Annotated in this window: 42 protein-coding genes, 11 tRNA genes, 3 rRNA genes and 1 pseudogene (1 of these 57 running past the window's edge); 44 read left to right on the forward strand and 13 right to left on the reverse strand. The window is 43.1% G+C overall.

The genetic code is table 11. From position 1 onward, the window contains the following. Positions 1 to 94 precede the first annotated feature (94 nt). The 5 genes from HMPREF1518_RS07960 to HMPREF1518_RS07985 form a co-directional block, all read right to left on the reverse strand. Entirely contained in the window at positions 95 to 1,081 is a 987-nt protein-coding gene (locus tag HMPREF1518_RS07960; protein WP_001145428.1) for a LacI family DNA-binding transcriptional regulator, read from the reverse strand. A 9-nt stretch (positions 1,082 to 1,090) separates the two neighbouring features. Beyond that, complete coding sequence (locus tag HMPREF1518_RS07965) at positions 1,091 to 1,891, reverse strand: DUF1189 domain-containing protein (protein WP_000938245.1); 801 nt, start codon at positions 1,889 to 1,891, stop codon at positions 1,091 to 1,093. 262 nt (positions 1,892 to 2,153) lie between these two features. Then, the gene (locus tag HMPREF1518_RS07975; protein WP_001065640.1) at positions 2,154 to 2,996 is read right to left on the reverse strand and encodes a sugar ABC transporter permease; all 843 of its coding nucleotides are present in this window, start codon (positions 2,994 to 2,996) and stop codon (positions 2,154 to 2,156) included. Between the two features lies 1 nt (position 2,997). Continuing rightward, positions 2,998 to 4,290 carry a sugar ABC transporter permease gene (locus HMPREF1518_RS07980; RefSeq protein WP_000414941.1) on the reverse strand — a complete coding sequence of 431 codons (1,293 nt, stop codon included), beginning with the start codon at positions 4,288 to 4,290 and terminating at the stop codon, positions 2,998 to 3,000. A gap of 124 nt (positions 4,291 to 4,414) precedes the next feature. After that, positions 4,415 to 5,683, reverse strand: coding sequence for an extracellular solute-binding protein (locus HMPREF1518_RS07985; RefSeq protein ID WP_033585428.1), 1,269 nt, complete (start codon positions 5,681 to 5,683; stop codon positions 4,415 to 4,417). A 475-nt stretch (positions 5,684 to 6,158) separates the two neighbouring features. Between HMPREF1518_RS07985 and malQ the strand changes: the two genes are divergently transcribed. The 3 genes from malQ to HMPREF1518_RS11010 all read left to right on the forward strand — a co-directional run bounded on the left by malQ (position 6,159) and on the right by HMPREF1518_RS11010 (position 10,416). Beyond that, complete coding sequence (gene malQ, locus HMPREF1518_RS07990) at positions 6,159 to 7,676, forward strand: 4-alpha-glucanotransferase (RefSeq protein WP_033585430.1); 1,518 nt, start codon at positions 6,159 to 6,161, stop codon at positions 7,674 to 7,676. A gap of 24 nt (positions 7,677 to 7,700) precedes the next feature. Then, positions 7,701 to 9,959, forward strand: coding sequence for a glycogen/starch/alpha-glucan family phosphorylase (gene glgP / locus HMPREF1518_RS07995; protein WP_033585432.1), 2,259 nt, complete (start codon positions 7,701 to 7,703; stop codon positions 9,957 to 9,959). A 250-nt stretch (positions 9,960 to 10,209) separates the two neighbouring features. Further along, entirely contained in the window at positions 10,210 to 10,416 is a 207-nt protein-coding gene (locus tag HMPREF1518_RS11010; RefSeq protein WP_033585434.1) for a hypothetical protein, read from the forward strand. A gap of 108 nt (positions 10,417 to 10,524) precedes the next feature. On the opposite strand, the gene HMPREF1518_RS08005 is transcribed toward HMPREF1518_RS11010, so the two are convergent. Beyond that, complete coding sequence (locus HMPREF1518_RS08005; protein WP_001095500.1) at positions 10,525 to 11,373, reverse strand: putative RNA methyltransferase; 849 nt, start codon at positions 11,371 to 11,373, stop codon at positions 10,525 to 10,527. Positions 11,374 to 11,427: 54 nt separating this feature from the next. Then, positions 11,428 to 12,684, reverse strand: coding sequence for a tyrosine--tRNA ligase (gene tyrS, locus HMPREF1518_RS08010; protein ID WP_000546907.1), 1,257 nt, complete (start codon positions 12,682 to 12,684; stop codon positions 11,428 to 11,430). Positions 12,685 to 12,824: 140 nt separating this feature from the next. Here tyrS and pbp1b point away from each other — a divergent pair, with 140 nt between their 5' ends. The 6 genes from pbp1b to HMPREF1518_RS08040 all read left to right on the forward strand — a co-directional run bounded on the left by pbp1b (position 12,825) and on the right by HMPREF1518_RS08040 (position 19,519). Beyond that, complete coding sequence (gene pbp1b / locus HMPREF1518_RS08015; RefSeq protein ID WP_033585436.1) at positions 12,825 to 15,332, forward strand: penicillin-binding protein PBP1B; 2,508 nt, start codon at positions 12,825 to 12,827, stop codon at positions 15,330 to 15,332. Positions 15,333 to 15,409: 77 nt separating this feature from the next. Further along, positions 15,410 to 16,321 (forward strand): DMT family transporter, encoded by a 912-nt coding sequence (locus tag HMPREF1518_RS08020; protein WP_033585536.1) that lies wholly within the window; start codon positions 15,410 to 15,412, stop codon positions 16,319 to 16,321. An 84-nt stretch (positions 16,322 to 16,405) separates the two neighbouring features. After that, positions 16,406 to 17,104 (forward strand): 2,3,4,5-tetrahydropyridine-2,6-dicarboxylate N-acetyltransferase, encoded by a 699-nt coding sequence (dapD, locus tag HMPREF1518_RS08025; protein WP_033585438.1) that lies wholly within the window; start codon positions 16,406 to 16,408, stop codon positions 17,102 to 17,104. A gap of 69 nt (positions 17,105 to 17,173) precedes the next feature. Further along, a complete protein-coding gene (locus tag HMPREF1518_RS08030; RefSeq protein ID WP_033585440.1) occupies positions 17,174 to 18,304 on the forward strand; it encodes an N-acetyldiaminopimelate deacetylase in 1,131 nt (376 codons plus the stop codon). An 11-nt stretch (positions 18,305 to 18,315) separates the two neighbouring features. Then, a complete protein-coding gene (locus tag HMPREF1518_RS08035; RefSeq protein WP_033585442.1) occupies positions 18,316 to 18,855 on the forward strand; it encodes a 5-formyltetrahydrofolate cyclo-ligase in 540 nt (179 codons plus the stop codon). Beyond that, on the forward strand, positions 18,839 to 19,519 hold the full coding sequence (locus HMPREF1518_RS08040; RefSeq protein WP_033585443.1) for a rhomboid family intramembrane serine protease: 681 nt from the start codon (positions 18,839 to 18,841) through the stop codon (positions 19,517 to 19,519). The genes HMPREF1518_RS08035 and HMPREF1518_RS08040 overlap by 17 nt, the downstream gene beginning before the upstream one ends. A 121-nt stretch (positions 19,520 to 19,640) precedes the next feature. Here HMPREF1518_RS08040 and galU read toward each other — a convergent pair whose 3' ends face one another. Together galU and HMPREF1518_RS08050 are read right to left on the reverse strand one after the other, a co-directional pair. Then, complete coding sequence (gene galU, locus HMPREF1518_RS08045; RefSeq protein WP_000811028.1) at positions 19,641 to 20,540, reverse strand: UTP--glucose-1-phosphate uridylyltransferase GalU; 900 nt, start codon at positions 20,538 to 20,540, stop codon at positions 19,641 to 19,643. A 21-nt stretch (positions 20,541 to 20,561) separates the two neighbouring features. After that, on the reverse strand, positions 20,562 to 21,578 hold the full coding sequence (locus HMPREF1518_RS08050; RefSeq protein WP_033585444.1) for an NAD(P)H-dependent glycerol-3-phosphate dehydrogenase: 1,017 nt from the start codon (positions 21,576 to 21,578) through the stop codon (positions 20,562 to 20,564). 206 nt (positions 21,579 to 21,784) lie between these two features. On the opposite strand from HMPREF1518_RS08050, the gene HMPREF1518_RS08055 reads away from it, so the two are divergent. The 34 genes and pseudogenes from HMPREF1518_RS08055 to HMPREF1518_RS08230 all read left to right on the forward strand — a co-directional run bounded on the left by HMPREF1518_RS08055 (position 21,785) and on the right by HMPREF1518_RS08230 (position 52,665). Further along, on the forward strand, positions 21,785 to 23,491 hold the full coding sequence (locus HMPREF1518_RS08055; RefSeq protein WP_007522653.1) for an ABC transporter ATP-binding protein: 1,707 nt from the start codon (positions 21,785 to 21,787) through the stop codon (positions 23,489 to 23,491). Between the two features lies 1 nt (position 23,492). Next, the gene (locus HMPREF1518_RS08060; protein WP_033585445.1) at positions 23,493 to 25,259 is read left to right on the forward strand and encodes an ABC transporter ATP-binding protein; all 1,767 of its coding nucleotides are present in this window, start codon (positions 23,493 to 23,495) and stop codon (positions 25,257 to 25,259) included. 139 nt (positions 25,260 to 25,398) lie between these two features. Continuing rightward, complete coding sequence (locus HMPREF1518_RS08065; protein ID WP_033585446.1) at positions 25,399 to 26,088, forward strand: gamma-glutamyl-gamma-aminobutyrate hydrolase family protein; 690 nt, start codon at positions 25,399 to 25,401, stop codon at positions 26,086 to 26,088. A 168-nt stretch (positions 26,089 to 26,256) separates the two neighbouring features. Beyond that, the gene (locus HMPREF1518_RS08075) at positions 26,257 to 27,606 is read left to right on the forward strand and encodes a glucose-6-phosphate isomerase (protein ID WP_000018239.1); all 1,350 of its coding nucleotides are present in this window, start codon (positions 26,257 to 26,259) and stop codon (positions 27,604 to 27,606) included. 183 nt (positions 27,607 to 27,789) lie between these two features. Continuing rightward, positions 27,790 to 28,590: an SDR family oxidoreductase gene (locus tag HMPREF1518_RS08080; RefSeq protein WP_001000837.1), complete on the forward strand. Its 801-nt coding sequence runs from the start codon at positions 27,790 to 27,792 to the stop codon at positions 28,588 to 28,590. Positions 28,591 to 28,652: 62 nt separating this feature from the next. Beyond that, on the forward strand, positions 28,653 to 30,479 hold the full coding sequence (locus tag HMPREF1518_RS08085) for a BglG family transcription antiterminator (RefSeq protein ID WP_080639548.1): 1,827 nt from the start codon (positions 28,653 to 28,655) through the stop codon (positions 30,477 to 30,479). After that, on the forward strand, positions 30,479 to 30,976 hold the full coding sequence (locus tag HMPREF1518_RS08090) for a transcriptional regulator GutM (protein WP_033585448.1): 498 nt from the start codon (positions 30,479 to 30,481) through the stop codon (positions 30,974 to 30,976). The genes HMPREF1518_RS08085 and HMPREF1518_RS08090 overlap by 1 nt, the downstream gene beginning before the upstream one ends. Continuing rightward, positions 30,973 to 31,518 carry a PTS glucitol/sorbitol transporter subunit IIC gene (gene srlA, locus HMPREF1518_RS08095; RefSeq protein WP_001015684.1) on the forward strand — a complete coding sequence of 182 codons (546 nt, stop codon included), beginning with the start codon at positions 30,973 to 30,975 and terminating at the stop codon, positions 31,516 to 31,518. The genes HMPREF1518_RS08090 and srlA overlap by 4 nt, the downstream gene beginning before the upstream one ends. A 13-nt stretch (positions 31,519 to 31,531) precedes the next feature. After that, positions 31,532 to 32,512 (forward strand): PTS glucitol/sorbitol transporter subunit IIB, encoded by a 981-nt coding sequence (gene srlE / locus HMPREF1518_RS08100; protein ID WP_000120696.1) that lies wholly within the window; start codon positions 31,532 to 31,534, stop codon positions 32,510 to 32,512. 97 nt (positions 32,513 to 32,609) lie between these two features. Then, positions 32,610 to 32,981: a PTS glucitol/sorbitol transporter subunit IIA gene (locus HMPREF1518_RS08105; protein WP_033585537.1), complete on the forward strand. Its 372-nt coding sequence runs from the start codon at positions 32,610 to 32,612 to the stop codon at positions 32,979 to 32,981. A gap of 196 nt (positions 32,982 to 33,177) precedes the next feature. Then, positions 33,178 to 33,654 (forward strand): annotated as a pseudogene (pgi, locus tag HMPREF1518_RS08110) (glucose-6-phosphate isomerase); the annotation flags it as partial. Between the two features lie 131 nt (positions 33,655 to 33,785). Further along, positions 33,786 to 35,246 (forward strand): glutamate--tRNA ligase, encoded by a 1,461-nt coding sequence (gene gltX, locus HMPREF1518_RS08115; protein WP_033585449.1) that lies wholly within the window; start codon positions 33,786 to 33,788, stop codon positions 35,244 to 35,246. Positions 35,247 to 35,258: 12 nt separating this feature from the next. Beyond that, positions 35,259 to 35,693 carry a cytidine deaminase family protein gene (locus HMPREF1518_RS08120; RefSeq protein ID WP_033585450.1) on the forward strand — a complete coding sequence of 145 codons (435 nt, stop codon included), beginning with the start codon at positions 35,259 to 35,261 and terminating at the stop codon, positions 35,691 to 35,693. 116 nt (positions 35,694 to 35,809) lie between these two features. After that, positions 35,810 to 35,881 (forward strand) — tRNA-Glu (locus HMPREF1518_RS08125). Between the two features lie 230 nt (positions 35,882 to 36,111). Beyond that, positions 36,112 to 37,660 (forward strand): 16S ribosomal RNA (locus HMPREF1518_RS08130). Positions 37,661 to 37,711: 51 nt separating this feature from the next. Continuing rightward, positions 37,712 to 37,784: transfer RNA gene (locus HMPREF1518_RS08135), tRNA-Ala, on the forward strand. A 122-nt stretch (positions 37,785 to 37,906) separates the two neighbouring features. Then, positions 37,907 to 40,808, forward strand: a 23S ribosomal RNA gene (locus tag HMPREF1518_RS08140). A 76-nt stretch (positions 40,809 to 40,884) separates the two neighbouring features. Beyond that, positions 40,885 to 41,000 (forward strand): 5S ribosomal RNA (rrf, locus tag HMPREF1518_RS08145). Together the 16S, 23S and 5S rRNA genes with 11 tRNA genes alongside form the textbook arrangement of a ribosomal RNA operon. Positions 41,001 to 41,004: 4 nt before the next feature. Further along, a tRNA-Val gene (locus HMPREF1518_RS08150) sits at positions 41,005 to 41,077 on the forward strand. Between the two features lie 4 nt (positions 41,078 to 41,081). Beyond that, positions 41,082 to 41,154: transfer RNA gene (locus HMPREF1518_RS08155), tRNA-Asp, on the forward strand. 24 nt (positions 41,155 to 41,178) lie between these two features. After that, positions 41,179 to 41,251, forward strand: a tRNA-Lys gene (locus HMPREF1518_RS08160). A 5-nt stretch (positions 41,252 to 41,256) separates the two neighbouring features. Further along, positions 41,257 to 41,338 (forward strand) — tRNA-Leu (locus HMPREF1518_RS08165). A 12-nt stretch (positions 41,339 to 41,350) separates the two neighbouring features. Then, positions 41,351 to 41,423, forward strand: a tRNA-Thr gene (locus HMPREF1518_RS08170). Between the two features lie 27 nt (positions 41,424 to 41,450). Beyond that, positions 41,451 to 41,522: transfer RNA gene (locus HMPREF1518_RS08175), tRNA-Gly, on the forward strand. Positions 41,523 to 41,529: 7 nt separating this feature from the next. Then, positions 41,530 to 41,615: transfer RNA gene (locus tag HMPREF1518_RS08180), tRNA-Leu, on the forward strand. Positions 41,616 to 41,626: 11 nt separating this feature from the next. Beyond that, positions 41,627 to 41,700: transfer RNA gene (locus HMPREF1518_RS08185), tRNA-Arg, on the forward strand. A 15-nt stretch (positions 41,701 to 41,715) separates the two neighbouring features. Next, a tRNA-Pro gene (locus HMPREF1518_RS08190) sits at positions 41,716 to 41,789 on the forward strand. 178 nt (positions 41,790 to 41,967) lie between these two features. After that, the gene (locus HMPREF1518_RS08195) at positions 41,968 to 46,359 is read left to right on the forward strand and encodes a PolC-type DNA polymerase III (protein WP_033585451.1); all 4,392 of its coding nucleotides are present in this window, start codon (positions 41,968 to 41,970) and stop codon (positions 46,357 to 46,359) included. Between the two features lie 23 nt (positions 46,360 to 46,382). Beyond that, a complete protein-coding gene (locus HMPREF1518_RS08200) occupies positions 46,383 to 46,535 on the forward strand; it encodes a hypothetical protein (RefSeq protein WP_000776630.1) in 153 nt (50 codons plus the stop codon). A 15-nt stretch (positions 46,536 to 46,550) separates the two neighbouring features. Further along, positions 46,551 to 47,792, forward strand: coding sequence for an aminopeptidase (locus tag HMPREF1518_RS08205; RefSeq protein ID WP_033585452.1), 1,242 nt, complete (start codon positions 46,551 to 46,553; stop codon positions 47,790 to 47,792). Between the two features lie 9 nt (positions 47,793 to 47,801). Continuing rightward, positions 47,802 to 48,032, forward strand: coding sequence for a GlsB/YeaQ/YmgE family stress response membrane protein (locus HMPREF1518_RS08210; protein ID WP_000580441.1), 231 nt, complete (start codon positions 47,802 to 47,804; stop codon positions 48,030 to 48,032). Between the two features lie 72 nt (positions 48,033 to 48,104). Next, a complete protein-coding gene (locus tag HMPREF1518_RS08215; RefSeq protein ID WP_033585454.1) occupies positions 48,105 to 48,827 on the forward strand; it encodes a pseudouridine synthase in 723 nt (240 codons plus the stop codon). 111 nt (positions 48,828 to 48,938) lie between these two features. Continuing rightward, a complete protein-coding gene (pepC, locus tag HMPREF1518_RS08225) occupies positions 48,939 to 50,273 on the forward strand; it encodes an aminopeptidase C (RefSeq protein WP_033585458.1) in 1,335 nt (444 codons plus the stop codon). A gap of 163 nt (positions 50,274 to 50,436) precedes the next feature. Next, positions 50,437 to 52,665: an HAD-IC family P-type ATPase gene (locus HMPREF1518_RS08230; protein WP_000876385.1), complete on the forward strand. Its 2,229-nt coding sequence runs from the start codon at positions 50,437 to 50,439 to the stop codon at positions 52,663 to 52,665. A gap of 59 nt (positions 52,666 to 52,724) precedes the next feature. Here HMPREF1518_RS08230 and HMPREF1518_RS08235 read toward each other — a convergent pair whose 3' ends face one another. The 4 genes from HMPREF1518_RS08235 to HMPREF1518_RS08250 form a co-directional block, all read right to left on the reverse strand. Beyond that, the gene (locus tag HMPREF1518_RS08235) at positions 52,725 to 53,636 is read right to left on the reverse strand and encodes a PTS system mannose/fructose/sorbose family transporter subunit IID (protein ID WP_000818322.1); all 912 of its coding nucleotides are present in this window, start codon (positions 53,634 to 53,636) and stop codon (positions 52,725 to 52,727) included. Between the two features lie 14 nt (positions 53,637 to 53,650). After that, complete coding sequence (locus HMPREF1518_RS08240; protein WP_001280325.1) at positions 53,651 to 54,463, reverse strand: PTS mannose/fructose/sorbose transporter subunit IIC; 813 nt, start codon at positions 54,461 to 54,463, stop codon at positions 53,651 to 53,653. A gap of 74 nt (positions 54,464 to 54,537) precedes the next feature. Further along, on the reverse strand, positions 54,538 to 55,527 hold the full coding sequence (locus HMPREF1518_RS08245; RefSeq protein WP_000021989.1) for a PTS sugar transporter subunit IIB: 990 nt from the start codon (positions 55,525 to 55,527) through the stop codon (positions 54,538 to 54,540). A gap of 281 nt (positions 55,528 to 55,808) precedes the next feature. Continuing rightward, on the reverse strand, positions 55,809 to 56,621 hold the full coding sequence (locus tag HMPREF1518_RS08250; RefSeq protein WP_033585460.1) for a Cof-type HAD-IIB family hydrolase: 813 nt from the start codon (positions 56,619 to 56,621) through the stop codon (positions 55,809 to 55,811). A 186-nt stretch (positions 56,622 to 56,807) separates the two neighbouring features. On the opposite strand from HMPREF1518_RS08250, the gene HMPREF1518_RS08255 reads away from it, so the two are divergent. Beyond that, positions 56,808 to 57,671 carry the 5' portion of an NCS2 family permease gene (locus HMPREF1518_RS08255; protein ID WP_007522449.1) on the forward strand. The gene runs 555 nt beyond the window's last position, so only the first 864 of its 1,419 coding nucleotides appear in the window; its start codon is at positions 56,808 to 56,810; the stop codon falls past the right edge of the window.

Genomic DNA, 57,671 nt, shown 5'->3' on the forward strand with positions numbered 1-57,671 from the left:
CTTTATCATCATAAGTTAATTTCATAATAAAAACACCCCAAAAGTTAGATTTTTTCTGTCTAACTTTTGGGGTGCAGTTCACTGGGGCTGGTCTTTATTTTTCGATAATTTTGTGTCCAATCAACTGGCGGTAACAAATCTGTTTATTGTTTTTAGCATCGTTGATGATCTGGAGAATGGTTTCAAAGGAAACGCGCCCGAGTTCCAGACTATTGATATCGACATAAGCTACGAGGTCAAGTCGAGGATTGACAGAGTCGAAACTCAAGACAGGAACAGTTAACTGATGCTTACTGATGTAGTCACAAACTCCTTCTGCTAGGAGACTATCGGTTGTGATGATAGCGTCAATCTGCGGATCGTGATTGAACAGAAGTTCACTGAATTGATAACCTTTTTCTTCTAGAAATTCGGTCGCAAAGTAGGTTAAGTTGGTATCAATCGGAAGTTGGTGTTGTTTGAGTGCGGACTCATAGCCAGTTAGACGATCTTGCGTTACGAAGAGTCGCTTTGTACCCCCGATGAAGGCAATTCGTTTGCATCCTTTTTTGATGAAATACTCTGTTGCATCAAAGCCAGCTTGTACATTGTCATTATCAACAAGAGGGATAAAGGGTGAAGTAGATTTTCCGAGAATTAGGAAAGGGAACTGCTCATCGGCTACTAGTTTGACCAGAGGGTCTTCTTCTTCAGCGTAGAGGAAAATCAAACCGTCAACACGCTTGCCATAAACCATCTGAGAAATCGCATTGAGACGTTCTTTCTCATCTTTTCCTGTTGCAATCTGAATAGCGTAGTGGTTTTCAGACGCGACTTGGGCAATCCCTCGTAGGACAGATGGGAAGAAAGGATTTTGGTAAAAGGCATCCGAGTCATCAGGAAGCACCAGGCCGATAACCTGAGTATAGCTACTTACCAAGCTACGAGCATTGAGGTTGGGATGGTAGTTGAGTTCCTTCATAGCCTTGCGAACTCGTTTTTTGGTTTCATCACTAATCGTTGATTTATTTTGAATGACGCGGGTAACAGTGGAAGGTGAGACACCTGCTGCCTTAGCCACATCTTTAATCGTCACGGGCATAAAAATCTCCTATTTATGATAATCTGGATCACGGAAATGTGTCTTGTAAAAAATAGTGACCAGATAAAGAACAAAAAGAATGTTTTGTACAGTGATAAGGGTTGACATATTTTGGCCAAAAAGTCCCAAAATAAGCGTAATCAGAGTGGGTAATCCTAAACAGTTCAAGATAAAATGGTAGCACTCTTTAAAGGTCCTAAATGAAAAGAGGCGTGATTTTTTGGTGATATAAAGGAGAAGACTAGCTCCAAGAGAGACAATGAAGAAATTCAATCCAAAGAGGAAGCTAGCACCAAGAACGAGAAAGAGACTGATATAGACCCGATTTTGTTGGTACCAATCTTTAGAAATGGCCTGGGTTAGATCTTCCTTACTCTGGAAACTCCCCGTTTGAATCGCGTGGTAGCGAATGCGAGTCAATTCCTTACTTTCCTTACTGATGACGAGTTCTTCCGTATCAAAATGAAGTTGTAGGTCCTTTGGCAATTCTTTGCTTTGGCTTGGGCCAATCAAAAGAGAAGGCTGCCGATTCTTCGTACCTGAGTAGTTCAGCTTTCCATCAACGATTTGTGCATTCTCTGACAAGTCCATGATGGCTTCATCTGTCAGTGGAGTGTAGACATTATCGATAAAGGTATCCAGTGGATACGTTTCCTGTGAGCTGTTTTGAATGGCAATCGGAACCATAGACAAGCTGATGAGGAAAATGCTCGTAAAGAGAAGCTGAAACCAGTTGAGGCCGAAACGTTTTGATAGGGGCTTACGAAATCCCCAGATACTAGAGAAATACGAGAATGGATATGGAAGCATAGGCATCTTTCTAAAAGTGTTTTCTATATGAGTATTATTATATAGAGAAATGTGCTTTATTTCAAGTCTAGGAGATAAATTGCTTGTTGTTGCAAGAATATTATTTACAGTAACAATTTCTAATACTCAATGAAAATCAAAGAGCAAACTAGGAAGCTAGTAGCAGGTTGCTCAAAGCACAGCTTTGAGGTTGGAGATAAAGCTGACGTGGTTTGAAGAGATTTTCGAAGAGTATAAAATGAAAAAGGGTGGCGGGGATAAATTATCCCTTGTCGCCACCACTTGTAAGTCCTGAAACAAAGTTCTTTTGTAGGAAGAAGAAGAGAATACAGATTGGAAGGGCGATGAGGATAGCACCTGCTGAGAAGTAGGCGATCTTCATGTTTTTCACATTGCTAACGAAGGTCTGGAGACCAACGGCAACAGTAAAGTATTCTTTCTCACGAAGCAAGAAACTAGAGAGGATGTAATCCCCGAAAGGTCCCATGAAGGCCCAGAGGGCTTGTACAGCCACCATTGGGCGAACGAGCGGAAGGACAATTTGCCAGAAGCGACGGAAGTGTCCTGCACCATCTAGTTTTGCAGATTCGTCAAGAGACATTGGTACGGTATCGAAGTAACCTTTCATGAGCCAAGCATTCATCGGAATACCTCCACCGACGTAGAGGAAGATGAGGAACCAGCTATGGTTAAGGGCGTTCAACATAAGCGCCATAACGAAGAAGGCGGTCAATGCGGCCATGGTTGGCACCATTTGGATAATCAAGAAGAAGACCAAACTTTGTTTACGAGCCAAGAAGTTGTAACGGCTGTAGGCATAACCAGCAAGTACGATGATACTTGTTTGAACAGCCATTGTGATAAAGGCAATAATCAAAGTATTAAGGTACCAAGTGCCATACAAGGTTTCGGTGAAGAGCCCTTTAAAGTTATCAAAATTGAAGTCGATGTTAGTATCTAGTTTAAAGGCTGCGACGTTACCTGCTTTGAAGGCGGACATGATGGTGATCAAAAGTGGGTAGATGATCACGATTGATAGGCCAATCAAGTAGAGGTAAGTGAGGGTTTGAGTCAGTCTACGTTTGAGTTTGATTGAGTTATTCATCTTAGACGTCCTCCATATCAAATGCGTGTAGTTTCTTGAATGCGATCATAGAGATAGAGATGACAATGATTGAGATAATCAAGGTAACAGCTGCCGCCATAGAGTATTGAGGAGATGTACCTGTTGTCAAACGGTAAATCCATGAAATCAAGATATCAGTTGAACCGGCTCCGCCTCCGACAGTACCAGGACCTCCACCATTAAAGAGATACATGATAGAGAAGTTGTTAAAGTTGAAGGTGTATTGGCTAATCAATGTTGGAGCTGCAACAGCCAAGATCATTGGGAAAGTGATGTTACGGAATTTTTGCCAAGCATTAGCACCATCGATGTAAGCCGCTTCGTAGAGGTCGTTAGGAATAGACTGCAAGATACCCAAGGTCAAAACGTAGATGTATGGGAATCCTAGCCAGCCTTGCATCATAATCAAGGCAACCTTAGTCCATGTTGGATTTGTTTTCCAAGGGATAAGAGCTCCATCTAGGAAAGGAAGGACCTTAGACAAAAGAGGCAAGACTTGGGTGTTGATGGCACCGACACTATCATTAAACATGTTTGAGAATGTCAAGATAGTGATGAAGGCTGGAACAGCCCAAGGAAGAAGGAAAATAACACCGAAGATACGTTTTCCTTTGATAAATGGTTGGTTGGCAATGATTGCTGTAAAGATACCAATGACAATCTGCAAGGTAGAAGCAGCCAAGGCCCAAATAATGGTCCAAGAAAGAACAGAACCAAAGGCTGAACGGAAGGTGCTCAAGCTCCAGATGTTCGTAAAATTGGTCAAACCAACCCAGTCCAACAATTTGTTTGGTGGCAAGTGTTGGAAGTCATAGTTGGTAAAGGCAATCATCAAGGTTACGATAACAGGGAAGATAATCGCAAATGTCATCGCTACATATGATGGGATGATTAAAAGGTATGGGAATCCATTCTCATAAATTCCTTTAATCATGTCCTTGAAGGTACGAGCTACAGGAATACCGTTATTGATACGTTTAGCAGTCGTATGTGCATCTTTGATATTAAAGATATAAAAGAGTAAGTAAACGACAACAAAGATAGAATGGAAAGCACCACGAATCAGCATAAAAAGTGAATTATCACGACCAGGTTTGTCACCAAGTGTGATCAAATTGCTCAATTCAGGGCTTGCAAGTGTTAGAAAATACAGAACAAATAAAACAGTAACACCAAGGAAAATAAAACCTTTCGCTTTTTGTTTGTTATAAATTTGTCCTAAACCAGGAATGATTGACAGCAAGGCTGCTTTGCGAGGCTGTTGTTTTTCCATGATTACTCCTTTCATAGGATGCGAGATAAAACTCGGATTCAATCGTAAGATACGTGCGTATGATAATAAGCGTATCTATAAATTCAAAGGGGGATTTTGCTTCCACCCCCCTTGAACAAATCAATTATTCACCAAATTTTTGTTTGATTGTGTCCTTAATCAATGTTACAGCATCGTTAGCAGCTGTTTTCGCATCTTTCTTACCACTTACAGCTTCAAAGAGCATTGTTTTAGCTGGGTCCCAAACAGCTGACATTTGAGAGATGTTTGGCATTGGTTGAGCATTCTTGAACTGTTCAATCACGGCTGTGGTCAACTCATCTTTTTTGCCTTCAGCATAAGTACGAGCTTCAGTATTAGCTGGGATTTCGTTTGTTACATCGTAGAACGCTTTTTGTTGTTCAGTTGAAACTAGGAAGTCTACAAATTTTTGAGCGCCTTCAAGGTTCTTAGTGCTTGCTGGGATAACCCAAGCTTTACCACCACCAAATGTTTCATAGTTTTTACCGTTTGGAAGAGTTGGGATAGTCGCAACACCGTAGTTTACTTTAGCATCTTTGAATGCTTGAGCTTTCCAAGGACCATCGATGATAGCAGCAGTTTTACCTTCTTGGAATTGAGTTTGGATTAAGTTTGGAGCTCCTTCAGTATCTTGCATACCTTTAGGCCATTTTTCGTACCAAGATTTAGCATATTCGATACCTTTGATTGCTCCGTCGTTTGCAAGTCCGATATCTTTAGGATCTTTACCGTTTTGGCCAAATACATAACCGCCATTACCAGCAAGAAGTCCGTATGCGTAGTAGAAGTTTGTCCAGTCAGCTAGGAAGGCAGTAGTTTTGCCATCTTCACCAGCGAAAGCGTATTTGCTGTCTTTAGCAAGGTTTTCCAAATCAGCAAATGTTTTAGGAGCTTCTTTAAGCAAATCTTTGTTATAGTACAAAACGAGTGATTCGATGACAGCTGGAGCACCATAGACTTTACCACCAACAGTTACAAGTGATTTTGTTTTATCGTCTGTCTTTGCACCATCACTAAGAGTAACCTCTGAAAGTTGTCCGTCAGTACCAAGGCTACCTACACGGTCGTATGGAGCCATCATAACATCAGGAGCTTTACCAGATTGGTTGTCTAGAGAAAGGTTGTCAAGACCACCCATTTGGTCTCCTGTTTTGATAGTAACTTTTACGCCAGATTCTTTTTCATAAGCTTTTGCAGCTGATTCAGCAAAGGCTTTATATTGGTCTTCAACGTAGAAAGTGATTTCTTTCGCTTCTGAAGAGCTAGTATCAGCTGCTTTGTCAGCAGATTTGCTTCCGCAAGCTACCAAGAGCAAGCTAGCTAGAGTAGCAGTTCCGAGCACAGCAGCGCTCTTCATGAATTTAGATGACATAGTGTATTCCTCCTAAAGAATAACAGTTATAATTTATTCGGGAAACGCAAACGTTTTCCTTTATGAGCTTAGTATAACACAAATAGAAAACGGTTGCAAGGTTTTTTTGAAAAAATTTTAAAAAATTTTTAAGGTTTGGAAGTGGATATGATTACTTTTAATAGGAAGAAAATATCCTAAACACTGATTTTCTTATTTTGTGAAAACCAAGGGAAACGATTGCGTTAATTTAGCCCGATTTTCAGAAAATATAGCAGACGTTCGGAATGAATTATCTTAAATCAGAAAATCTTTAAAAATTTTTTCGCTTATTTCGTAAAATATCAGTGGGAATAAGTTTTAGTTAGATAAAAATAATTCAAAAAAATTTTTAAAAACGCTTGCATTTGTCTTTGAAATACGCTATACTTAATTCAACGCAAACGTTTGCGCCTTGATTGCGCAACGTTTTATAACAAACACATGAGGTGCTATTATGAAAAAACGTCAAAGTGGTGTGTTGATGCACATCTCTTCTCTACCAGGAGCATACGGGATTGGATCATTTGGTCAGACTGCCTATGATTTCGTCGATTTCTTGGTTCGTACGAAGCAACGTTACTGGCAAATCCTCCCTCTTGGGACAACAAGCTATGGAGATTCTCCATACCAATCATTCTCAGCCTTTGCTGGAAATACGCATTTTATCGACCTTGATATCTTGGTAGAGCAAGGCTTGTTGGAAGCTAGTGACCTTGAAGGTGTTGACTTTGGTAGCGATGCATCTGAAGTTGACTATGCGAAGATTTATTACGCACGTCGTCCACTTTTAGAAAAAGCAGTTAAACGCTTCTTGAAAGTGGGTGATGTCAAAGATTTTGAGAAGTTTGCTCAAGACAACCAATCATGGCTCGAACTCTTCGCAGAATATATGGCTATCAAAGAGCATTTTGACAATCTTGCTTGGACAGAATGGCCAGATGCAGACGCTCGTGCGCGTAAAGCTTCAGCACTTGAAAGCTACCGTGAGAAATTGGCAGACAAGTTGGTTTACCACCGTGTGACTCAATACTTCTTCTTCCAACAATGGTTGAAGTTGAAAGCCTACGCTAACGACAACCACATCGAGATTGTTGGAGATATGCCAATCTACGTAGCGGAAGATTCAAGCGACATGTGGGCAAATCCACATCTATTCAAGACAGATGCCACTGGTAAAGCGACTTGCATCGCAGGATGCCCACCAGATGAGTTTTCTGCCACTGGTCAGCTTTGGGGGAACCCAATCTATGACTGGGAAGCAATGGATAAAGATGGTTACAAATGGTGGATTGAACGCTTGCGCGAAAGCTTCAAGATCTACGATATCGTTCGTATCGACCACTTCCGCGGTTTCGAATCTTACTGGGAAATTCCTGCTGGTTCCGATACAGCAGCACCTGGTAAATGGGTGAAAGGTCCAGGCTACAAGCTTTTTGCAGCCGTTAAGGAAGAGCTTGGTGAGCTAAACATCATCGCAGAAGATCTTGGTTTCATGACAGATGAAGTCATCGAGTTGCGTGAACGCACTGGCTTCCCAGGAATGAAGATTCTTCAATTCGCCTTCAATCCAGAAGACGAAAGTATTGATAGCCCACACTTGGCACCTGCCAACTCTGTTATGTATACAGGAACACACGATAACAATACGGTTCTTGGTTGGTACCGTAATGAAATCGACGATCCAACTCGTGAATACATGGCGCGCTACACGAACCGTAAAGAGTATGAAACAGTGCCACACGCAATGCTTCGCACAGTCTTTTCATCTGTTAGCTTCATGGCTATTGCCACTATGCAAGACTTGCTAGAACTAGATGAGTCAGCTCGTATGAACTTCCCATCTACTCTTGGTGGAAACTGGTCATGGCGTATGACAGCAGATCAACTCACACCAGCTGTTGAAGAAACTTTGCTTGACTTGACTACAATTTATCGCCGAATCAATGAAAATTTGGTAGAATTAAAGAAATAAGATATTATCAGGAGACACATAAACATGTTACCATTAAAAGAATTTGTACAAAAGCGTTACAATAAAACCATTGCAGAATGTAGCAATGAAGAGCTTTACCTTGCTCTTCTCAACTACAGCAAACTTGCTAGCAGTCAAAAACCAGTCAACACTGGTAAGAAAAAAGTTTACTACATCTCAGCTGAGTTCTTGATTGGTAAACTCTTGTCAAATAACTTGATCAACCTTGGCCTTTACGACGATGTGAAAAAAGAACTTGCAGCTGCAGGTAAAGACTTGATCGAAGTCGAAGAAGTAGAATTGGAACCATCACTTGGTAACGGTGGTTTGGGACGTTTGGCAGCCTGCTTTATCGACTCAATCGCTACACTTGGTTTGAATGGTGACGGTGTTGGTTTGAACTACCACTTTGGTCTTTTCCAACAAGTTCTTAAAAACAACCAACAAGAAACGATTCCTAACGCTTGGTTGACAGAGCAAAACTGGTTGGTACGCTCAAGCCGTAGCTACCAAGTGCCATTTGCACACTTCACATTGACATCTACTCTTTACGATATCGATGTACCTGGTTACAAGACAGCTACTAAAAACCGCTTGCGTTTGTTTGACTTGGATTCAGTTGATTCTTCTATCATCGAAGATGGTATCAACTTTGACAAGACAGATATCGCTCGCAACTTGACTCTCTTCCTTTACCCAGACGATAGCGACAAGCAAGGTGAATTGCTCCGTATCTTCCAACAATACTTCATGGTTTCAAACGGTGCGCAATTGATCATCGACGAAGCAATCGAAAAAGGAAGCAACTTGCATGACCTTGCGGACTACGCAGTTGTACAAATCAACGATACTCACCCATCAATGGTGATCCCTGAATTGATCCGTCTCTTGACTGCGCGTGGTATCGAACTTGATGAAGCAATCTCTATCGTTCGTAGCATGACTGCCTACACTAACCACACAATCCTTGCTGAAGCCCTTGAAAAATGGCCTCTTGAATTCTTGGAAGAAGTGGTTCCTCACTTGGTACCAATCATCAAAGAATTGGACCGCCGTGTGAAAGCAGAATACAAAGATCCAGCTGTTCAAATCATCGATGAGAGCGGACGTGTTCACATGGCTCACATGGATATCCACTATGGATACAGCGTTAACGGAGTTGCAGCTCTTCACACTGAGATCTTGAAGAACTCAGAGTTGAAAGCTTTCTACGACATCTACCCAGAAAAATTCAACAACAAAACAAACGGTATCACATTCCGTCGTTGGCTTATGCATGCCAACCCAAGACTGTCTCACTACTTGGATGAGATTATTGGCCGTGGTTGGCACCATGAAGCAGATGAGCTTGAAAAACTCTTGTCATACGAAGACAAGGCTGCTGTCAAAGAAAAATTGGAAAGCATCAAGGCTCACAACAAACGTAAATTGGCTCGTCACTTGAAAGATCACCAAGGTGTGGAAATCAATACAAACTCTATCTTTGATATCCAAATCAAACGTCTTCACGAGTACAAACGCCAACAAATGAACGCTTTGTATGTCATCCACAAATACCTTGATATCAAGGCTGGCAACATCCCTGCTCGTCCAATCACAGTCTTCTTTGGTGGTAAAGCAGCACCTGCCTACACAATTGCCCAAGACATCATTCACTTGATCCTTTGCTTGTCAGAAGTGATTGCAAACGACCCAGAAGTAGCTCCACACTTGCAAGTCGTCATGGTTGAAAACTATAACGTTACTGCAGCAAGCTTCCTCATCCCAGCATGTGACATCTCAGAACAAATCTCACTTGCTTCTAAAGAAGCTTCAGGTACTGGTAACATGAAATTCATGTTGAACGGAGCCTTGACTCTTGGTACTATGGACGGTGCTAACGTGGAAATCGCTGAGTTGGTTGGAGACGAAAACATCTATATCTTTGGTGAAGATTCAGAAACTGTTATCGACCTTTACGCAAAAGCAGCTTACAAATCAAGCGAATTCTACGCTCGTAAAGCTATCAAACCATTGGTTGACTTCATCGTGAGCGATGCTGTTCTTGCAGTAGGTAAGAAAGAACGCTTGGAACGTCTTTACAATGAATTGATCAACAAAGACTGGTTCATGACTCTCCTTGACTTGGAAGACTACATTAAAGTCAAAGAGCAAATGCTTGCTGATTACGAAGACCGCGACGCATGGTTGGATAAAGTCATCGTTAACATTGCCAAAGCAGGATTCTTCTCATCTGACCGTACAATCGCTCAGTACAACGAAGATATCTGGCACTTGAACTAAGATACAAAATTTATACTAATCACTTTGTAAAAAAAGCGAATTTCAATTGAAATTCGCTTTTTTGAATGATGTGGATTTTAGCCAATCAGGTCTAAAAAGAGATAAATCATAGATACGTTGAAGTTTTAGAAATACTGCTTTTTACTGTATTTCAGTCTCATGATTCTTCGTAGTTGATGACCTCGTATTTCTTGTATCCGCTTATAATTTGTATTATAATAGCATTGTGGTGAAGAAAGAAGGTGTTTTTATGTGGAAAAAATATTTTTCAAAATATAAATGGACTGATTTATTTTGGATACTATTTGTGGTTTTGTTATCACTCTCGATGGGGAATCGTACTCTTTTTCCACTTACCCATCAAGAAATCTCTTATCATGGGTGCTATTTGGGGATTACACTTGCCTCATTTCACTTATTATTCATTGATAAATTTGTTATTTCGAATCGAAAATAAATGGAGAGGTTAAAATTTTTTCCACTTTTCGGATAGACAGTTGAAAAATCGCGATTTAAACCCGCACCTCTTTTTGAGGTGCGGGTTTTGTCTTATTGAAAGATTTATTTACACTGCTTTCCCAACTAAAATCTCTGCTTCGATGGTAATCTCAGTCAACTGACTCCAGTCAATCTTGGTTTGGTCAACGTGAAAGAGGAGAGGCGTCATGGCAAGCAGGGCTTGGCGTTGCTCAGCCGAGATAGGTTTTGTTAAGGAAGCAATCTGACTAGATTGGATGCTGAAATGTTCCTGGAAATGTTCCTTGATATCTTGGTTGGAATAATCCTTCTTTGTCAGCTGGTCCTGCACCATTTGACGGATTTCCTTGAGGTGATTTTCAGTCGGGATGACCTTAATCAAGATACCATCTTTGGATAAAACGCGACGGAATTCCCCATAGTTGGCAGGTGAGAAGATATCAAGCAGGATATCCATGCTGGCGTCTTTTATAGGAAGGCGAGCCAGATCACCGACAAACCAGTTGACCGCCCAGTTGGGTTCGCTCTTGGCAGCGATTTGAACGGAATCTTTTGAAATATCAAAGGCGTAGAAAGTCTTGTCAGAGTGTGTTTCTTGGAGTTTACGAGAATAAAAACCTTCGCCACAGCCGATATCCAAGACTGTTTTTGCGGATGGTTTAGTGGCTAGTAAGTCGGAGACACCTTCTAAAATAGCCTGATAAAAACCAGCTTCAAGGATTTGCTGGCGGTTTTGGAAGTTTTCCTTGTCGTAGTTGGTAGATTGCTTGATTTGAGGTGCCAGATTGACATAGCCGAATTTTGCCAGGTCAAAAGAATGGTGATTGCTACACTTGAGACTGCTCTCTACTAAGGTCAGATTTTCTTGACAGATAGGACAGGCAAAGGCACTAGCAGAAGCAAAGCGCTGGAGTTTTGGTTTGAGGTTTGTATTCATAGTTTTAGTCTAGCAAAAAAAGGACTGGATGGCAAATGCCTCCAGTCTGCTCTCTTAGTATGTAAGGACGAAGTATTTTTTCTTACCGCGGCGGATAACAGTTAGTTCATTTTCTAACTTATCTGCATCACTCAAGACATAGTCAAGGTCTTGGATACGGTCGCCGTTGACGTAGATGGCTCCATTTTGAACATCTTCACGGGCCTGGCGTTTTGAGTTCACCACACCAGATGACACGAGGAGTTCCACGATATTATGGTTTTCGTCTGCTTGTACTTGGTAGTTTGGCACGCCACGAAGTCCTTGTTTGAGTTCTTTAACAGAAAGATTTTTGATGTTTCCAGCAAAGAGTTGCTCGGTGATGTTGAGGGCTTCCTTATAGGCTTCTTCGCCGTGAACAAGTGTAACGACTTCACGAGCCAAGACTTTCTGAGCCAAGCGTTCGTGTGGAGCCGCTTCAAACTGTTTGCGGATGTCTTCAATCTCGTCCAGTGACAAGAAGGTAAAGATCTTCAAGAAGCGAACAGCGTCAGCGTCCATGACGTTCATCCAGAATTGGTACATTTCGTATGGAGAAGTCTTTTCAGGGTTGAGCCAGACTGCGTTCCCTTCTGATTTACCAAATTTCTTACCAGTTGCGTCTGTGATGAGTGGAACAGTAATCACGTGACCAGTCTTGTCAGCCTTACGACGAAGCAATTCGGTACCTGCGGTCATATTTCCCCACTGGTCAGAACCACCGATTTGTAGCGTTACGTTGTGCTCTTGGTTAAGGACGTAGAAGTCATACCCTTGCATGATTTGGTAGGCAAACTCAGTGTAAGAAATCCCTGTTTCAATCCGTTTCTTCACAGACTCCTTGCTCATCATGTAGTTGACAGTGAAGTATTTTCCGACATCACGGAGGAAGTCAATGAAGCTGATGCTGCCAAACCAGTCGTAGTTGTTGACCATGACAGCTTTATTTTCCCCATTTTCAAAGTCAAGAAAACGAGAAAGTTGTCCTTGGATAGACTTGACCCAGCCCTCTACTGTGTCTTTTGTTTGGAGACTACGCTCAGCATCTTTGAAGGACGGATCTCCGATGAGACCTGTAGCACCGCCAACGAGCGCATAAGGTTTGTGACCTGCTAACTGCAAGCGACGACTGGTTAAGATTGCGACAAGGTGGCCTAGGTGAAGGCTGTCAGCAGTTGGATCATAGCCGGTATAATAAGAAACTTGACCTTCTTCTAGGGCTTTGCGCAAAGCTTCTTCATCAGTCGTTTGAAAAATCAAACCACGCTCTTTTAGCTCATCAAAAATGTGCATATGTCTTTTCTCCTTTTTAAAATATTGTTTCTACCTATTGTATCACAAACTTGGGCAATAGCCTAGTGGAATAGGGAAGAAAGTGGCTATTTTATTGAAAGTTTACCTTTTATGGTATAATAGAGAAAGTGAGGACATTCATGAAAGAAAGAATTAATGAATTAAAAACAAAAATACTGCATGTTTTCCAGCAGCTAACGCAACGAATTGCAAAATGGAAGAAAAGACTAGCAGAAAAACTAGCTGATAAGAAAACCGGTAAAAAGGGGACCTCTTCTGACAAAGTTGGAAGGGCAGGATCTAATTTTGCTAAGGTTTTGAGTGGGTTTAAAATAGTCTTTAATACTCTCTTTATCCTAGGTTTTATCGGTGGACTGTTTGGTGCTGGGGTGGCTATGGGTTATGGAGTCGCTCTATTTGACAAGGCCCAAGTACCTCAAGCAGAAGAGTTGGTCAAGCAAGTGAAGGATATTGCCTCTATCTCAGAAATCACTTATTCTGACGGCAGTACCATTGCCTCGATCGAGGGCGATTTGTTGCGCACTTCAGTCGCTTCAGATGCTATCTCAGACAACCTTAAGAAAGCTATCATTGCGACAGAAGACGAGCATTTCAATGAGCACAAGGGAGTCGTGCCTAAGGCCGTTATTCGTGCGACTTTGGGAACTTTTGTTGGTCTGGGGTCATCCAGTGGGGGTTCGACCTTGACTCAGCAGGTTATCAAGCAGCAAGTGGTGGGGGATGCTCCAACTCTAGCTCGTAAGGCCAAAGAAATCATTGATGCTCTAGCTTTAGAGCGGGCTATGGGTAAGGATGAGATTTTAACAACCTACCTTAATATTGCTCCTTTTGGACGCAATCACAAGGGTCAAAATATTGCAGGTGCCCAGCAGGCTGCAGAAGGGATTTTTGGGGTTAAGGCTTCGGATTTAACAGTCCCTCAAGCAGCTTTTATCGCAGGATTGCCACAGAGCCCAATCAGTTACTCCCCTTATGAATCTGACGGTAGTATGAAGAGCGAGGAGGATTTGGCTCTGGGGGTCAAACGGGCTAGAGATGTTCTCTATAATATGTACCGGACAGGGGCTCTAAGTCAGGAAGATTACGACAAGTACAAGGATTATGACTTTAAGAAAGACTTCCTACCATCTGGTAGTGTCAGTGGTACTTCGCGTGACTATCTCTACTTCGCAACCTTGGCAGAAGCTACTGATCGGATGTATGACTACCTGATTCAGAGAGATAATGTTTCTGTACAAGAGCAAAAGAATGAATCCATCCAGAAAGCTTATCGTGATTTAGCGACTAAGGAAATTGAAAATGGTGGATATAAGATTACGACAACTATCAATAAAAATGTTCATGCTGCGATGCAAAATGCGGTGGCAACCTACGGCTATCTGCTAGATGATTCGACAGGACAGCCTGAGGTGGGGAATGTCCTCATGGACAACCAAACAGGAGCTATTCTTGGATTTGTCGGTGGTCGCAATTATCAAAAAAATCAGAATAACCACGCTATCGACACAAAACGTTCTCCTGCTTCGACTACTAAGCCGATATTGGCTTACAGTATTGCCATCGACCAAGGTCTGATGGGAAGTGCAAGTATCTTATCAAACTATCCGACCAACTTTTCAAACGGCAATCCTATCATGTATGTCAATAGTCCTGGTACAGGGATGATGACGTTAGGGGAGGCCCTTAACTACTCATGGAATATCCCAGCCTACTGGACTTATCGTACACTTCGAGAGAAGGGTGTTGATGTTAAAGGCTATATGGAAAAAATGGGTTACGAAATCCCAGAATATGGTATTGAGAGTTTACCGATGGGCGGAGGAATTGACGTTACAGTTGCTCAGCATACTAACGGATATCAGACTTTGGCCAACAACGGAGTTTACCATAAGAAACATATGATTGCGAAGATCGAATCAACAGATGGTCGAGTGGTTTATGAACATAAAGATAAACCTGTCCAAGTTTACTCAAAAGCGACAGCGACCATCATGCAAAGCTTGCTTCGCGATGTTATCTCATCTCGGATTACTTCAAGTTTCCAGACGGACTTGACGACTATCAATCCATCCCTAGCTCGTGCTGACTGGATTGGAAAAACTGGTACGACCAATGAAGATGAAAATATGTGGCTCATGCTTTCTACACCTCGCTTGACTTTGGGTGGCTGGTTAGGTCACGACGACAACCGACCACTAGCCAAAGGAGCAGGTCACTACCGCAATGCCAACTATATGGCCCACTTGGTCAATGCCATTCAGCAAGCTGAACCTGGAATATGGGGGAATGAACGCTTTAATCTGGATCCAAGTGTGACCAAGTCACAAGTTCTCAAGTCGACAGGGGAGAAACCGGGCAAGGTTTCAATTAATGGCAAAGAAGTCAACGTTTCCGGTTCTACCGTAACAAGTTACTGGGCTACTAAAGAAGGGGCACCAGTAACCACCTATCGCTTTGCTATTGGAGGAAGCGATGCAGATTATCTGAACGCATGGAAGAATATTCTAGGAAGCATTCCAGCAGTGACTCCTCCAAGCTCAAGTTCAAGCAGTAGCTCTGGAAGTTCAAGTTCGAGTGGCAATACTCAAAGTGGTTCTTCAGGACGTTCACGTCTATTTAATCGTTAAGAAAGAGTAGTAGCAAGGTTAGTAATTTCTCCTTGTTGCTACTTTTTTCTTTGTTGGTTTCGTGTTACAATAATAATATGAATCATTATCAGAAAAAGATTGTTAAGGGAACAGTATACTCGCTACTCTCAGGCCTAATCTGGGGGATTTGTGGGATTTTAGGAGAGTATTTTTTCACTCATTATCCAGTGTCTTCTGGATGGATTACTTCTATGCGTTTACTAGTGGCAGGGAGTTTGGTTTTAGGTTTACCTGCTTTTCAGTTGCGTAGCCGCTTGTTGGACATCTGGCGTGATAAGAAAAATTATCTACCTTTTTTAGCCTATGCTATTCTAGGTATTTTTTCTGTGCAGTTTTTCTTTTATCTCTGCGTTGAGTATTCGAATGCGACGACGGCGACCATTTTGCAATTTATCAGCCCAGTTTTTATCCTGTTTTACAATCGAATCATCTATCAGAAGAAGGCTTCGACTACAGCAGTTTTCTATGTTTTGACTGCCATGCTAGGTGTTTTTTTGATGGCTACGAAAGGGGACTTGTCCCAGTTATCCATGACACCTTTGGCTCTAGTGACAGGGTTGCTCAGTGCAGTAGGGGTCATGTTTAATGTTATCCTACCCCAGCGTTTTGCACGGCGCTACGGATTTGTTCCGACTGTTGGTTGGGGGATGATTCTGGCAGGGCTCTTTAGTAATTTCCTCTACCCTATTTATCAGATAAGTTTTCAAGTGGATTTGGTAAGTGTGCTGATTTGTCTGACGATTGCCGTGTTTGGTACTGCTTTTGCCTTCTTCCTATCTATGAAGGCTGTGTCACTCGTTTCCCCGCTGGTTGTATCAGTGGTGAGTGCTAGCGAACCGCTCTCTTCAGCTTTATTAAGTGTTCTTTTTCTGGGATTGGTCATGGATGGTTTTTTGGCTTTAGCTATGGTGTTGATTATCGTTCCGATGATTTTCTTATCTGTAGAAGAAGCAAAACAAGCCAGGTAAAGATGATTATTTGATAGTTGAGGCTTCAAATTTGAGGCCTTTTTTGGTAGAATAGGTATCATTATAACGAACTAGGAGGCACCTATGACTGCTACAAAAATGAACGCTCAAGAAATTATCCAATTTATCGCCAATGCTGAAAAGAAAACCAGTGTCAAAGTAACCTTTGAAGGAGAACTTGCAACTGCTGTACCTAGCTCTGTTGTCAAACTAGGAAATGTTTTATTCGGAGACTGGAAGGACGTCGCTCCGCTTCTTGAAGGTTTGGTAGAAAATCAAGATTATGTTGTCGAGCAAGATGCTCGTAATTCTGCAGTTCCTTTGCTAGACAAACGTGCGATCAATGCTCGTATCGAGCCAGGTGCTATTATCCGTGACCAGGTTGAAATTGGTGACAATGCTGTTATCATGATGGGAGCTGTTATCAATATCGGTGCTGAAATCGGTGCTGGAACCATGATTGACATGGGTGCCATCCTTGGAGGTCGTGCTATCGTTGGGAAAAACAGCCACGTTGGTGCAGGAGCAGTTTTGGCGGGTGTGATTGAGCCAGCTAGCGCTGAACCAGTCCGTGTCGGAGACAATGTTCTTATCGGTGCCAATGCAGTGGTTATCGAAGGAGTTCAAATCGGCAGTGGTTCAGTTGTTGCAGCAGGAGCTATCGTTACCCAAGATGTTCCAGAAAATGTGGTAGTAGCAGGTGTTCCGGCTCGTATCATCAAAGAAATTGATACCCAAACCCAACAAAAAACAGCGCTAGAGGATGCGCTTCGTACCTTGTAATTGTAAAAGTAAAAAAGAGGCGGAACCCTTTTTCCAGCCTCTTTCTTCTATCAAAAGGAGGATCTATAGATGTTAGATTTGATTCAGACTAGACGAGATTTACACCAGATTCCAGAGATTGGCTTGGAGGAATTCAAGACTCAGGCTTATTTGCTGGATGTGATTGAAAAATTGACTACGGGCAAGGATTTTGTTCAAATTCGTACTTGGCGGACAGGTATTCTGGTTTATTTGCAGGGAAGTCAGCCGGAACGCACCATTGGTTGGCGAACAGACATTGATGGCCTGCCTATCGTCGAACAAACAGGTCTATCTTTTGCCTCTCAGCACCAAGGTCGCATGCATGCTTGTGGCCATGATTTTCATATGACCATTGCCTTAGGATGCCTCGAACGCGCCCTTGAGGAGCAACCCAAGAATAATTTGCTCTTCCTATTTCAGCCTGCTGAAGAAAATGAAGCCGGTGGGATGCTTATGTATGAGGATGGTGCTTTTGGAAATTGGTTGCCAGACCAATTTTATGGTCTCCATGTTCGTCCGGATCTGAAGGTTGGACAGATTGCGACCAATACACACACTCTCTTTGCAGGGACCTGTGAGGTGAAGATTCGTTTCAAAGGAAAAGGAGGGCATGCAGCTTTTCCGCATGAAGCCAATGACGCCTTGGTGGCTGCTAGTTACTTTGTAACCCAAGTACAGTCAGTTGTCAGCCGCAATGTCAACCCAATCGAGGGAGCGGTGGTGACCTTTGGCCTTTTCCAAGCTGGAACAACCAACAATGTCATTACAGACACAGCATTTTTACACGGAACCATTCGCGCTTTGACTCAAGACATGAGCCTCTTGGTGCAAAAAAGAGTCAAGACTGTCGCAGAAGGGGTTGCAGCAGCCTTTGATATGGAAGTCGAAGTAGAACTCAAGCAAGGAGGCTACCTACCTGTTGAGAACAATCCAGCCTTGGCGCGTGAACTGATGGACTTTTTTGAAGAGAAAGACGGAATCGAGTTGATTGATATCGAGCCTGCTATGACTGGTGAGGACTTTGGCTATCTCCTTTCGAAGGTAGATGGCGTTATGTTCTGGCTAGGTATCGATAGTCCCTACGCCCTTCATCACCCTCAGATGAGTCCTGAGGAAGAAGCCATAGCCATTGGGGTAGATGTAGTCTCTAGTTTCTTAAAAAAGAAGGCAGCAGAGTAGAGGAATTATCTATGAAAGCAGAACTACGTAAACAAGTCTTACACGAAATGAAGGCTTTATCTCAGGAGCAAAAACAGGCTATGGATCGAGCTTTAACTGAGCGTTTCTTACAACATCCCTTTTACCAAGAAGCTAAGGTCATCGCAACCTATCTCTCCTTCCCTCATGAATTTCAAACGCAAGAACTAATCAAGCGGATGCTGAAGGACGGCAAAAAGGTTCTGATACCCAAAACCTATCCCAAGGGGCGCATGGAATTTGTGGTATATGATCCGAAGCAGTTGGCAAAAACTTCCTTTGGTTTACTGGAACCGCAAGGAGACTTGGAAGTGGTGGAACCGTCTCAGATTGATTTAATTCATGTTCCTGGTTTGGCTTTTACAACTGAGGGCTATCGGATTGGATATGGTGGAGGATACTACGACCGCTATCTGGAGCATTTTGCTGGGCATACAATGAGTACAATCTATCCTTGTCAAGTTCAGGAGTTTAACTTGGAAAACCATGATATTCCCGTACAGGAGGTGCTAACCTATGAAGGAAATCTTTGATAAACGTTATCCTGTGACTAGCTTCTTCCTCCTAGTAACAGCATTGGTCTTTCTCTTGATGTTGGTTCTTACAGGTTTAAATTTTGAACGAGCAGATACCTTACTTCAGTTTGGAGCCATGTATGGACCGATCATTCGTTTGTTTCCCGAGCAGATATGGCGCCTTTTTTCGGCTATATTTGTACATATCGGTTGGGAACATTTCATTGTCAATATGATTTCACTCTACTTTCTTGGACGACAGGTGGAGGAGATTTTCGGTTCTAAGCAATTCTTCTTTCTCTATCTCTTATCAGGAATGATGGGCAATCTCTTTGTTTTTGCTTTCACGCCGAAAGTTGTAGCAGCAGGAGCGTCCACTTCTCTTTACGGACTATTTGCTGCGATTATCGTCTTGCGTTACGCAACTCGCAACCCCTATATCCAGCAGTTGGGGCAATCCTATCTGACACTTTTCGTGATAAATATCATTGGAAGTGTTCTGATTCCAGGAATCAGCCTAGCAGGGCATATTGGCGGTGCAGTAGGCGGTGCCTTTCTAGCAGTCATCTTCCCAGTCAAATGGGAGAGAAGGATGTACAGTACTAGCCAGCGAATCGGAGCAACTGTACTTTTTATCGCACTAGCCATTTTCCTTTGCTATAAGGGAATGAACTATGTGTAGGGGGGAATAGTTAAAAGCGAGCACCGATTCGGTTGCTAATAAGTCATCTGCAAAGATGGCTTTTTTTATTGCAAGCTTCAACAAAAAAACAAAGCCCTTATTTAAGAGCTTTGTTTTTCTTCTATTCCCCCTCAGCTAACTCTTTCCCAAGTTGGATGAGGTAGTCTTTCAAGTCGTCTTTAACTTGTGGGTGTTTGAGAGCGTAGTCGATGGATGTTTTCATAAAGCCAAACTTGTCCCCGACATCGTAACGAGCCCCCTTGAACTCACGAGCAAACACACGTTGTGTTTTATTGAGGGTATCGATTGCATCTGTCAGCTGAATTTCATTTCCTGCACCTGGAGCTTGGTTTTCGAGGATTTGGAAAATTTCAGGAGTGAGGAGGTAGCGTCCGATGATAGCAAGGTCGCTAGGAGCATCCTCTGGCGCAGGTTTTTCAACGAAGGTTTCAACGCTATAAAGGCCGTCTTTTCCTTCGCCTTGTGGAGCAATAACCCCGTAAGCAGAGACTTCGTCGTGAGGGACTGGCATAACAGCGATAGTAGACGCGTGGGTACGCTCGTAGTCATCCATGAGTTGTTTGGTAAGTGGAACAGCCTTTTCGTTCGTGATATCCATCAAGTCATCACCAAGCATAACGACAAAAGGTTCATTTCCGACGAAAGCTTTGGCTTGCAAGACAGCATCTCCGAGACCACGTGGATGTGTTTGACGGATAAAATGCAGGCGCATGCCAGTTGTTTCATCAACTAGCTTCAGAAGATCTGTTTTCCCTTTTTCTTTGAGGTTGTATTCCAATTCGAAGTTTGAGTCGAAGTGGTCCTCGATGGAACGTTTTGACTTACCCGTAACAACCAAGATATCTTCGATACCAGATTTGAGAGCTTCTTCAACGATAAACTGGATAGTGGGCTTGTCTACGATTGGCAACATTTCCTTGGCCAAGGCCTTAGTTGCTGGGAGGAAACGAGTTCCCAATCCAGCGGCAGGGATGACTGCTTTTCTGACTTTTTGTTTCATGATGTTCCTTTCTATAAGGGTCTATGACCATTCGTTTTCTGCTTTAAATTCATTGCTCATGATGTCAGTGATTGCTTCTTTGATATTGACACCTTCGTAGATCACTCGGTAAATAGCCTGTGTGATTGGCATGTAGACACCCAATTCCTGAGCTAGTTCGTAAGCTGCTCGAGTTGTTGAGATTCCTTCGATGACCATGCCCATGTTTGCTTCGATGTCTGCGAGGGATTCTCCACGACCGAGAGCATCACCAGCTCTCCAGTTACGAGAGTGGACAGATGTCCCCGTTACAATCAAATCTCCAACTCCAGAAAGACCGCTATAAGTCAGAGGATTAGCTCCCAGAGCGACCCCTAGACGGGTGATTTCAGCCAAGCCACGGGCAATGATAGCCGCCTTGGCATTGTCGCCAAATCCTAGACCATGTAGTGCTCCAGCGCCAACTGCGATAATGTTTTTGAGAGCACCAGCGGTTTCAACTCCGATAACATCCGTATTAGTATAGAGACGGAAGTAGTGATTGCTAAAGAGATTTTGGACGTACTGGGCCGTTTCAAGGTCTTTAGAGGCTGCAGTGATCAAAGTAATATCCCGCACAATAGTTTCCTCAGCATGGCTAGGTCCTGAAACAACGACGACTTCACTACGGAGATCGACTGGAATTTCCTCTTCAAGAATAGTTGATAGACGTTTGTGGCTATCTGGTTCCAATCCTTTGGAGGCATGCATGATGACAACCTTGTGATCAAGCACCTTTGCTACTTGTTGGGCAACCAGTCTCGTTACTTTTGTTGGGACCACAAATAAAACAGCATCCACATCCTTTAGTGTTTCTTCCAAGTCATGATAGGCTTTGATTTTTTCGTCGAGTAGGATATCTTTGAAGTAGCGTTTGTTTGTATGTTGGTTATTGATTTCATCAATTTGGTCAGAAATATTTCCCCAAATTCGAACCTCGTGTCCATTGTCGTTTAGGACCTGCGAAAGGGCAGTTCCCCAAGAACCAGGACCCAAGACAGCGATGGTTTGTTTCTTCATCTTTTCCTCCTTGTAAGAGTTCTTCCTTTCATTTTACCATAAAAAGCCTTTTCATGCATCACCTGTAGATGAAAGCGCACTAATTTATAATAAGGAGACTTCTTTGACAAGATGCCTCTTTTTTGCTAGAATAGCATCAATATGAACGAATGAGAAGGAGCTGACGCAGGATGTCGCTCCCTTTATCTATTTTATTAGGAGGAAATATGCTCATTAAAAAAATAAAAACCTATAAATGGCAGGCCTTGGCATCCTTAATGATGACAGGCTTGATGGTTGCGAGTTCGCTCTTGCAACCGCGCTATTTGCAAGAGGTGTTAGAGGCTTTGCTGGCCGGTCAAAATGAGGCTATTTATAGTATTGGCGCTTGGCTGATAGGAGTAGCCCTAGTCGGTCTGGTTGCAGGTGGGGTCAATGTAACACTTGCAGCCTACATTGCTCAAGGAGTGTCTTCGGACCTTCGTGAAGACGCTTTTCGCAAGATCCAGACTTTTTCTTATGCCAATATCGAGCAATTCAATGCGGGGAACCTTGTCGTCCGTATGACCAATGATATCAACCAAATTCAGAACGTGGTGATGATGGCTTTTCAAATTCTCTTCCGTCTCCCTCTTCTCTTTATCGGTTCCTTTATCTTGGCGGTTCACACTCTTCCGTCACTTTGGTGGGTGATTGTCCTCATGGTGCTCCTAATCTTTGCACTAACTGCTATCATGATGGGAATGATGGGGCCACGATTTGCTAAGTTTCAAACCCTTCTTGAACGGATCAATGCTATCGCCAAGGAAAATCTACGTGGTGTGCGCGTAGTCAAATCCTTTGTACAAGAAAAAGCACAATTTACCAAATTTACCGAGGTTTCAGATGAACTTCTCGGCCAAAATCTTTATATCGGTTATGCCTTCTCAGTTATAGAACCCGTTATGATGCTAGTCGGCTATGGAGCGGTCTTCCTCTCTATCTGGTTGGTGGCAGGCATGGCTCAGTCAGATCCGTCTGTAGTGGGCTCGATTGCTTCCTTTATCAACTATCTCAGCCAGATTATCTTTACCATCATTATGGTTGGATTTTTAGGAAATTCTGTCAGCCGTGCCATGATTTCCTTACGTCGTATTCGCGAAATTCTAGATACCGAGCCAGCGATGACCTTTAAAGATCTTCCAGATGAAGAGTTAGAAGGAAGTCTCTCTTTTGAAAATGTGACCTTCACCTATCCTAATGATGATGAGCCTATGCTGAAGAATGTAACCTTTGAAATTGCGCCTGGTCAGATGGTCGGTGTGGTTGGGGCTACTGGAGCAGGGAAGTCCACCCTAGCTCAGTTAATTCCACGACTTTTTGATCCACAGGAGGGATCTATCAAGATTGGTGGCAAGGATATTCGAGACGTCAGCGAGGGAACCTTACGTAAAACAGTTTCCATTGTCTTGCAACGTGCTATTCTCTTTAGCGGAACCATTGCAGATAATCTTCGTCAAGGGAAAGGCAATGCCAGCGTGTCAGAAATGGAACGTGCAGCACGGATTGCCCAAGCCAGTGAATTTATCGGGCGCATGGAAAACAAATTTGAGAGTCAGGTCGAAGAACGAGGCACCAATTTTTCTGGTGGACAAAAACAACGGATGTCCATTGCCCGTGGGATTGTCAGCAATCCCCGTATCCTGATTTTTGACGATTCGACTTCAGCCTTGGATGCTAAGTCAGAGAGACTCGTGCAGGAAGCTTTGAACAAAGACCTGAAAGGGACAACAACCATTATCATCGCTCAAAAGATCAGTTCAGTCGTCCATGCGGACAAGATTTTGGTCTTGGATCAAGGGCGTTTGATTGGAGAAGGACGGCATGCAGATTTGGTAGCTAACAATGCCGTCTACCGCGAAATCTACGAAACACAAAAGGGAAAGGAGGAATAAAATGAAAACCGTTCGATTTTTCTGGAATTATTTTAAAGTTTACAAGTTCTCCTTTGTCATTGTGATTCTGATGGTTGCAGTTGCGACGATTGCCCAATCCCTCTTTCCTGTTTTTTCAGGTCAAGCAGTAACAGAGCTCGCTAACCTAGTGCTGGCTTATCAAAATGGAACTTCCGAACTAGCCTGGCAGAGTTTATCAGCTCTGATGCTGAATCTAGCTCTGGTTGTCCTTGCCTTAGTGGTATCCAGTTTGATTTACATGACCTTGATGACCCGTGTGATTGCTGAGTCAACAAATGAGATGCGTAAGGGCCTCTTTGGCAAACTGTCTCGTTTAACGGTTTCTTTCTTTGACCGCCATCAGGATGGTGACATCCTCTCTCGCTTTACGAGTGACTTGGATAACATCCTTCAAGCCTTCAATGAAAGCTTAGTTCAGGTTATGAGCAATATTGCTCTTTACATCGGTTTGATTTTTGTCATGTTTTCAAGAAATGTGACGCTATCCCTGATAACAGTAGCCAGCACCCCAGTGGCCTTTCTCATGTTGGTCTTCATTGTGAAAATGGCCCGTAAGTACACTAATCTCCAGCAAAAAGAGGTAGGGAAACTCAACGCCTACATGGACGAGAGTATTTCTGGACAGAAAGCTGTTATCGTACAAGGAATTCAAGATGACATCGTAGCAGGCTTTGTGGAGCAAAATGAGCGCGTGCGCAAGGCAACCTTTAAAGGGAGAATGTTCTCAGGCATCCTGTTTCCTGTTATGAATGGGATGAGCTTGGTCAATACGGCCATCGTTATTTTTGCAGGTTCTGCGGTCTTGCTGAATGATCCAAGTATCGAAACAACGACAGCCCTAGGTTTGATCGTTATGTTTACCCAATTTTCTCAGCAGTACTACCAGCCGATTATCCAGGTGGCTGCGAGTTGGGGGAGTCTCCAGTTGGCCTTTACTGGGGCGGATCGTATCCAAGAAATGTTTGATGCAGAAGAAGAGATTCGCCCACAAAATGCGCCTGCCTTTACGGAATTGCGAGAAGGTGTTGAAATCAGTCACATTGATTTCTCTTATGTGCCAGACAAGCCGATTTTAAAAGATGTTAGCATTTCAGCTCCTAAGGGGCAGATGATAGCAGTTGTTGGTCCGACTGGTTCAGGGAAAACGACCATCATGAACCTCATCAATCGTTTCTACGATGTGGATGCAGGCAGGATTTGCTTTGATGGCAAAGACATCCGTGACTACGACTTGGACAGCCTGCGGAGCAAGGTCGGGATTGTCCTGCAGGATTCGGTCTTGTTTAGTGGAACGATCCGAGACAATATCCGTTTTGGTGTGCCAGATGCCAGTCAGGAAATGGTCGAAGCAGCTGCCAAGGCAACTCATATTCATGACTATATCGAAAGCTTGCCTGATAAGTATGATACCCTTATTGATGATGAGCAAAATATCTTCTCGACTGGTCAGAAACAATTGATTTCCATCGCTCGGACCTTGATGACAGATCCTCAAGTCCTAATTTTAGATGAAGCTACTTCCAATGTCGATACCGTAACAGAAAGCAAGATTCAACATGCCATGGAGGCAGTTGTAGCAGGACGAACCAGTTTTGTCATTGCCCATCGTCTCAAGACCATCCTCAATGCCGATCAGATTATTGTCCTCAAAGATGGAGAGGTTATTGAACGTGGAAATCATCACGAGTTGCTCAAACTCGGTGGCTTCTACTCAGAACTCTATCACAATCAATTTGTCTTCGAATAAGAAAGAAGTTGTCCTCGTTGGGCAGCTTTTTCTTGTCCATAAAAAATACTTATCACGGTCTTTAAAAAAACATATTAGACAGGAAAGGGGTGGAGTGATAAGATAAGACTGTCGCAAGAAAATCGAAAGGAGACACATCATGGCTAGAACGGTTGTAGGAGTTGCTGCAAATCTATGTCCTGTAGATGCAGAAGGGAAAAACATTCACTCATCTGTATCCTGTAAATTTGCAGAGAGCATTCGTCAAGTCGGCGGTCTTCCTTTAGTAATTCCTGTAGGGGATGAGACCATTGTGCGCGATTATGTAGAAATGATTGACAAACTCATCTTGACAGGTGGGCAAAATGTCCATCCTCAGTTTTATGGAGAGAAAAAGACCATTGAGAGCGATGATTACAACCTTGTACGCGATGAGTTTGAACTAGCCCTCTTGAAAGAAGCGCTCCGTCAGAATAAACCAATTATGGCAATCTGTCGTGGGGTTCAGCTTGTCAATGTTGCTTTTGGTGGCACTCTCCACCAAGAAATTGAAGGCCACTGGCAAGGCTTGCCTTTTGGAACATCTCATTCTATTGAGACGGTAGAAGGGAGTGTGGTGGCTAAGTTGTTTGGCAAAGAAAGTCAGGTCAACTCAGTTCATCGTCAAAGTATCAAAGACCTGGCACCTAATTTCCGTGTGACAGCGGTGGACCCTCGCGACCAGACGGTGGAAGCGATTGAGTCTATCGACGAGCATCGTATCATTGGTTTACAGTGGCACCCAGAGTTCCTGGTCAATGAAGAAGACGGCAATTTAGAACTATTTGAGTATTTATTAAATGAATTGTAACGGTTAGAGCCTCTAGCCGTTTTTATTCGTCCTTTCAGATTTTTTATATTTTAGCAAATTTACGCAAACGTTTGAATTCTGATAAAAATTGGGCAAAATCAATAAAAAAACTTGAAAAAATCTAAGGTAAGGGTTATGATAGAAGAGAAGAAATTTTGGAGGAATATTATGTCACATATTAAATTTGATTATTCAAAAGTATTAGATAAATTTGTTGCACCACATGAACTAGATTATATGCAGCCTCAAGTGACTGCAGCAGATTCTGCTCTGAGAAATGGTACAGGTCCTGGGGCAGAAATGACTGGCTGGTTGAACTTACCTGAAGAATATGACAAAGATGAATTTGCTCGTATTCAAAAGGCTGCTGCTAAAATCCAATCTGATAGTGAGGTATTGATCGTAATCGGTATTGGTGGTTCCTATTTAGGAGCTCGTGCAGCTATTGATTTCTTGAATAATTCATTTGTAAACTTGCAAAGAAAGGAAGAACGCAAGGCACCTCAGATCCTCTATGCTGGAAACTCTATCTCTTCAAGCTATTTGGCTGATTTGGTAGACTATGTATCAGACAAAGATTTCTCAGTAAACGTGATTTCTAAATCAGGTACAACAACTGAACCGGCTATTGCTTTCCGTGTCTTCAAAGAACTCTTGGTTAAGAAGTACGGTCAAGAAGAAGCTAACCAACGTATCTACGCAACTACAGACCGCGCTAAAGGTGCAGTTAAAGTTGAAGCAGATGCTAATGGCTGGGATACTTTTGTAGTGCCTGATAGTGTAGGTGGTCGTTTTACAGTATTGACAGCAGTGGGGCTCTTGCCAATCGCAGCTGCAGGAGCTGATATCAGCAAGTTAATGGAAGGAGCAAATGCTGCTCGCAAGGCTTATGCTTCTGATAAGTTGGCTGAAAATGAAGCATATCAATATGCAGTTGTACGCAATATCTTGTACCGTAAAGGTTATCTGACAGAAGTTCTAGCTAACTATGAACCATCTCTGCAATACTTCTCTGAGTGGTGGAAGCAACTGGCTGGTGAGTCAGAAGGGAAAGACCAAAAAGGGATTTATCCAACTTCAGCTAACTTCTCAACAGACTTGCACTCTCTGGGACAATTTATCCAGGAAGGTACCCGTATCCTCTTTGAAACAGTTATCCGTGTAGATAAACCTCGCAAAAATGTGCTGATTCCTGAATTGGCAGAAGACTTGGACGGTCTTGGCTACTTGCAAGGAAAAGATGTTGACTTTGTCAATAAAAAAGCTACAGATGGAGTGCTGTTAGCACACACTGATGGTGGAGTTCCAAATATGTTTGTGACACTGCCTGAGCAAGATGAGTTCACTTTGGGCTACACTATTTACTTCTTTGAGTTGGCTATTGCTCTTTCTGGCTACCTGAATGGTATCAATCCATTTGACCAGCCTGGAGTTGAAGCTTATAAGAAAAACATGTTTGCTCTTCTTGGGAAACCAGGCTTTGAAGAGCTGGGTGCTGAGTTGAATGCACGCCTTTGATTCTCATATGCTTTGAGTTCATTTAGAATATAAAAAGATCCACAAGTTCATTTCTTGTGGATTTTTAGTACAAGCCTCTTAATTAGTTTATTATTTTTTTTAAAAGTGTAAAAAAGAGTGTCTTAATTCTTTTATGAAAGCGCTGTATAATTGCCTTGTAAATAAAATTTGAGAGGTATCAAAATGAATGATTGGTTAAACATAAAAGGCAAAACAGTTCTTGTGACTGGCGCGTCATCTGGGATCGGTAAGGCAATCGTTGAAGAATTGCTGGAATTAGGAGTCAATGTAGCGAATTTTGATCTTAGCGACAACGATTTGCGTCACCCGAATCTATTATTTGTAAAAGTTGATGTAACTTCTCGCTCTGAAGTAGAAGAGGGTGTTGCCAAAATAGTTGAAAGATTTGGCAATATTGATGCAGTGGTCAATAATGCAGGGATTAATATCCCTAGATTATTAATCGATGCAGAAAATCCTAAAGGTCCTTACGAATTGGACGATGAGACGTTCGAAAAAGTAACGATGATTAATCAAAAAGGTTTGTATCTGGTTAGTCAGGCAGTGGGACGTATTTTAGTGAAAAATGGAAAAGGTGTAATTGTGAACATGGCTTCAGAAGCAGGCTTGGAAGGTTCTGAAGGACAAAGTGCCTATGCTGCCACAAAAGCAGCAGTCTATAGTTACACTCGTTCATGGGCAAAAGAGCTGGGTAAGCATGGTGTACGTGTGGTTGGAATTGCTCCAGGAATTATGGAAGCTACGGGACTTCGAACTCTTTCTTATGAGGAAGCTCTTGCTTATACCCGTGGAAAGACGGTAGAAGATATTCGAGCTGGTTATGCTTCAACTTCAACAACTCCTTTGGGACGAAGTGGTAAACTACGGGAAGTAGCTGACCTTGTAGCATTCTATATTTCAGACCGTTCTAGCTATATAACTGGAGTCACTACAAATATTGCCGGAGGGAAAACTCGCGGTTAAAAAAATGAAGGTGAGGAAGAGAGTTGACCATAGTAAATCGATGGTATAATATTTTAGAAAAAATGGTCTCACAGCCAACTTATTCCTTGGTAGATATGCGCTCAGAGCTGGATATTAGTATGCAAACCTTGCAAAAGAGTATCCAACAATTAAATGATGTTTTGGCTCCGAGTATCCAGATTATCTCACAAGATGATCAGTTAATGTTAGAGGTGTATGACTATACTGAGTTGGAAAGGATTTTATCTGGTAGTTTAAAACGGGAGAGTGACTTCAATTCTTCCAGTAAAAGAATTGCCTATTTACTAAAACGTTTAATTGAGTCAACCTCCCCTCTTCTTATTGACGACTTGGCTGAGGAAGCAGGTGTTAGTAGAAGTACCCTTAATAAGGATTTAAAACAAGTAAAATCTTTGGCAGAGAGTTACTCTATCACTATTTCAGGAAAGCCCAACCGTGGGCTGGAGGTCTTGGGGTCCGAGCTGAATTTGCGCTTGCTCTATATTCACCAAGTGGCCCCTTACTTTGAAGGAAAGACACTCACCGAGGCAACATCTTCTTTTCTGGAGACGCTACTCCAGGAGTATAAAATCCCGAAAGAAACAAAGGAACTCCTTCGAAAGACAATTTCAATTATGGTGGAGCGTATTCATGCATCTAGGGTGTTGAGTTGCCCTATTCCTTACTATAGGAATGATTTAACAGAGACACCTTTGGTTGAAAAATTAATCTATCATATTGAGATGACTTATAAGATTTCCCTCAGTCAGTTTGAGATAGACTTTTTGTGTTTTCCGTTTAATATCCGTTTTATTGACACTTTAAGCAAGCCGTCTTATCAATCTGAACAGCTTGCAAACATTTTTCAAGGGATTGTCAAGAAAGTCAAAGAAACAATGTTGGTTAACTTTGATGATGAAGAATTATTTGAAGAAATCAAGTCTCATCTAGGCTCCTTAATCAATCGACTGATTTTCCATGTGCAAGCTAATGATATATTCCATGGCGAGGTTCAAACTCAATATCCTTTTGCTTTTGAAATGGCGAAAATTGCTGGAGAAGAACTATCTGCAATTTTTGGTTCTGAATTGGAATTATCTGAAATCGGATATCTGGCTTTGTATTTTGAAATGATTTTAAGAAAGCAAAACTCTGTTGTAAATGGTTCTCGCAAGCAGATAGCTGTAGTTTGCACAACAGGAAGAGGAACTGCTGCGATGATTATTCAGCAACTCAGACGAATTCTTGGAAATGATGTAGACATTACTCAGTATTCTGAAGAGGATTTTAATCTGGATTTGAATCAGGACTATTTCGCGATTTTTACGACAGTTCCTCTAAAATATAAAGATTCTAAATCTCCAGTCATTCAAGTTAATCATCTTTTTGATGATCAATGGCTGCAGGAAGAATGGCAGAGGGCCAATGCTTTTCATCAAAAAAATCTAGAAACAGTCAGCTTACGTTTTCTTCGTTTGACTCCCCAAAAAACCTATCAGCAATACTTGCTAAATATGGTTGCAGAGTTAGAGAAACTTCAGATGATTGATGAAGGTTTTAGAAATCGGATAATTGATAGGGATAAAAAACAATCAACCATTTTTGGTGGAGGAATTGCCTTCCCCCATACAATTAACCAGGGTTATGCAAAGACTATTTTAATGTTTGGAAAGCTAGAAGAGCCTTATCAAAAAGGAGATGATTGGATTGAATTTATCTTTCTAGTCGCCATTCCCTCAGAAATTGAAAGCAAAATGGAGAGTGAATTGCTGGAATTGTATGACGACATTTTTCGAATTGCAGGAGAGCCTTCTCTAAAAGAAGCATTGAGGGCTGTAGAAACAGAGACAGAGTTTCTATCATTTTCTAAGAGCAAAGGAGTATTTTAATGAATTCGCTAATAATTTTCGCTGTATTTGTCATGGCAGCTTATATATTTCAAATGTTCCTCGGCTGGCAGCAACTCAAAGACTTCAATAAGACCTATACGATGCTCCGAAAACTGGGGCGCGTAGCGATTGGCAGGAAGTCCGGAAGAATCAAATCCGGTACGATTGTCATGTTCGCGGTTGATGAAAACGGTCGGGTTCTTAAAGCTAGCAAAATGCAAGGAGTCACAATCTTAGCACGTTTTCAAAATATGGACGATTATGTTGGAGAAGACATCCATTATTTTGACAAGTATAATCCTCTTGTGAGAAAAGAAAATAAGTTGATGCAATCAGCCATAGAAGATGCTAGAAAAGTCTATCTTTGGAATGAGGCAGGTATTGAGAAAGAGACAAGTTCATCTGATTCTTTTCTGGGATTCGGCTTTTATGCGAATTACTTACAATTATCTATTAAACAGTTATTTAAAAAAAATAAGAAAGGGAGTTCCTTATGAATCACATTACAAATTTTGCAGAGAGTTTTATGAAACTCTTCCAATTAGGTGGAGAAACCTTTATTAGCTGGATGACAAATATTGTACCGCTTGTCTTAATGCTATTGATTGCAATGAATACCCTTATCGCTTTCTTGGGAGAAGAGAAGGTCAATTCCCTGGCTAAGATTTCTGCCAAAAATCCTGTTAGCCGGTATATGATTTTACCTTTCATTTCTGCCTTTATGCTGGGGAATCCGATGGCAATCAGTATGGGACGTTTCTTACCAGAATATTATAAACCTAGTTTTGTAGCAGCTCAGATGCAGTTCTGCCATACTTCAAATGGTGTATTTCCACATATCAATCCTGGGGAATTATTTGTATGGATGGGAATTGCGACAGGAATTCAAACTTTAGGTTTAAGTCAAATGGACTTAGCCATTCGTTACATGCTTGTTGGGCTTGTCATGAACTTTGTAGGTGGTTGGGTAACCGATTTTACAACTGCTTATGTAGCAAAACAGCAAGGTGTTACCTTGAGTAAAACATTTGATTTATAGAAAGAGTGAAATTATGTCATATAAGAGTATAAAAGTTGTTAAAGGAAATGGCGGTTTCGGAGGACCTTTGGTCATTACACCTAGTGAAGCTAAGCATAAATTCATCTATATTACTGGTGGCGGAGAAAAGCCAGATATTGTAGATAAAATTGCTGATTTGACCGGTATGGAAGCTGTTAATGGGTTTAAAACTTCTATCCCAGATGAGGAAATTGCTTTAGCAATCGTGGATTGTGGCGGTACTCTTCGCTGTGGTATTTATCCTAAAAAGGGAATCCCTACAATAAATATTGTCGCTACAGGGAAAAGTGGGCCTCTAGCTCAATATATAACCGAGGAAATCTATGTGTCAGCAGTTGGCCTTAATCAAATTTCTGCTGCTAATGAAGACGAAAAAGCGACAACTGTGGTAACTGAAAAGCCAACTTACGATACTAGTAAAAAAATTACAGAGCAAAAAGCTGAAACAAGTATTGTAGCACGAATTGGGATGGGGGCTGGTAAGGTCGTTGCAACTTTCAACCAGGCTGCTCGTGAAGCCATCCAAACAATGCTCAATACAATAATTCCTTTCATGGCCTTTGTTTCCTTGCTGATTGGGGTTATTCAAGGATCTGGTGTTGGAAATTGGCTGGCAAAATTAATGGTTCCCCTAGCGGGGAACATCTGGGGACTCGTTTTAATTGGCTTTATCTGTTCCTTACCATTCCTATCTCCTTTGTTAGGTCCCGGAGCTGTTATTAGTCAGATTATTGGAACTTTAATTGGAGTCGAAATCGGAAAAGGGACTATTCCGCCCCAAATGGCTCTGCCAGCTTTATTTGCTATCAACACTCAAAACGGTTGTGATTTCATTCCTGTAGCACTCGGCCTATCTGAAGCCAAGGCTGAAACAGTTGAGGTTGGTGTCCCTTCGGTACTTTATTCACGCTTTCTCAATGGTGTTCCGCGGGTGCTAGTTGCTTGGATAGCTAGTATTGGTCTTTATCAGTAGACCTTTGATAGATGCCTGAAAACAGAGAACTATTATGTTAAACTTATCTATAAGCCTAAGTTTATGACAAATTAGAGAAAGTATGAATAGAAATCAGATGAAGAAAATTTTTGAAACTAAAGTAATTCAAGTAGGGTCTGAAGCTCAGAATATGATTCAAGATGCCAATATGCTCATTTTATTTGGAGAAGAAGCACCAGAAGATTTATCAGAGTATTGTTTTAAGATTGATAACAAAAATCTGCTAGGTTCAATACTAGAAGGTGGCAAGCTGGTGGTAGATAATCAGGAATATTCGATTAGTTCCGTAGGAAATGTAGTAGAAAAAAATTTAACTGGACTGGGACATATCACGATTTCTTTTGATGGTTCAAAAGAGGGGAGCCTTCCTGGTACACTCCATGTTGTAGCAGATCAAGCGGTAGTAATTGATAAAGATTCTACCATTCAGATTTTTGAAACTGCTTAACCATAATAAAATTTCAAATCAAGCAATTTAGAAAAATAAAAGTCTAAAAAATTGATTCAGAGCCTGGACCAAAAGTCCAGGCTTCTGGGTCTAAATTAGAAAAAATAGATGACGCAGTGGTTGATTGGCAAGTCAATCAAACTAGCCAGTCAGTGCAAGGGAATTTCCAGCAGATGCATCCACAAGGGGTGCCTGAACAGAAGGAAAAGACCAAAAAGGGATTTACCCAACTTCAGCTAATTTCTCAACAGACCTACACTCATTGGGTCAATTTATCCAAGAAGGAACTCGTATCATGTTTGAAACAGTTGTCCGTGTTGACAAACCACGTAAGAACGTGATTATCCCTACTTTGGAAGAAGATCTTGATGGACTTGGTTACCTTCAGGGAAAAGACGTTGACTTCGTTAACAAAAAAGCAACTGACGGTGTTCTTCTTGCCCACACAGATGGTGACGTACCAAACATGTACGTAACTCTTCCTGAGAAAGATGCCTTCACTCTTGGTTACACAATCTACTTCTTCGAATTGGCTATCGCCCTTTCAGGTTACTTGAATGCCATCAACCCATTTGACCAACCAGGTGTTGAAGCTTACAAACGTAACATGTTTGCCCTTCTTGGTAAACCAGGATTTGAAGAATTGAGCAAAGAACTCAACGCTCGTCTATAATAGGATATAAAAAGGGTGGTTTTACCACTCTTTTTGCTTTTTCTCGAAAAGAGAAATTGGACTCTGGCAAGACTTGTGATATAATATAGAGAGCAAAAAGGCAGACGCCTAGAGACTTTATAGGAGAAGATATGTCAAAAGATATCCGCGTACGTTACGCACCAAGTCCAACAGGACTACTACACATCGGAAATGCCCGTACAGCATTATTCAACTACCTTTACGCACGCCATCATGGTGGAACTTTTATCATCCGTATCGAAGATACTGACCGTAAACGCCATGTTGAGGATGGAGAACGTTCACAGCTTGAAAATCTTCGCTGGTTGGGGATTGACTGGGATGAAAGTCCAGAAACTCATGAAAACTACCGCCAATCAGAGCGTTTGGACTTGTATCAAAAATACATCGATCAATTGCTAGCTGAAGGAAAAGCCTACAAATCATACGTTACAGAAGAAGAGTTGGCAGCTGAACGCGAACGCCAAGAAGCAGCTGGCGAAACACCACGTTACATCAATGAATACCTTGGTATGAGCGAAGAAGAAAAAGCAACTTACATCGCAGAACGTGAAGCAGCCGGTATCATCCCAACTGTTCGTTTGGCTGTTAACGAGTCTGGTATCTACAAATGGCATGATATGGTCAAAGGTGATATCGAGTTTGAAGGTGGCAACATCGGTGGTGACTGGGTTATCCAAAAGAAAGATGGTTACCCAACATACAATTTTGCCGTTGTGATCGATGACCACGATATGCAAATCTCTCACGTTATCCGCGGTGATGACCATATTGCTAATACTCCAAAACAACTCATGGTCTATGAAGCGCTTGGTTGGGAAGCACCAGAGTTTGGTCACATGACTTTGATCATCAACTCTGAAACGGGTAAAAAATTGTCTAAACGTGACACCAATACCCTTCAGTTTATAGAAGACTACCGTAAAAAAGGCTATTTGCCAGAAGCAGTCTTTAACTTTATCGCCCTTCTTGGTTGGAATCCAGGTGGCGAAGATGAAATTTTCTCTCGTGAGGAATTGATTAAACTCTTTGATGAAAATCGTCTCAGCAAGTCACCAGCTGCATTTGATCAGAAGAAACTAGACTGGATGAGCAACGACTACATCAAGAAAGCAGAACTTGCTACTATCTTTGAAATGGCTAAACCTTACTTAGAAGAAGCAGGGCGTTTGACTGACAAGTCTGAAAAAATGGTGGAACTATACAAACCACAAATGAAGTCAGTGGATGAAATCGTTCCATTGACAGATCTTTTCTTCTCAGATTTCCCAGAGTTGACAGACGCTGAGCGTGAGGTCATGGCAGGAGAAACCGTTCCGGTTGTTCTAGAAGCCTTCAAAGCGAAACTAGAAGCGATGACAGATGAGGAATTTGTGACAGAAAACATCTTCCCACAAATCAAAGCAGTCCAAAAAGAAACAGGTATTAAAGGGAAAAACCTCTTCATGCCGATTCGTATTGCTGTATCAGGTGAAATGCATGGACCAGAATTACCAGACACCATTTTCTTACTCGGACGTGAAAAGTCAATTCAGCATATCGATAATATGCTGAAAGAGATCTCCAAATAAAAAGGACTTCCGATGGATACATGGGAAAAGATGTATGAAGAAGCACGAACCTTATTCAATCCCCATGAAGTTTCTGACTTTGTTTATGCTAACCATGTTGTTGCTGCGGTAGAAGCAGAAGATGGTCAGATCTTCACAGGATTTTGTATGGAGGGCACTTGTGGCGTTTTTCATCTCTGTGCAGAACGAGCGGCTCTCTTCAATATATATCAATTTTCAGGACAGACCAAAGTTAAGAAAATCCTCGCCTTTCGAGACAAACCTCCCTACGGCGAAGGATCAGGTATGCCCTGTGGCGCTTGCAGAGAATTTCTCTTAGAATTGAATGCTAAAAATAAAGAAGCAGAGTTCATGATGGACTACGAAACAAGAAAAACAATTAAGGTTGCCGAATTGATCCCTTACTGGTGGGGAGAGGAACGTGCGACTAATTGGCAAGATAAATAGAAGGAGTCAGTTTAACTGGCTCTTTTCCCTTATATTTTCAGAATTTCGGTAAAGAGGAAAAAAGATCTTGACAAAGTAGGAAAAGTAGGTATAATAGAAAGAGTTGAAAAGCTCAAGGTCCGTTGGTCAAGGGGTTAAGACACCGCCTTTTCACGGCGGTAACACGGGTTCGAATCCCGTACGGACTATGTGTGTATCGCGGTAAAAAAACTTGAAAAAAGTTTTAAAAAAGTGTTGACATAGGTTAGCAGCTGTGATATACTAATATAGTTGTCGCTTGAGAGAGATTGAGTGGCAAAGACCTTTGAAAACTGAACAAGACGAACCAATGTGCAGGGCACTATAACTAAGGTTATAGTACTGAACAATGAAAAAACAATAAATCTGTCAGTGACAGAAATGAGTGAGAACTCAAACTTTTAATGAGAGTTTGATCCTGGCTCAGGACGAACGCTGGCGGCGTGCCTAATACATGCAAGTAGAACGCTGAAGAGAGGAGCTTGCTCTTCTTGGATGAGTTGCGAACGGGTGAGTAACGCGTAGGTAACCTGCCTGGTAGCGGGGGATAACTATTGGAAACGATAGCTAATACCGCATAAAATGGATTATCGCATGATAATGCATTGAAAGGTGCAAATGCATCACTACCAGATGGACCTGCGTTGTATTAGCTAGTTGGTGGGGTAACGGCTCACCAAGGCGACGATACATAGCCGACCTGAGAGGGTGATCGGCCACACTGGGACTGAGACACGGCCCAGACTCCTACGGGAGGCAGCAGTAGGGAATCTTCGGCAATGGACGGAAGTCTGACCGAGCAACGCCGCGTGAGTGAAGAAGGTTTTCGGATCGTAAAGCTCTGTTGTAAGAGAAGAACGAGTGTGAGAGTGGAAAGTTCACACTGTGACGGTATCTTACCAGAAAGGGACGGCTAACTACGTGCCAGCAGCCGCGGTAATACGTAGGTCCCGAGCGTTGTCCGGATTTATTGGGCGTAAAGCGAGCGCAGGCGGTTAGATAAGTCTGAAGTTAAAGGCTGTGGCTTAACCATAGTACGCTTTGGAAACTGTTTAACTTGAGTGCAAGAGGGGAGAGTGGAATTCCATGTGTAGCGGTGAAATGCGTAGATATATGGAGGAACACCGGTGGCGAAAGCGGCTCTCTGGCTTGTAACTGACGCTGAGGCTCGAAAGCGTGGGGAGCAAACAGGATTAGATACCCTGGTAGTCCACGCCGTAAACGATGAGTGCTAGGTGTTAGACCCTTTCCGGGGTTTAGTGCCGCAGCTAACGCATTAAGCACTCCGCCTGGGGAGTACGACCGCAAGGTTGAAACTCAAAGGAATTGACGGGGGCCCGCACAAGCGGTGGAGCATGTGGTTTAATTCGAAGCAACGCGAAGAACCTTACCAGGTCTTGACATCCCTCTGATCGCTCTAGAGATAGAGTTTTCCTTCGGGACAGAGGTGACAGGTGGTGCATGGTTGTCGTCAGCTCGTGTCGTGAGATGTTGGGTTAAGTCCCGCAACGAGCGCAACCCCTATTGTTAGTTGCCATCATTCAGTTGGGCACTCTAGCGAGACTGCCGGTAATAAACCGGAGGAAGGTGGGGATGACGTCAAATCATCATGCCCCTTATGACCTGGGCTACACACGTGCTACAATGGCTGGTACAACGAGTCGCAAGCCGGTGACGGCAAGCTAATCTCTTAAAGCCAGTCTCAGTTCGGATTGTAGGCTGCAACTCGCCTACATGAAGTCGGAATCGCTAGTAATCGCGGATCAGCACGCCGCGGTGAATACGTTCCCGGGCCTTGTACACACCGCCCGTCACACCACGAGAGTTTGTAACACCCGAAGTCGGTGAGGTAACCTTTTAGGAGCCAGCCGCCTAAGGTGGGATAGATGATTGGGGTGAAGTCGTAACAAGGTAGCCGTATCGGAAGGTGCGGCTGGATCACCTCCTTTCTAAGGATAAGGAACTGCGCATTGGTCTTGTTTAGTCTTGAGAGGTCTTGTGGGGCCTTAGCTCAGCTGGGAGAGCGCCTGCTTTGCACGCAGGAGGTCAGCGGTTCGATCCCGCTAGGCTCCATTGGTGAGAGATCACCAAGTAATGCACATTGAAAATTGAATATCTATATCAAATAGTAACAAGAAAATAAACCGAAACGCTGTAGTATTAAAAGAGTTTATGACTGAAAGGTCAGAAAATAAGGTTAAGTTAATAAGGGCGCACGGTGGATGCCTTGGCACTAGGAGCCGAAGAAGGACGTGACAAACGACGATATGCCTTGGGTAGCTGTAAGTAAGCGATGATCCAGGGATTTCCGAATGGGGGAACCCAACAGGTGCTACCTGTTACCCATATCTGTTAAGGATATGAGGAGGAAGACGCAGTGAACTGAAACATCTAAGTAGCTGCAGGAAGAGAAAGCAAAAGCGATTGCCTTAGTAGCGGCGAGCGAAACGGCAGAAGGGCAAACCGAAGAGTTTACTCTTCGGGGTTGTAGGACTGCAATGTGGACTCAAAGATTATAGAAGAATGATTTGGGAAGATCAGCCAAAGAGAGTAAGAGCCTCGTATTTAAAATAGTCTTTGTACCTAACAGTATCCTGAGTACGGCGGGACACGAGAAATCCCGTCGGAATCTGGGAGGACCATCTCCCAACCCTAAATACTCCCTAGTGACCGATAGTGAACCAGTACCGTGAGGGAAAGGTGAAAAGCACCCCGGGAGGGGAGTGAAATAGAACCTGAAACCGTGTGCCTACAACAAGTTCGAGCCCGTTAATGGGTGAGAGCGTGCCTTTTGTAGAATGAACCGGCGAGTTACGATATGATGCGAGGTTAAGTTGAAGAGACGGAGCCGTAGGGAAACCGAGTCTGAATAGGGCGCATTAGTATCATGTCGTAGACCCGAAACCATGTGACCTACCCATGAGCAGGTTGAAGGTGCGGTAAGACGCACTGGAGGACCGAACCAGGGCACGTTGAAAAGTGCTTGGATGACTTGTGGGTAGCGGAGAAATTCCAAACGAACTTGGAGATAGCTGGTTCTCTCCGAAATAGCTTTAGGGCTAGCGTCGACATAAAGATTCTTGGAGGTAGAGCACTGTTTGGGTGAGGGGTCCATCCCGGATTACCAATCTCAGATAAACTCCGAATGCCAAAGAATTATGGTCGGCAGTCAGACTGCGAGTGCTAAGATCCGTAGTCGAAAGGGAAACAGCCCAGACCACCAGCTAAGGTCCCAAAATAATTGTTAAGTGGAAAAGGATGTGGGGTTGCACAGACAACTAGGATGTTAGCTTAGAAGCAGCTATTCATTCAAAGAGTGCGTAATAGCTCACTAGTCGAGTGACCCTGCGCCGAAAATGTACCGGGGCTAAAACAATTTACCGAAGCTGTGGATACCTTTATAGGTATGGTAGGAGAGCGTTCTATGTGTGGAGAAGGTGTACCGTGAGGAGCGCTGGAACGCATAGAAGTGAGAATGCCGGTATGAGTAGCGAAAGACAGGTGAGAATCCTGTCCACCGTAAGACTAAGGTTTCCAGGGGAAGGCTCGTCCGCCCTGGGTTAGTCGGGACCTAAGGAGAGACCGAAAGGTGTATCCGATGGACAACAGGTTGATATTCCTGTACTAGAGTATGTAGTGATGGAGGGACGCAGTAGGCTAACTAAAGCAGACGAATGGAAGTGTCTGTCTAAGCAGTGAGGTGTGAATTGAGTCAAATGCTTAATTCTATAACATTGAGCTGTGATGGGGAGCGAAGTTTAGTAGCGAAGTTAGTGACGTCACACTGCCAAGAAAAGCTTCTAGCGTTAAACATACTCTACCCGTACCGCAAACCGACACAGGTAGTCGAGGCGAGTAGCCTCAGGTGAGCGAGAGAACTCTCGTTAAGGAACTCGGCAAAATGACCCCGTAACTTCGGGAGAAGGGGTGCTGACTTTACGTCAGCCGCAGTGAATAGGCCCAAGCAACTGTTTATCAAAAACACAGCTCTCTGCTAAATCGTAAGATGATGTATAGGGGGTGACGCCTGCCCGGTGCTGGAAGGTTAAGAGGAGTGCTTAGAGGTAACTCGAAGGTATGAATTGAAGCCCCAGTAAACGGCGGCCGTAACTATAACGGTCCTAAGGTAGCGAAATTCCTTGTCGGGTAAGTTCCGACCCGCACGAAAGGCGTAATGATTTGGGCACTGTCTCAACGAGAGACTCGGTGAAATTTTAGTACCTGTGAAGATGCAGGTTACCCGCGACAGGACGGAAAGACCCCATGGAGCTTTACTGCAGTTTGATATTGAGTGTCTGTACCACATGTACAGGATAGGTAGGAGTCTACGAGATCGGGACGCCAGTTTCGAAGGAGACGTTGTTGGGATACTACCCTTGTGTTATGGCCACTCTAACCCGGATAGGTGATCCCTATCGGAGACAGTGTCTGACGGGCAGTTTGACTGGGGCGGTCGCCTCCTAAAAGGTAACGGAGGCGCCCAAAGGTTCCCTCAGAATGGTTGGAAATCATTCGCAGAGTGTAAAGGTATAAGGGAGCTTGACTGCGAGAGCAACAACTCGAGCAGGGACGAAAGTCGGGCTTAGTGATCCGGTGGTTCCGCATGGAAGGGCCATCGCTCAACGGATAAAAGCTACCCTGGGGATAACAGGCTTATCTCCCCCAAGAGTTCACATCGACGGGGAGGTTTGGCACCTCGATGTCGGCTCGTCGCATCCTGGGGCTGTAGTCGGTCCCAAGGGTTGGGCTGTTCGCCCATTAAAGCGGCACGCGAGCTGGGTTCAGAACGTCGTGAGACAGTTCGGTCCCTATCCGTCGCGGGCGTAGGAAATTTGAGAGGATCTGCTCCTAGTACGAGAGGACCAGAGTGGACTTACCGCTGGTGTACCAGTTGTCTTGCCAAAGGCATCGCTGGGTAGCTATGTAGGGAAGGGATAAACGCTGAAAGCATCTAAGTGTGAAACCCACCTCAAGATGAGATTTCCCATGATTATATATCAGTAAGAGCCCTGAGAGATGATCAGGTAGATAGGTTAGAAGTGGAAGTGTGGCGACACATGTAGCGGACTAATACTAATAGCTCGAGGACTTATCCAAAGTAACTGAGGATACGAAGCGTGAGGTTTTCTAATTATTTGATAGATATTCAATTTTGAGTAGGTATTACTCAGAGTTAAGTGACGATAGCCTAGGAGATACACCTGTACCCATGCCGAACACAGCAGTTAAGCCCTAGAACGCCGGAAGTAGTTGGGGGTTGCCCCCTGTGAGATATGGAAGTCGCTTAGCTCGAGGGAGTTTAGCTCAGCTGGGAGAGCATCTGCCTTACAAGCAGAGGGTCAGCGGTTCGATCCCGTTAACTCCCATATAGGTCCCGTAGTGTAGCGGTTATCACGTCGCCCTGTCACGGCGAAGATCGCGGGTTCGATTCCCGTCGGGACCGTTTAAGGTAACGGAAGTTATTTTAGACTCGTTAGCTCAGTTGGTAGAGCAATTGACTTTTAATCAATGGGTCACTGGTTCGAGCCCAGTACGGGTCATATTTGCGGGTTTGGCGGAATTGGCAGACGCACCAGATTTAGGATCTGGCGCTTAACGGCGTGGGGGTTCAAGTCCCTTAACCCGCATAATAGAAAGTAGCCGGCTTAGCTCAGTTGGTAGAGCATCTGATTTGTAATCAGAGGGTCGCGTGTTCAAGTCATGTAGCCGGCATTTTTTTATATAGAATAAGAGGTCGATGCGAACGTAGTTCAGTGGTAGAACACCACCTTGCCAAGGTGGGGGTCGCGGGTTCGAATCCCGTCGTTCGCTTAGAGAGGCCGGGGTGGCGGAACTGGCAGACGCACAGGACTTAAAATCCTGCGATTGGTAACGATCGTACCGGTTCGATTCCGGTCCTCGGCATATAATGATGAGCACCCTTAGCTCAACTGGATAGAGTACCTGACTACGAATCAGGCGGTTAGAGGTTCGACTCCTCTAGGGTGCATTTTTTTATTTAACGCGGGAAGTAGCTCAGCTTGGTAGAGTACTTGGTTTGGGACCAAGGTGTCGCAGGTTCGAATCCTGTCTTCCCGATTGAGTATGGGGATACTTAAGGGTATCTTTTTTATATGTGTTAAGGAGATTCTGAGAATCTTCTTTTTTGTTTTTAAGGAATGAATTTAGGAAAACTAGCAGTGCTTAAGGAATGATAGTGGCTATATATTTTCTTTAATTATGGTAAAATAGTAAAAGAATAATGTGAGGAAATTGAATGTCAAGTAAGTTTGAAATTTTAATGAATCAAATAGGAGTCTCTGATCAATTGAGACAGGATCCTGCTCTTGTTAATGCAAGTATTGAGTGTGTTGTGGTTCATAAAATTAGTAAGATTTGGGAATTTCATTTTGTATTTTCTAATATTTTACCGATTGAAATCTTTTTAGAGTTAAAGAAAGGGCTTAGTGAAGAATTTTCTAAGACAGGGAATCAAGCTGTTTTCGAAATCAAGGCTCTCTCTCAAGAATTTTCAAATGAACTCTTGCAGGCCTATTATAAGGAGGCTTTTTCTGAAGGTCCATGTGCTAGTCAAGGGTTTAAGTCTCTTTATCAGAATTTGCAAGTTCGTGCAGAGGGAAATCAGCTATTTATTGAAGGTTCAGAGGTGATTGATAAGGAACACTTTAAGAAAAATCATCTTCCTAATTTAACAAAGCAACTTGAAAAGTTTGGTTTTCCAGCTTTTGTCTGCCAAATCGAAAAGAATGATGCTCTTACACAGGAGCAGGAAGCGGCCTTCCATACGGAGAATGAACAAATCGTTCAGGCTGCTAATGAAGAGGCATTGCGTGCTATGGAACAACTGGAACAGATAGCTCCTCCTCCAGTAGAAGAGAAACCGGCCTTTGATTTTCAGGCTAAAAAGGTTGCGGCAAAACCAAAATTGGATAAGGCTGAAGTTACCCAGATGATTGATGTGACGACTGAGGAAAATCGTTTGGTTTTTGAAGGGGTCGTTTTTGATGTGGAGCATAAGGTGACCAGGACAGGGCGTGTTTTGATCAACTTTAAAATGACGGACTACACTTCAAGTTTTTCAATGCAAAAATGGGTTAAGAATGAAGAAGAGGCTCAGAAGTTTGACATCATTAAGAAAAATTCTTGGCTTCGTGTTCGTGGAAATGTGGAGATGAATAACTTCACACGAGATTTGACAATGAACGTGCAGGATGTGCAGGAAGTTGTTCACTATGAGCGGAAGGATTTGATGCCAGAAGGTGAGCGCCGGGTTGAGTTTCATGCTCATACTAATATGTCGACCATGGATGCTCTGCCAGAAGTAGAGGAAATTATTGCGACAGCTGCAAAGTGGGGACACAAGGCGGTTGCCATCACGGACCATGGGAATGTTCAGTCCTTTCCACATGGCTACAAGGCAGCTAAGAAAGCAGGAATTCAGCTGATCTATGGAATGGAAGCCAATATCGTTGAAGACCGTGTTCCTATCGTTTACAACGAAGTGGAGATGGACTTGTCAGAAGCGACCTACGTGGTTTTTGACGTGGAAACGACGGGACTTTCAGCTATCTATAATGACTTGATTCAAGTTGCGGCTTCTAAGATGTACAAGGGAAATGTTATTGCCGAATTTGATGAATTTATCAATCCTGGATATCCCTTGTCAGCCTTTACTACCGAGTTGACTGGAATTACAGATGACCATGTCAAAAATGCCAAACCACTGGAACAAGTTTTACAAGAATTCCAAGAGTTTTGCAAGGATACGGTTCTAGTTGCCCACAATGCTACCTTTGACGTTGGCTTTATGAATGCTAACTATGAGCGTCATGGTTTGCCTAAGATTAGCCAGCCAGTTATTGATACGCTCGAGTTTGCTAGAAACCTCTATCCTGAGTATAAACGTCATGGTTTGGGACCTTTGACCAAGCGTTTTGGTGTGACACTGGACCACCACCACATGGCCAACTACGATGCGGAAGCTACTGGTCGTTTGCTCTTTATCTTCATCAAGGATGTAGCAGAAAAACATGGTGTGACTGATCTGGCTAGACTGAATATTGATTTGATTAGTCCAGACTCTTATAAAAAAGCTCGGATCAAGCATGCGACCATCTATGTCAAGAATCAAGTAGGTCTAAAAAATATCTTTAAGCTGGTTTCGTTGTCCAATACCAAATACTTTGAAGGGGTACCACGGATTCCGAGAACAGTTCTAGATGCTCATCGGGAGGGCTTGATTTTGGGGTCGGCTTGCTCGGAGGGTGAAGTTTTTGACGCAGTCGTTTCCCAAGGTGTAGATGCGGCGGTTGAAGTGGCCAAGTATTATGACTTTATCGAGGTCATGCCACCGGCTATCTATGCACCCTTGATTGCTAAAGAGCAGGTCAAGGATATGGAGGAACTCCAGACTATTATCAAGAATTTGATAGAGGTGGGAGACCGTCTTGGCAAGCCCGTTTTGGCTACGGGAAATGTTCATTATATCGAACCGGAAGAAGAGATTTACCGTGAAATTATCGTCCGTAGTTTGGGACAGGGGGCTATGATTAACCGAACCATTGGTCACGGTGAACATGCCCAACCGGCTCCTCTTCCGAAAGCTCATTTTCGAACGACCAATGAAATGTTGGATGAATTTGCTTTCTTGGGAGAAGATTTAGCACGCAAATTAGTCATTGAAAACACCAATGCCTTGGCAGATATCTTTGAACCTGTTGAGGTTGTTAAGGGTGACTTGTACACTCCTTTCATCGATAAGGCTGAAGAAACGGTCGCTGAGTTGACCTACAAGAAAGCTTTTGAGATTTATGGAAATCCGCTGCCAGATATTGTTGATTTGCGGATTGAAAAAGAATTAACATCCATACTGGGGAATGGATTTGCCGTGATTTATCTGGCTTCCCAGATGCTGGTGCAACGTTCCAATGAACGGGGTTACTTGGTTGGTTCTCGTGGATCTGTCGGTTCCAGTTTCGTTGCGACCATGATTGGGATTACGGAGGTTAATCCTCTCTCTCCTCATTATGTTTGTAGTCAGTGTCAGTATAGTGAATTTATCACAGATGGTTCTTACGGTTCAGGATTTGATATGCCTAATAAGGACTGTCCAAAGTGTGGTCACAAACTCAGCAAAAATGGGCAGGATATTCCGTTCGAGACCTTCCTTGGTTTTGATGGAGACAAGGTTCCTGATATTGACTTGAACTTCTCAGGAGAAGATCAGCCCAGCGCCCACTTGGATGTGCGTGATATCTTTGGTGAAGAATATGCCTTCCGTGCAGGAACGGTTGGTACGGTGGCTGCCAAGACTGCCTATGGCTTTGTCAAGGGCTATGAGCGGGACTATGGGAAGTTTTATCGTGATGCAGAGGTGGAACGCCTCGCCCAAGGTGCTGCTGGTGTCAAGCGCACAACGGGACAACACCCGGGGGGAATCGTTGTTATTCCTAACTACATGGATGTCTACGACTTTACGCCTGTTCAGTATCCAGCAGATGACATGACGGCTGAATGGCAGACGACTCACTTTAACTTCCACGATATCGATGAGAATGTCCTCAAACTTGATGTACTGGGGCATGATGATCCGACCATGATTCGGAAATTGCAGGACTTGTCTGGTATTGACCCTAATGAAATTCCCATGGATGATGAAAGCGTTATGGCTCTCTTTTCTGGAACGGAAGTTTTAGGGGTGACGCCTGAGCAAATTGGAACTCCAACAGGGATGCTGGGAATTCCAGAGTTTGGAACCAACTTTGTACGTGGAATGGTAGATGAGACACATCCGACGACTTTTGCGGAGTTGCTTCAGCTGTCTGGTCTATCCCACGGTACCGATGTGTGGCTGGGGAACGCCCAGGATCTGATCAAGCAAGGGATTGCGGACCTATCGACTGTTATCGGTTGTCGGGACGATATCATGGTTTATCTCATGCATGCTGGTCTTGAACCTAAGATGGCTTTTACTATCATGGAACGGGTACGTAAGGGCATGTGGCTAAAGATTTCCGAAGAGGAGCGAAATGGCTACATCGAGGCTATGAAGGCCAATAAGGTGCCAGAGTGGTATATCGAGTCCTGTGGGAAAATCAAGTACATGTTCCCTAAGGCCCATGCGGCCGCCTACGTTATGATGGCCTTGCGTGTGGCCTACTTCAAGGTTCACCATCCGATTTATTACTACTGTGCTTATTTCTCAATCCGTGCCAAGGCTTTTGATATCAAGACCATGGGGGCGGGTTTGGATGCCATCAAGCGCAAGATGCAAGAAATTGCTGAAAAACGGAAGAACAATGAAGCTTCTAATGTGGAAATTGACCTCTATACAACTCTTGAGATTGTCAATGAAATGTGGGAACGTGGTTTCAAGTTTGGCAAACTCGATCTCTACCGTAGTCAGGCAACAGAGTTCCTCATCGATGGGGATACCCTCATTCCGCCATTTGTAGCAATGGATGGTCTGGGAGAGAACGTTGCTAAGCAGTTGGTGCGTGCGCGTGAAGAGGGTGAGTTCCTCTCTAAGACAGAACTGCGTAAGCGTGGCGGACTGTCATCGACCTTGGTTGAAAAGATGGATGAAATGGGGATTCTTGGCGATATGCCAGAGGATAACCAGTTGAGTTTGTTTGATGATTTGTTTTAAGGATTAGAACGGAGAACATCTTTATGAAACTTAGAATCTTTGCGGAAGACAAACCAGCTGAAAAGGTTTTTAACTATCAGCTAGAGCTGGCAGATGAAACAATTATCCTATCGACAGTGCTTCTGTCGGGTGCCATTGCTTTAGCAGGATTGTTTTCTGCTTTAAAAGAAAAATAGAAAAGGAAAAACAAAATGGTTTTACCAAATTTTAAAGAAAATCTAGAAAAATATGCGAAATTGTTGGTTGCGAATGGAATCAACGTGCAACCTGGTCACACTTTGGCTCTCTCTATCGATGTGGAGCAACGTGAGTTGGCGCATTTGATCGTGAAAGAAGCTTATGCCTTGGGTGCGCATGAGGTTATTGTTCAGTGGACAGATGATGTCATCAATCGCGAGAAATTCCTCCATGCACCAATGGACCGTTTGGACAATGTGCCAGAATACAAGATTGCTGAGATGAACTATCTCTTGGAGAATAAGGCTAGCCGTCTTGGTGTCCGTTCTTCTGATCCAGGTGCCTTGAACGGAGTGGACGCTGACAAGCTTTCAGCTTCTGCTAAAGCTATGGGACTTGCCATGAAGCCAATGCGTATCGCAACGCAATCCAACAAGGTTAGCTGGACTGTAGCAGCCGCTGCTGGACTTGAGTGGGCTAAGAAGGTCTTTCCAAATGCTGCGAGCGATGAAGAAGCAGTCGATCTCCTTTGGGACCAAATCTTCAAAACCTGCCGTGTCTACGAAGAAGATCCTGTTAAGGCCTGGGAAGAACACGCTGCTATCCTCAAGAGCAAGGCAGATATGCTTAATAAGGAGCAATTTTCAGCCCTTCATTATACAGCGCCAGGAACTGATTTGACACTTGGCTTACCTAAGAACCACGTTTGGGAATCAGCTGGTGCTATCAATGCACAGGGCGAAGAATTCTTGCCAAATATGCCAACAGAGGAAGTCTTCACAGCGCCTGATTTTCGTCTCGCAGATGGCTATGTTACTTCTACAAAACCACTTAGCTACAACGGAAATATCATTGAGGGAATTAAAGTAACCTTCAAGGATGGTCAAATCGTAGATATCACTGCTGATAAGGGTGATCAGGTCATGAAAGACCTTGTCTTTGAAAATGCGGGTGCGCGTGCCTTGGGTGAATGTGCCTTGGTACCAGATCCAAGTCCAATCTCACAGTCAGGGATTACCTTCTTTAACACTCTTTTCGATGAAAATGCTTCAAACCACTTGGCTATCGGAGCAGCCTATGCGACCAGCGTTGTTGGTGGAGCAGAGATGAGCGAAGAAGAACTTGAAGCTGCAGGACTGAACCGTTCAGATGTTCACGTGGACTTTATGATTGGTTCGAATCAAATGGATATAGACGGTATCCGTGAGGATGGAACGCGCGTACCGCTCTTTCGTAATGGAGACTGGGCAAATTAAGGAGAAGCTATGATTGGAAGCATGTTTGTCGGTCTTTTAATTGGACTACTAGCAGGGGCTATCACCAATCGTGGAGAACGTATGGGATGCTTTGGGAAGATGTTTCTCGGTTGGATTGGTGCCTTTTTAGGACAATTACTCTTTGGCTCTTGGGGGCCAAGCCTAAATGGTACAGCCATTATCCCAGCAGTTCTCGGTGCCATGATTGTGTTAGCTATCTTCTGGGAAAGAGGAAGTTAGCTTCCCGACTCTGAAAAGGAAAGGAGGTTGGCTATTGAGCCAGCCTCCTTTTGAGTATGATATAATAGTTCTATGAGATTAGATAAATTTTTAGTTGCTTGCGCTGTAGGGAGTCGAACTGAGGTCAAAAACTTGCTCAAGGCTGGGCGCGTGACGGTAAATGGTAAAAAAGAAAAATCAGCTAAACTGCAGATTGATGAAGAAAGAGACGAGATTCGCTTTGATGGTCAAGTGCTAGAGTACGAGGAGTTTGTCTATTATATGATAAATAAGCCTCAAGGAGTTATTTCAGCGACTGAAGATCCCAAGCATAGAACGGTTCTAGACTTGCTGGATGATTTGGCTCGGACCAAGGAAGTTTTCCCAGTAGGGCGCTTGGATATTGACACGCATGGCCTCCTGCTTTTGACCAATGACGGCCAGCTTGCCCATGCTCTTCTTTCACCAAAACGTCATGTGGATAAGACCTATCTGGCACACGTCGAGGGAATTATGACTCAAGAAGATGTGGACACATTTGCCAAGGGCATTCCGCTCAAGGATTTCACCTGCCAGCCGGCTAAACTAGAGATTTTGTCACTGGATTCAGATAAGGGTGAGAGCCAGATTCGTGTGACCATAGCAGAGGGGAAATTCCATCAGGTCAAGCGTATGGTGGCCTACTGCGGGAAGGAAGTCGTGGACCTGCAACGTTTGACTATGGGAACTTTAGCCTTGGATGAGAACTTAGAACGAGGAGAATGGCGTCGCTTGACCAAGGAGGAATTAGAAAATCTTCTTGCTAGTATTGCTTAATTTGATTTATATTCGAAAAAGGTGAAGGACAAAGTCCTTGCCTTTTTATGTTTTCAGTTGCTTCCTTTGTGAAAAGAGTTATAATAGACAGTAGAATAAAAGGAGGAATCTATGAACGCGATTCAAGAATCATTTACGGATAATTTATTTGCTAACTATGAAGCAAATGTAAAATACCAAGCTATCGAAAATGCTGCAAGCCACAACGGTATTTTTGCAGCCCTAGAACGTCGTCAAAGCCATGTAGACAATATACCTGTTTTCTCGCTTGATTTGACAAAGGACAAGGTGACCAACCAGAAAGCATCTGGTCGTTGCTGGATGTTTGCAGCCCTTAATACCTTCCGTCACAAACTCATCTCTCAATACAAGCTCGAAAACTTTGAACTGTCACAAGCCCACACCTTCTTCTGGGACAAGTATGAGAAATCAAACTGGTTCTTGGAGCAAGTGATTGCGACTGCAGACCAAGAATTGACGAGCCGCAAGGTTAGCTTCCTACTCCAAACTCCACAACAAGATGGTGGTCAATGGGATATGGTCGTTGCCCTCTTTGAGAAATACGGTGTCGTTCCCAAGTCAGTTTATCCTGAATCTGTTTCATCTAGCAGTAGCCGCGAGCTAAATGCCATTCTCAACAAATTACTTCGGCAAGATGCTCAAATCTTGCGTGATTTACTAGCATCTGGTGCTGACCAAGCGACTGTTCAAGCCAAGAAAGAAGAACTCTTGCAAGAAATTTTTAACTTCCTTGCCATGTCTTTGGGTCTTCCACCACGCCAGTTTGACTTTGCTTATCGCGATAAGGATAACAACTACCAAAGCGAAAAGGGAATTACGCCACAAGAGTTTTACAAGAAATATGTCAATCTTCCTCTAGAAGATTATGTTTCTGTTATCAACGCACCAACTGCTGACAAGCCTTACGGTAAATCTTACACAGTTGAGATGTTGGGGAATGTGGTTGGTAGCCGTGCAGTTCGCTACATCAACGTTCCAATGGAGCGCTTGAAAGAATTGGCGATTGCCCAAATGCAAACAGGAGAAACTGTTTGGTTTGGTTCAGATGTCGGCCAGCTCAGCAACCGCAAAGCTGGAATTCTTGCAACAGATGTTTATGATTTTGAATCAAGCATGGACATTCAACTCACTCAAGACAAAGCTGGACGTTTGGACTACAGCGAAAGCTTGATGACCCACGCCATGGTCTTGACAGGTGTGGACTTGGACGAAAATGGTAAGTCAACCAAGTGGAAGGTTGAAAACTCATGGGGAGACAAGGTCGGTACAGATGGTTACTTCGTCGCCTCAGACGCTTGGATGGATGAATACACCTATCAAATCGTTGTCCGTAAGGAATTACTGACAGCAGAAGAACAAGCTGCCTATGAAGCAGAACCAATTGTGCTTGCACCTTGGGATCCAATGGGAGCCTTGGCAGAATAAAATATCAAGAAAAAAGGTTAGGGGAATCCTAGCCTTTTCTTAGTGCTTCTTAAAGTGGTGATAGATAATGCTTGCCAAGGGAGTTCTTCTTAGTTTAAGTCTTTAAGTGACAGAGGGAAAGATATGTGTTATTATAGTAGTACAAAAGGATATCGGAGTAGAAATGAAGTATTTAAGCAGCCAAGACATCAAGGATCGTCAACGAAACATCAGTGACATTAAACCTTATAAAACAACCAAGGAAATCGTCGTTTCAAATATCTTTACCTTCTTTAATGCTATGAACTTGGCTCTGGCAGTTCTGGTAGCCACAACCTTGCGATTTGAAAATATGCTCTTTTTAGGTGTGATTGCTATCAATACAGCCATTGGGATTTTCCAAGAAGTGCGTTCAAAAAATGCTTTAGAAAAGCTAAGTTTGCTAGGTAAAAGTAAGTACAAAGTCAATCGAGATGGTCAAACGATTGAGATTGATCCAGAAGATATCGTACTGGGTGAGTATCTGCATCTCAATCTGGGAGATCAGGTGCCTGTAGATGCAGAAGTGCTTGAAGGGAATATTGAAGTTGATGAGTCCTTGCTGACTGGTGAGAGTGATTCGGTCTTTAAAACAGTTGGTGACAAGCTGATGAGCGGAAGCAATGTTGTCAGCGGTACGTGTCTGGTCACGGCGACGGCGGTCGGACCCGATAGTTATATCAACAAACTTGCAAAATCCAGCAAGGAATTCAAAAAATACCCTTCTCAACTGCGCGATTATATGGATAAGATTTTAAAAATCGTCTCTATCTTGCTAGTGCCAGTTGCGATTCTGCTTTATGTCAGAGGTTTTAGTCTAGGACGGTCTTATGTTGAAATTGTCTTGGGAAGTTCAGGTGCCTTGGTCGGCATGATTCCAGAGGGTTTGATTCTCTTGGTTAGCGTCTCCCTAGCGGTAGCAGCCATGAAGTTGGCTAAAAAGAAGGTTCTAGTGCAGGAGCTATACTGTGTAGAGACCTTGGCGCGAGTAGATGTTCTTTGTTTTGATAAGACTGGAACCATCACGACGGGGAATATGAAGGTCCAAGAAATGGATGCTAATGTAGCAGAGAAACTGTCTTCTTATTTGGCTTATTTCGAAGATGAAAATGCAACTTCCCGAGCTCTGAAGACTTACTTAACCTGTGAGAAAAAGTGGGAAGTTCAAGAAGTCGGTGCCTTTTCAAGTAAAAACAAGTATTCCTTTGTCCAAGTAAAAGACAGTGGGACCTATTTCTTCGGAGCCTATGAGTTTTTAGGCTTTACCCAGCCGATGGATGCCTACTATGAAAATCTAAAACAGCAAGGTTTTCGAATCTTGACACTCGCTCATAGCAAGGACCAGATTACTACCCCAGCCAATATGGAATTACTAGGTAACGTCGTTCTGTCAGATGAGATTAAGGATAATACCAAGGAAACCTTTGACTATTTCGAGTCTCAGGGAGTGGAAGTAAAGATTATCAGTGGAGATAATCATGTGGCTGTATATGGGGTTGCTCGTAAGGCAGGTTTTAAAGAAGAAGCCCGTGCGATTGATATGACCAAGGTGAGTGATGAGAACTTTGAAAGAGTGGTTTTGGAGCATGATATCTTTGGTCGCGTGACACCAGAGCAGAAAGAAAAGATGGTGACCGTTTTGCAGAATGCTGGGAAAACAGTCGCCATGAGTGGTGATGGTGTCAATGATGTTCTGGCTCTCAAAAAAGCAGATATTAGTTTTGCTATGAATGGAGCCACCAGTGCAGCAAAAAGCGTCTCCAATATTGTTTTTCTCACAGATGACTTTGCAGTATTTTATGATATCTTGATGGAAGGACGCCGGGTCATTAACAACATCCAAAAGGTAGCCTCTCTTTTTCTAACAAAGACCTTCTTCTCCATCGTTTTTGCCATTTTGAGTGTGGTATTTGGTTTGGAATTTGCCTTTATCCCCATTCAGTTTACAATCATTTCAGCCATTACGATTGGGATTCCATCCTTCTTCCTGACTTTTGAGTCCAATAAAGAAAAGGTTAGCACTCACTTTATGAGAGATATCCTAACCAACGCGGCGATTGGTGGTGGCGTTCTGGTTGCTAGTGTTCTTTTGACCAATTTCTTTATCACTGTCCCAGGTCAGGTCAAATTTATTTGCTTCCTCCTTGCCCTGATCAATGGTCTGTGTCTAGTTGCCAAGGTCAGCTTGCCTTTTAATCGATACAAGATGCTTTTGCTCACGTTTTTGAGCCTTGCAGCCCTTGTTGGTGTACTTGCCAATACTTTTATCCTACAGGGAGCTTTTGTGCCTTTAGAAGCCAAACAGCTACTCTATGTTGCCATACTAGCAGTGGTGATTGGGTGCTTTCATTATCTTACTAGGAGAAAAAGTTGATACATAAAAAGAATCAGGTTTAATCCTGATTCTTTTTTGTTTATATATTCTCACCGAGATTACATGATACCGAAGAAACGAGCTGCGATACCAACTGCAAAGAGGGCAAGGATGATTGTGATTGGAGATACTTTTTTCTTAAGCAACCACATGCAAAGGAAAGTAAGGAGAAGTCCCATCAATCCTGGAATCAATGAGTCCAACTGACCTTGAAGCGTTTGTGGTTGAACTCTATCTAGGCTCATACCACTAAGCGCTTGACCAAGAATGCCCTTCAACTCAGCTCCTGTAACAGGACCTTCTGGGAAGTTGATGTAGGCACCTTCTGACAATTGTTTGCCTGGAAGGTTGATAGTGAAGTTGATGGATACCCAACGTTGTACAAGAACGGCAAGGATGAACATACCAAGGATAGAAGCACCTTTAGTGATGTCTTTCAAGATACCACCAGACATGTCTTTAGTGATCTCAGATCCAGCTTTGTAACCGAACTCTTGTGTGTACCATAGGAAGGCCATACGGATAGCATTCCATCCGAAGAAGAAGAGAAGTGGACCAACAAGGTTACCAGATGCAGCAAGTGATGCACCAAGAGCTCCAAGGATAGGACGAACTGTAAACCAGAATACTGGGTCACCGATACCAGCAAGAGGTCCCATCATACCGATCTTAACCCCTTGGATAGCCGCGTCATCGATCTCAACACCGTTAGCGCGCTCTTCTTCAAGTGCAAGAGTAACCCCCATGATTGGAGCAGCTACGTATGGGTGAGTGTTGAAGAACTCAAGGTGACGCTCAAGAGCAGCCGCTTGGTCTTCTTTTTTAGTGTACAATTTTTTGATAGCTGGGATCAATGAGTAAGCCCAACCCAAGTTTTGCATACGCTCGTAGTTCCAAGAACCTTGAAGGAATTGTGAACGCCACCAAACTTTTTGACGATCTGATTTTGATAATTGAATTTTTTCAGCCATGATTGTTCCCCTTTCTAGTAGTCTTCTAGGATATCACCGATTGGGTCGTTAGAAGTCGCAGCTCCGCCGCCACCGTTACCACCTTGTTTTGAAAGGTTAAGGTAGATGAAGGCAAGGGCAACACCGATGACACCAAGGGCAATCAAAGTCAATTGAGAGATTGCTGCAAGAGCAAAACCGATAGCGAAGAATGGCCATACTTCACGAGTTGCCATCATGTTGATAACCATAGCGTAACCAACGGCAACGACCATAGCACCACCGACAGCCATACCACCATTCAACCATTCTGGCATTAGGCCAAGAGCGTCTTGAACAGCAGAAGCAGGGATAGCGATAAGGAAGGCTGCAGGGATAGCGATACGAAGACCTTGAAGAACAAGGGCAAAGTAGTGAGCGCGTTCAACAGCCGCAATGTTTCCTTCTTTTGCAGCTGCGTCAGCTGAGTGAACCAAGGCAACTGAGATTGTACGAACAATCATTGTCAAGAAAAGTCCAGCTACGGCAAGAGGGATAGCTGTGGCTGTTGCGACGGCGATACCTTCGGTAGTAAAGTTACCACCTTTGATCAAGATGATCGCTGCGGCAACAGATGCAAGAGCAGCGTCAGGAGCTACAGCAGCTCCGATGTTAGCCCAACCAAGGGCGATCATTTGAAGAGATCCACCAAGCATAACACCTGCTTCGAGGTTACCTGTTACAAGTCCGATAAGGGTACATGCGACGATTGGTTGATGGAATTGGAATTGGTCGAGGATACCTTCAAGACCTGCAAGGAAGGCAACAACTACAACCAAGATAGCAGAAATGATTGAAATATCTGACATGGTTTTATTCCTTTTCTATTTAGTTTTAATAAAGTACTTAATCCTGTTTTCAAAAATGATAAAACAGATTAAAATTATTGGACGTTTGCTTTCTTAATCAAGTCAAACAAATCTTTTTTCGTGTCGTTTGGTACTTTACGTACATCAAATTCAACACCGAGGTCACGCATTTTTTCAAATGTTGCAACATCATCTTTGTCCATAGACAAGACGTTATTGATCATTGTTTTACCTGTTGAGTGGGCCATAGAACCAACATTAAGGGTCTTGATTGGTACGCCACCTTCGATGGCACGAAGGGCATCTTGAGGTGTTTCAAACAAGATAAGAGCATGTGTGTTACCAAAACGAGGATCTTTTGCAACCTCAATCAATTTTTTGATTGGGACAACGTTGGCTTTTACTCCGTTAGGAGCTGCTTGCTTGATCAATTCTTTACGCAATTCGTCGTTTGCAACGTTATCTGAAGCAACGATGATACGGTCTGCTTTTGAATCTGGTGTCCAAGCAGTTGCGACTTGTCCGTGAAGAAGACGTGTGTCAAGACGGGCAAGATTGATTTTCAATTTACCGTCCCCGATAACAGTTCCTTCTGGAATAGCAGCTTGGGCAACTGGAGCAGCCGCAGCACTAGCCCCTTCCTCAACTGGGTTAAGCTCTTCTGGAAGAGCTTTGATGCCATCTTTGGCTTCTTTAATGATATTCGCAGCGACTTTATCCACACCTGCAGTAGCGTCCATAAGGCGCTCAGTGTAGGCTTGGATCAACATCGGCAAGTTAAGCCCTGTGATGATGGCAAACTTACGCTCAGGATTTTCTCCCATCACGCGGCTAGCTTGGTTGAATGGAGATCCACTCCAAAGGTCAGCCAATACTAGAACCTCATCTTCTGCGTCAAATGCAGCCACAGCATTGTTGAATTTAGCGTAAAGGTCATCTGGACCTTCATTTGGCATAAAGGTTACAACTTGAACCTTTTCTTGTTCACCAAAGATCATAGATCCTGACTGATGAATACCCGCAGCAAATTCGCCGTGGCTCGCAATAATGATTCCGATACTCATTATTGTCATTCCTCCTTTTAAAATGTTTGACTTATAGGTTTCCTAAAAAACCTCAGACGTACCTAGTATAAATCGTTTTCATATAAAAATCAACTACTTTTTCGAAAATTGTAAAAGTTTTCAATGAAAATAGGCTTACAAAATGTTAATATATAAATAAATTCAAAAAATATATGAAAATAGCAATAGAAAATTTAATATAAAAATACTGAAAATGAGTGACCTTTATGAAAATAGAATGAAAATAAAAAGGAAAGATTGCAGGATAGGAATCTTCCTTTTTATAGGAATAAATTTTGTAAAGCGTGAGCTACCCCGTCTTCTTCATTGGTTAGAGGAAGTTGTTCGTCTGCATATGGAAGGAGAGAAGGATTGGCGTTTTTCATAGCATATCCCTTGCCTGCAAATGCCAACATTTCCGTATCATTATGTTCATCACCAAAGGCGATTAAGTCTTTTTTATCACGATTCATAACATTGAGCAAGTACTCTAGAGCAAAGGCTTTGTTTACACCCTTGGGAGTACACTCGAGGATGTTGAGTGGCCCACCCCAGGTGTTGATAGCTAGTTGGTGCTGATAAAAACGATTCATCTCGTCCGCTAGAGCGTATTTGTCCTCAACCCTTGTTTGCAAGAGAATGCAGTTAGGATTCTTGGTTACTCGTTCGGGTTTGAATTGATTTTCTGGTTGGAAGTTCTCTACGCCAAATAGTTTAGGGTCCGCAATTTCTTCATTCGGAGCTGTAATGTAAAATTTCTTACGGTATTCTCCTGCAATAAAGTCGGCCTGGATATCCTCTTTACGTTTGACCATATCTAGGAGATATTTTTTGTCCAAGGTTAAGCATCTTTCGTGCTCCCAAGCCTGTCCTGGTAGATGGGTAAGGGAACCATTAAAGTTAATCATAGGAGTATGTAGCTCTAGTTCGCGGTAGAAGTCTTTTGCCATGCGATACGGACGCCCCGTCGTGATGATAACATGGTGCCCTTTTTCTGAAATTTTTTTGATTGTCTCTTTGGTAAAATCGGAGAGCTTGCTTTCGCTATTGAGCAAGGTTCCGTCCAAATCGACTGCAATAATTTTTTTTGTCATATAAACCTTCCTAGTAGATTCCAGATAAGATGTCTACTATTATATCAAAAAGAAAGAAGAAAAACAGACTCAAAACAAAAAATAAAAATTTCATTTTGTTAAATAATTCAAACAAACATATTGAAAAGGTGAATGATAAATGATATAATACTCATATTGTTCGTAAAAAACAAAAGGAGATTTATGATGGACAAACTATTTAAACTAAAAGAGAACGGAACAGACGTTCGTACGGAGGTTCTCGCTGGTTTAACAACTTTCTTTGCAATGAGTTACATTCTCTTTGTAAACCCACAAATGCTTGCGCAGACAGGGATGCCTGCTCAAGGTGTCTTCCTAGCAACGATTATTGGTGCAGTAGCTGGTACCCTGATGATGGCCTTCTATGCGAACCTGCCATACGCTCAAGCACCAGGTATGGGACTCAATGCCTTCTTTACCTTTACAGTCGTATTTGGACTTGGTTATTCATGGCAAGAGGCCTTGGCTATGGTCTTTATCTGTGGGATTATTTCACTAATCATTACCTTAACAAATGTTCGGAAAATGATCATTGAGTCAATTCCAAACGCTCTTCGTTCTGCGATTTCAGCAGGTATCGGTGTCTTTCTTGCTTATGTAGGGATTAAGAATGCTGGCCTTTTGAAATTCTCTATCGATCCAGGAAATTATACAGTTGCCGGTGAAGGTGCTGATAAGGCGCAAGCAGCCATTACAGCAAATTCTTCAGCAGTTCCAGGCTTGGTTAGCTTTAATAATCCGGCTGTTTTAGTGGCTATTGCAGGTTTGGCGATTACGATTTTCTTTGTTATTAAGGGTATCAAGGGAGGAATCATCCTTTCTATTCTAACAACGACAGTTCTTGCTATCGCTGTTGGTTTGGTTGATGTATCAAGCATTGATTTTTCTAATAACCATGTAGGTGCAGCCTTTGAAGATTTGAAGACAATCTTTGGTGCAGCACTTGGCTCACAAGGATTGGGTGCTTTAATCTCAGACACTGCTCGTCTACCGGAAACACTTATGGCTATTCTGGCCTTCTCGTTGACA

This window comes from Streptococcus sp. SR1, assembly GCF_000526075.1.
In the GTDB taxonomy this organism is placed as follows: Bacteria; Bacillota; Bacilli; order Lactobacillales; family Streptococcaceae; genus Streptococcus; species Streptococcus halitosis.

Bases quoted from the DNA above. Each gene is read 5' to 3' on its own strand.
- HMPREF1518_RS07960 (WP_001145428.1), bottom strand. From the start codon at position 1,081: ATGCCCGTGACGATTAAAGATGTGGCTAAGGCAGCAGGTGTCTCACCT.
- HMPREF1518_RS07965 (WP_000938245.1), bottom strand. From the start codon at position 1,891: ATGCTTCCATATCCATTCTCGTATTTCTCTAGTATCTGGGGATTTCGT.
- HMPREF1518_RS07975 (WP_001065640.1), bottom strand. From the start codon at position 2,996: ATGAATAACTCAATCAAACTCAAACGTAGACTGACTCAAACCCTCACT.
- HMPREF1518_RS07980 (WP_000414941.1), bottom strand. From the start codon at position 4,290: ATGGAAAAACAACAGCCTCGCAAAGCAGCCTTGCTGTCAATCATTCCT.
- HMPREF1518_RS07985 (WP_033585428.1), bottom strand. From the start codon at position 5,683: ATGTCATCTAAATTCATGAAGAGCGCTGCTGTGCTCGGAACTGCTACT.
- malQ (WP_033585430.1), top strand. From the start codon at position 6,159: ATGAAAAAACGTCAAAGTGGTGTGTTGATGCACATCTCTTCTCTACCA.
- glgP (WP_033585432.1), top strand. From the start codon at position 7,701: ATGTTACCATTAAAAGAATTTGTACAAAAGCGTTACAATAAAACCATT.
- HMPREF1518_RS11010 (WP_033585434.1), top strand. From the start codon at position 10,210: ATGTGGAAAAAATATTTTTCAAAATATAAATGGACTGATTTATTTTGG.
- HMPREF1518_RS08005 (WP_001095500.1), bottom strand. From the start codon at position 11,373: ATGAATACAAACCTCAAACCAAAACTCCAGCGCTTTGCTTCTGCTAGT.
- tyrS (WP_000546907.1), bottom strand. From the start codon at position 12,684: ATGCACATTTTTGATGAGCTAAAAGAGCGTGGTTTGATTTTTCAAACG.
- pbp1b (WP_033585436.1), top strand. From the start codon at position 12,825: ATGAAAGAAAGAATTAATGAATTAAAAACAAAAATACTGCATGTTTTC.
- HMPREF1518_RS08020 (WP_033585536.1), top strand. From the start codon at position 15,410: ATGAATCATTATCAGAAAAAGATTGTTAAGGGAACAGTATACTCGCTA.
- dapD (WP_033585438.1), top strand. From the start codon at position 16,406: ATGACTGCTACAAAAATGAACGCTCAAGAAATTATCCAATTTATCGCC.
- HMPREF1518_RS08030 (WP_033585440.1), top strand. From the start codon at position 17,174: ATGTTAGATTTGATTCAGACTAGACGAGATTTACACCAGATTCCAGAG.
- HMPREF1518_RS08035 (WP_033585442.1), top strand. From the start codon at position 18,316: ATGAAAGCAGAACTACGTAAACAAGTCTTACACGAAATGAAGGCTTTA.
- HMPREF1518_RS08040 (WP_033585443.1), top strand. From the start codon at position 18,839: ATGAAGGAAATCTTTGATAAACGTTATCCTGTGACTAGCTTCTTCCTC.
- galU (WP_000811028.1), bottom strand. From the start codon at position 20,540: ATGAAACAAAAAGTCAGAAAAGCAGTCATCCCTGCCGCTGGATTGGGA.
- HMPREF1518_RS08050 (WP_033585444.1), bottom strand. From the start codon at position 21,578: ATGAAGAAACAAACCATCGCTGTCTTGGGTCCTGGTTCTTGGGGAACT.
- HMPREF1518_RS08055 (WP_007522653.1), top strand. From the start codon at position 21,785: ATGCTCATTAAAAAAATAAAAACCTATAAATGGCAGGCCTTGGCATCC.
- HMPREF1518_RS08060 (WP_033585445.1), top strand. From the start codon at position 23,493: ATGAAAACCGTTCGATTTTTCTGGAATTATTTTAAAGTTTACAAGTTC.
- HMPREF1518_RS08065 (WP_033585446.1), top strand. From the start codon at position 25,399: ATGGCTAGAACGGTTGTAGGAGTTGCTGCAAATCTATGTCCTGTAGAT.
- HMPREF1518_RS08075 (WP_000018239.1), top strand. From the start codon at position 26,257: ATGTCACATATTAAATTTGATTATTCAAAAGTATTAGATAAATTTGTT.
- HMPREF1518_RS08080 (WP_001000837.1), top strand. From the start codon at position 27,790: ATGAATGATTGGTTAAACATAAAAGGCAAAACAGTTCTTGTGACTGGC.
- HMPREF1518_RS08085 (WP_080639548.1), top strand. From the start codon at position 28,653: ATGGTCTCACAGCCAACTTATTCCTTGGTAGATATGCGCTCAGAGCTG.
- HMPREF1518_RS08090 (WP_033585448.1), top strand. From the start codon at position 30,479: ATGAATTCGCTAATAATTTTCGCTGTATTTGTCATGGCAGCTTATATA.
- srlA (WP_001015684.1), top strand. From the start codon at position 30,973: ATGAATCACATTACAAATTTTGCAGAGAGTTTTATGAAACTCTTCCAA.
- srlE (WP_000120696.1), top strand. From the start codon at position 31,532: ATGTCATATAAGAGTATAAAAGTTGTTAAAGGAAATGGCGGTTTCGGA.
- HMPREF1518_RS08105 (WP_033585537.1), top strand. From the start codon at position 32,610: ATGAAGAAAATTTTTGAAACTAAAGTAATTCAAGTAGGGTCTGAAGCT.
- gltX (WP_033585449.1), top strand. From the start codon at position 33,786: ATGTCAAAAGATATCCGCGTACGTTACGCACCAAGTCCAACAGGACTA.
- HMPREF1518_RS08120 (WP_033585450.1), top strand. From the start codon at position 35,259: ATGGATACATGGGAAAAGATGTATGAAGAAGCACGAACCTTATTCAAT.
- HMPREF1518_RS08195 (WP_033585451.1), top strand. From the start codon at position 41,968: ATGTCAAGTAAGTTTGAAATTTTAATGAATCAAATAGGAGTCTCTGAT.
- HMPREF1518_RS08200 (WP_000776630.1), top strand. From the start codon at position 46,383: ATGAAACTTAGAATCTTTGCGGAAGACAAACCAGCTGAAAAGGTTTTT.
- HMPREF1518_RS08205 (WP_033585452.1), top strand. From the start codon at position 46,551: ATGGTTTTACCAAATTTTAAAGAAAATCTAGAAAAATATGCGAAATTG.
- HMPREF1518_RS08210 (WP_000580441.1), top strand. From the start codon at position 47,802: ATGATTGGAAGCATGTTTGTCGGTCTTTTAATTGGACTACTAGCAGGG.
- HMPREF1518_RS08215 (WP_033585454.1), top strand. From the start codon at position 48,105: ATGAGATTAGATAAATTTTTAGTTGCTTGCGCTGTAGGGAGTCGAACT.
- pepC (WP_033585458.1), top strand. From the start codon at position 48,939: ATGAACGCGATTCAAGAATCATTTACGGATAATTTATTTGCTAACTAT.
- HMPREF1518_RS08230 (WP_000876385.1), top strand. From the start codon at position 50,437: ATGAAGTATTTAAGCAGCCAAGACATCAAGGATCGTCAACGAAACATC.
- HMPREF1518_RS08235 (WP_000818322.1), bottom strand. From the start codon at position 53,636: ATGGCTGAAAAAATTCAATTATCAAAATCAGATCGTCAAAAAGTTTGG.
- HMPREF1518_RS08240 (WP_001280325.1), bottom strand. From the start codon at position 54,463: ATGTCAGATATTTCAATCATTTCTGCTATCTTGGTTGTAGTTGTTGCC.
- HMPREF1518_RS08245 (WP_000021989.1), bottom strand. From the start codon at position 55,527: ATGAGTATCGGAATCATTATTGCGAGCCACGGCGAATTTGCTGCGGGT.
- HMPREF1518_RS08250 (WP_033585460.1), bottom strand. From the start codon at position 56,621: ATGACAAAAAAAATTATTGCAGTCGATTTGGACGGAACCTTGCTCAAT.